Origin of the sequence: Marinobacter sp. UBA5687 (assembly GCF_002420325.1) — a bacterium.
In the GTDB taxonomy this organism is placed as follows: domain Bacteria; phylum Pseudomonadota; class Gammaproteobacteria; order Pseudomonadales; family Oleiphilaceae; genus Marinobacter; species Marinobacter nauticus.
In genome coordinates, this window is sequence record NZ_DIHV01000057.1 from 1 (window position 1) to 56,773 (window position 56,773).

Annotated in this window: 53 protein-coding genes, 1 tRNA gene and 1 pseudogene (1 of these 55 cut by a window edge); 20 read left to right on the forward strand and 35 right to left on the reverse strand. The window is 58.1% G+C overall.

Going from position 1 to position 56,773, the window contains the following annotated elements; genetic code table 11:
• From B3Y70_RS05930 to B3Y70_RS05945, 4 genes and pseudogenes are all read right to left on the reverse strand, one after another.
• A pseudogene (locus tag B3Y70_RS05930) lies at positions 1-545 on the reverse strand (lipopolysaccharide biosynthesis protein); the annotation flags it as partial.
• 39 nt (positions 546-584) lie between these two features.
• Positions 585-1,187, reverse strand: coding sequence for an XrtA/PEP-CTERM system exopolysaccharide export protein (locus B3Y70_RS05935; RefSeq protein WP_286896740.1), 603 nt, complete (start codon positions 1,185-1,187; stop codon positions 585-587).
• A gap of 105 nt (positions 1,188-1,292) precedes the next feature.
• Positions 1,293-2,705, reverse strand: a complete 1,413-nt coding sequence (locus B3Y70_RS05940) for a TIGR03013 family XrtA/PEP-CTERM system glycosyltransferase (protein ID WP_286896737.1) — start codon at positions 2,703-2,705, stop codon at positions 1,293-1,295.
• 183 nt (positions 2,706-2,888) lie between these two features.
• Positions 2,889-3,602: a PEP-CTERM sorting domain-containing protein gene (locus B3Y70_RS05945; protein ID WP_288589399.1), complete on the reverse strand. Its 714-nt coding sequence runs from the start codon at positions 3,600-3,602 to the stop codon at positions 2,889-2,891.
• Positions 3,603-4,039: 437 nt separating this feature from the next.
• Between B3Y70_RS05945 and B3Y70_RS05950 the strand changes: the two genes are divergently transcribed.
• Positions 4,040-4,630 (forward strand): DVUA0089 family protein, encoded by a 591-nt coding sequence (locus tag B3Y70_RS05950; protein ID WP_286893287.1) that lies wholly within the window; start codon positions 4,040-4,042, stop codon positions 4,628-4,630.
• 59 nt (positions 4,631-4,689) lie between these two features.
• On the opposite strand, the gene prpD is transcribed toward B3Y70_RS05950, so the two are convergent.
• The 10 genes from prpD to B3Y70_RS06000 form a co-directional block, all read right to left on the reverse strand.
• The gene (prpD, locus tag B3Y70_RS05955; RefSeq protein ID WP_288589400.1) at positions 4,690-6,171 is read right to left on the reverse strand and encodes a 2-methylcitrate dehydratase; all 1,482 of its coding nucleotides are present in this window, start codon (positions 6,169-6,171) and stop codon (positions 4,690-4,692) included.
• A gap of 33 nt (positions 6,172-6,204) precedes the next feature.
• Positions 6,205-7,383 (reverse strand): 2-methylaconitate cis-trans isomerase PrpF, encoded by a 1,179-nt coding sequence (gene prpF / locus B3Y70_RS05960; protein WP_286893283.1) that lies wholly within the window; start codon positions 7,381-7,383, stop codon positions 6,205-6,207.
• Between the two features lie 73 nt (positions 7,384-7,456).
• The gene (acnD, locus tag B3Y70_RS05965; RefSeq protein ID WP_023010043.1) at positions 7,457-10,081 is read right to left on the reverse strand and encodes a Fe/S-dependent 2-methylisocitrate dehydratase AcnD; all 2,625 of its coding nucleotides are present in this window, start codon (positions 10,079-10,081) and stop codon (positions 7,457-7,459) included.
• 8 nt (positions 10,082-10,089) lie between these two features.
• Positions 10,090-11,223, reverse strand: coding sequence for a bifunctional 2-methylcitrate synthase/citrate synthase (prpC, locus tag B3Y70_RS05970; protein WP_014421292.1), 1,134 nt, complete (start codon positions 11,221-11,223; stop codon positions 10,090-10,092).
• 47 nt (positions 11,224-11,270) lie between these two features.
• Entirely contained in the window at positions 11,271-12,158 is an 888-nt protein-coding gene (prpB, locus tag B3Y70_RS05975; protein WP_288589402.1) for a methylisocitrate lyase, read from the reverse strand.
• 17 nt (positions 12,159-12,175) lie between these two features.
• Positions 12,176-12,856 (reverse strand): GntR family transcriptional regulator, encoded by a 681-nt coding sequence (locus tag B3Y70_RS05980; RefSeq protein ID WP_022991114.1) that lies wholly within the window; start codon positions 12,854-12,856, stop codon positions 12,176-12,178.
• Between the two features lie 92 nt (positions 12,857-12,948).
• Complete coding sequence (gene mdoH, locus B3Y70_RS05985) at positions 12,949-15,054, reverse strand: glucans biosynthesis glucosyltransferase MdoH (protein ID WP_286893272.1); 2,106 nt, start codon at positions 15,052-15,054, stop codon at positions 12,949-12,951.
• A complete protein-coding gene (locus B3Y70_RS05990) occupies positions 15,047-15,304 on the reverse strand; it encodes a hypothetical protein (protein WP_022991112.1) in 258 nt (85 codons plus the stop codon). The genes mdoH and B3Y70_RS05990 overlap by 8 nt, the downstream gene beginning before the upstream one ends.
• Positions 15,305-15,318: 14 nt before the next feature.
• Complete coding sequence (locus tag B3Y70_RS05995; RefSeq protein ID WP_286893270.1) at positions 15,319-16,857, reverse strand: glucan biosynthesis protein G; 1,539 nt, start codon at positions 16,855-16,857, stop codon at positions 15,319-15,321.
• A 120-nt stretch (positions 16,858-16,977) separates the two neighbouring features.
• Positions 16,978-18,183, reverse strand: coding sequence for a ShlB/FhaC/HecB family hemolysin secretion/activation protein (locus tag B3Y70_RS06000; RefSeq protein ID WP_286893268.1), 1,206 nt, complete (start codon positions 18,181-18,183; stop codon positions 16,978-16,980).
• A 319-nt stretch (positions 18,184-18,502) separates the two neighbouring features.
• On the opposite strand from B3Y70_RS06000, the gene galU reads away from it, so the two are divergent.
• Positions 18,503-19,339: a UTP--glucose-1-phosphate uridylyltransferase GalU gene (galU, locus tag B3Y70_RS06005; RefSeq protein ID WP_011785155.1), complete on the forward strand. Its 837-nt coding sequence runs from the start codon at positions 18,503-18,505 to the stop codon at positions 19,337-19,339.
• 16 nt (positions 19,340-19,355) lie between these two features.
• On the opposite strand, the gene B3Y70_RS06010 is transcribed toward galU, so the two are convergent.
• On the reverse strand, positions 19,356-19,772 hold the full coding sequence (locus tag B3Y70_RS06010) for a helix-turn-helix domain-containing protein (RefSeq protein WP_023010035.1): 417 nt from the start codon (positions 19,770-19,772) through the stop codon (positions 19,356-19,358).
• Positions 19,773-19,890: 118 nt separating this feature from the next.
• On the opposite strand from B3Y70_RS06010, the gene B3Y70_RS06015 reads away from it, so the two are divergent.
• A complete protein-coding gene (locus B3Y70_RS06015) occupies positions 19,891-20,757 on the forward strand; it encodes a RibD family protein (protein ID WP_011785157.1) in 867 nt (288 codons plus the stop codon).
• On the opposite strand, the gene B3Y70_RS06020 is transcribed toward B3Y70_RS06015, so the two are convergent.
• Genes B3Y70_RS06020 through B3Y70_RS06035 form a run of 4 tightly spaced genes read right to left on the reverse strand, consistent with a single transcriptional unit; the run spans position 20,758 to position 25,009 of the window.
• Positions 20,758-21,729, reverse strand: coding sequence for a lysylphosphatidylglycerol synthase transmembrane domain-containing protein (locus B3Y70_RS06020; protein ID WP_286893261.1), 972 nt, complete (start codon positions 21,727-21,729; stop codon positions 20,758-20,760).
• Positions 21,711-23,630: a glycosyltransferase family 4 protein gene (locus B3Y70_RS06025; RefSeq protein WP_286893260.1), complete on the reverse strand. Its 1,920-nt coding sequence runs from the start codon at positions 23,628-23,630 to the stop codon at positions 21,711-21,713. The genes B3Y70_RS06020 and B3Y70_RS06025 overlap by 19 nt, the downstream gene beginning before the upstream one ends.
• Positions 23,617-24,015, reverse strand: a complete 399-nt coding sequence (locus B3Y70_RS06030) for a 6-pyruvoyl trahydropterin synthase family protein (protein ID WP_286893259.1) — start codon at positions 24,013-24,015, stop codon at positions 23,617-23,619. Before B3Y70_RS06030 ends, B3Y70_RS06025 begins: the two co-directional genes overlap by 14 nt.
• Before the next feature lie 13 nt (positions 24,016-24,028).
• Positions 24,029-25,009, reverse strand: a complete 981-nt coding sequence (locus B3Y70_RS06035) for a zinc-dependent alcohol dehydrogenase (RefSeq protein ID WP_206769659.1) — start codon at positions 25,007-25,009, stop codon at positions 24,029-24,031.
• A gap of 111 nt (positions 25,010-25,120) precedes the next feature.
• On the opposite strand from B3Y70_RS06035, the gene B3Y70_RS06040 reads away from it, so the two are divergent.
• From B3Y70_RS06040 to B3Y70_RS06065, 6 genes are all read left to right on the forward strand, one after another.
• A complete protein-coding gene (locus B3Y70_RS06040; RefSeq protein WP_153739982.1) occupies positions 25,121-25,876 on the forward strand; it encodes a CDP-alcohol phosphatidyltransferase family protein in 756 nt (251 codons plus the stop codon).
• Positions 25,857-26,459, forward strand: coding sequence for a YceI family protein (locus B3Y70_RS06045; protein ID WP_199453889.1), 603 nt, complete (start codon positions 25,857-25,859; stop codon positions 26,457-26,459). Before B3Y70_RS06040 ends, B3Y70_RS06045 begins: the two co-directional genes overlap by 20 nt.
• A 129-nt stretch (positions 26,460-26,588) precedes the next feature.
• Positions 26,589-27,653 (forward strand): hypothetical protein, encoded by a 1,065-nt coding sequence (locus B3Y70_RS06050; RefSeq protein ID WP_288589404.1) that lies wholly within the window; start codon positions 26,589-26,591, stop codon positions 27,651-27,653.
• A 40-nt stretch (positions 27,654-27,693) separates the two neighbouring features.
• Positions 27,694-28,782 carry a hypothetical protein gene (locus tag B3Y70_RS06055; RefSeq protein WP_288589406.1) on the forward strand — a complete coding sequence of 363 codons (1,089 nt, stop codon included), beginning with the start codon at positions 27,694-27,696 and terminating at the stop codon, positions 28,780-28,782.
• Positions 28,783-28,898: 116 nt separating this feature from the next.
• Positions 28,899-29,858: a DMT family transporter gene (locus tag B3Y70_RS06060; RefSeq protein WP_153739986.1), complete on the forward strand. Its 960-nt coding sequence runs from the start codon at positions 28,899-28,901 to the stop codon at positions 29,856-29,858.
• Between the two features lie 43 nt (positions 29,859-29,901).
• Positions 29,902-29,978 (forward strand) — tRNA-Val (locus B3Y70_RS06065).
• A gap of 65 nt (positions 29,979-30,043) precedes the next feature.
• Here the strand turns inward: B3Y70_RS06065 and B3Y70_RS06070 are convergent.
• The 9 genes from B3Y70_RS06070 to B3Y70_RS06110 form a co-directional block, all read right to left on the reverse strand.
• Positions 30,044-30,988, reverse strand: coding sequence for an isopenicillin N synthase family dioxygenase (locus tag B3Y70_RS06070; protein WP_288589407.1), 945 nt, complete (start codon positions 30,986-30,988; stop codon positions 30,044-30,046).
• On the reverse strand, positions 30,988-31,494 hold the full coding sequence (locus B3Y70_RS06075; RefSeq protein WP_288589408.1) for an ureidoglycolate lyase: 507 nt from the start codon (positions 31,492-31,494) through the stop codon (positions 30,988-30,990). Before B3Y70_RS06075 ends, B3Y70_RS06070 begins: the two co-directional genes overlap by 1 nt.
• Entirely contained in the window at positions 31,491-32,513 is a 1,023-nt protein-coding gene (gene alc / locus B3Y70_RS06080; protein WP_288589409.1) for an allantoicase, read from the reverse strand. The genes B3Y70_RS06075 and alc overlap by 4 nt, the downstream gene beginning before the upstream one ends.
• The gene (gene puuE, locus B3Y70_RS06085; RefSeq protein WP_286894612.1) at positions 32,506-33,462 is read right to left on the reverse strand and encodes an allantoinase PuuE; all 957 of its coding nucleotides are present in this window, start codon (positions 33,460-33,462) and stop codon (positions 32,506-32,508) included. The genes alc and puuE overlap by 8 nt, the downstream gene beginning before the upstream one ends.
• Entirely contained in the window at positions 33,459-34,130 is a 672-nt protein-coding gene (locus tag B3Y70_RS06090) for a TetR/AcrR family transcriptional regulator (RefSeq protein WP_022989073.1), read from the reverse strand. Before B3Y70_RS06090 ends, puuE begins: the two co-directional genes overlap by 4 nt.
• Positions 34,131-34,199: 69 nt before the next feature.
• On the reverse strand, positions 34,200-34,976 hold the full coding sequence (locus B3Y70_RS06095; RefSeq protein WP_153739991.1) for an outer membrane protein OmpK: 777 nt from the start codon (positions 34,974-34,976) through the stop codon (positions 34,200-34,202).
• Between the two features lie 59 nt (positions 34,977-35,035).
• Positions 35,036-35,956, reverse strand: a complete 921-nt coding sequence (locus B3Y70_RS06100; RefSeq protein WP_199453898.1) for an ABC transporter permease — start codon at positions 35,954-35,956, stop codon at positions 35,036-35,038.
• Position 35,957: 1 nt separating this feature from the next.
• Positions 35,958-37,067 (reverse strand): ABC transporter permease, encoded by a 1,110-nt coding sequence (locus B3Y70_RS06105; protein WP_227548814.1) that lies wholly within the window; start codon positions 37,065-37,067, stop codon positions 35,958-35,960.
• Positions 37,051-38,589 carry an ABC transporter ATP-binding protein gene (locus B3Y70_RS06110; RefSeq protein ID WP_153739994.1) on the reverse strand — a complete coding sequence of 513 codons (1,539 nt, stop codon included), beginning with the start codon at positions 38,587-38,589 and terminating at the stop codon, positions 37,051-37,053. The genes B3Y70_RS06105 and B3Y70_RS06110 overlap by 17 nt, the downstream gene beginning before the upstream one ends.
• A gap of 235 nt (positions 38,590-38,824) precedes the next feature.
• Between B3Y70_RS06110 and xdhA the strand changes: the two genes are divergently transcribed.
• The 10 genes from xdhA (at position 38,825) to B3Y70_RS06160 (ending at position 49,804) form a co-directional block, all read left to right on the forward strand.
• Entirely contained in the window at positions 38,825-40,300 is a 1,476-nt protein-coding gene (xdhA, locus tag B3Y70_RS06115; protein WP_153739995.1) for a xanthine dehydrogenase small subunit, read from the forward strand.
• Complete coding sequence (gene xdhB / locus B3Y70_RS06120; protein ID WP_153739996.1) at positions 40,293-42,647, forward strand: xanthine dehydrogenase molybdopterin binding subunit; 2,355 nt, start codon at positions 40,293-40,295, stop codon at positions 42,645-42,647. The genes xdhA and xdhB overlap by 8 nt, the downstream gene beginning before the upstream one ends.
• Positions 42,644-43,507 carry a xanthine dehydrogenase accessory protein XdhC gene (xdhC, locus tag B3Y70_RS06125; RefSeq protein ID WP_228223473.1) on the forward strand — a complete coding sequence of 288 codons (864 nt, stop codon included), beginning with the start codon at positions 42,644-42,646 and terminating at the stop codon, positions 43,505-43,507. Before xdhB ends, xdhC begins: the two co-directional genes overlap by 4 nt.
• Positions 43,504-44,004, forward strand: a complete 501-nt coding sequence (gene uraD, locus B3Y70_RS06130; protein WP_228223472.1) for a 2-oxo-4-hydroxy-4-carboxy-5-ureidoimidazoline decarboxylase — start codon at positions 43,504-43,506, stop codon at positions 44,002-44,004. Before xdhC ends, uraD begins: the two co-directional genes overlap by 4 nt.
• Positions 44,001-44,336 (forward strand): hydroxyisourate hydrolase, encoded by a 336-nt coding sequence (gene uraH, locus B3Y70_RS06135; protein WP_286894609.1) that lies wholly within the window; start codon positions 44,001-44,003, stop codon positions 44,334-44,336. Before uraD ends, uraH begins: the two co-directional genes overlap by 4 nt.
• Before the next feature lie 5 nt (positions 44,337-44,341).
• Positions 44,342-45,721, forward strand: a complete 1,380-nt coding sequence (gene guaD / locus B3Y70_RS06140; protein WP_286894608.1) for a guanine deaminase — start codon at positions 44,342-44,344, stop codon at positions 45,719-45,721.
• 4 nt (positions 45,722-45,725) lie between these two features.
• Complete coding sequence (locus B3Y70_RS06145) at positions 45,726-46,928, forward strand: urate hydroxylase PuuD (protein WP_286894607.1); 1,203 nt, start codon at positions 45,726-45,728, stop codon at positions 46,926-46,928.
• Positions 46,929-47,143: 215 nt separating this feature from the next.
• A complete protein-coding gene (locus tag B3Y70_RS06150; RefSeq protein ID WP_153740001.1) occupies positions 47,144-48,184 on the forward strand; it encodes an ABC transporter substrate-binding protein in 1,041 nt (346 codons plus the stop codon).
• 55 nt (positions 48,185-48,239) lie between these two features.
• Positions 48,240-49,022 carry an ABC transporter ATP-binding protein gene (locus B3Y70_RS06155; RefSeq protein ID WP_286894606.1) on the forward strand — a complete coding sequence of 261 codons (783 nt, stop codon included), beginning with the start codon at positions 48,240-48,242 and terminating at the stop codon, positions 49,020-49,022.
• A complete protein-coding gene (locus B3Y70_RS06160; protein ID WP_022989087.1) occupies positions 49,022-49,804 on the forward strand; it encodes an ABC transporter permease in 783 nt (260 codons plus the stop codon). The genes B3Y70_RS06155 and B3Y70_RS06160 overlap by 1 nt, the downstream gene beginning before the upstream one ends.
• Before the next feature lie 72 nt (positions 49,805-49,876).
• On the opposite strand, the gene B3Y70_RS06165 is transcribed toward B3Y70_RS06160, so the two are convergent.
• Both B3Y70_RS06165 and B3Y70_RS06170 read right to left on the reverse strand, forming a co-directional pair.
• Positions 49,877-50,944, reverse strand: a complete 1,068-nt coding sequence (locus B3Y70_RS06165; RefSeq protein ID WP_286894605.1) for a BMP family ABC transporter substrate-binding protein — start codon at positions 50,942-50,944, stop codon at positions 49,877-49,879.
• A 221-nt stretch (positions 50,945-51,165) separates the two neighbouring features.
• Positions 51,166-51,339, reverse strand: coding sequence for a DUF2897 family protein (locus B3Y70_RS06170; RefSeq protein WP_153740005.1), 174 nt, complete (start codon positions 51,337-51,339; stop codon positions 51,166-51,168).
• A gap of 123 nt (positions 51,340-51,462) precedes the next feature.
• Here B3Y70_RS06170 and B3Y70_RS06175 point away from each other — a divergent pair, with 123 nt between their 5' ends.
• The gene (locus B3Y70_RS06175; RefSeq protein WP_153740006.1) at positions 51,463-52,266 is read left to right on the forward strand and encodes an RluA family pseudouridine synthase; all 804 of its coding nucleotides are present in this window, start codon (positions 51,463-51,465) and stop codon (positions 52,264-52,266) included.
• 52 nt (positions 52,267-52,318) lie between these two features.
• Here B3Y70_RS06175 and B3Y70_RS06180 read toward each other — a convergent pair whose 3' ends face one another.
• The 5 genes in view from B3Y70_RS06180 to dapA are tightly spaced (at most 51 nt apart) and all read right to left on the reverse strand, a layout consistent with a single transcriptional unit that may run on beyond the window.
• On the reverse strand, positions 52,319-53,326 hold the full coding sequence (locus B3Y70_RS06180) for an NAD-dependent epimerase (protein ID WP_199453916.1): 1,008 nt from the start codon (positions 53,324-53,326) through the stop codon (positions 52,319-52,321).
• A 51-nt stretch (positions 53,327-53,377) separates the two neighbouring features.
• Positions 53,378-54,112, reverse strand: coding sequence for a TIGR04219 family outer membrane beta-barrel protein (locus B3Y70_RS06185; RefSeq protein WP_199453918.1), 735 nt, complete (start codon positions 54,110-54,112; stop codon positions 53,378-53,380).
• Positions 54,113-54,144: 32 nt separating this feature from the next.
• Complete coding sequence (gene purC, locus B3Y70_RS06190; RefSeq protein WP_031210967.1) at positions 54,145-54,858, reverse strand: phosphoribosylaminoimidazolesuccinocarboxamide synthase; 714 nt, start codon at positions 54,856-54,858, stop codon at positions 54,145-54,147.
• A 41-nt stretch (positions 54,859-54,899) separates the two neighbouring features.
• Positions 54,900-55,994 carry an outer membrane protein assembly factor BamC gene (gene bamC / locus B3Y70_RS06195; protein WP_286894603.1) on the reverse strand — a complete coding sequence of 365 codons (1,095 nt, stop codon included), beginning with the start codon at positions 55,992-55,994 and terminating at the stop codon, positions 54,900-54,902.
• A gap of 31 nt (positions 55,995-56,025) precedes the next feature.
• Positions 56,026-56,773: the 3' portion of a 4-hydroxy-tetrahydrodipicolinate synthase gene (dapA, locus tag B3Y70_RS06200; protein WP_022991091.1), read on the reverse strand. It continues 131 nt past the right edge of the window; only the last 748 of its 879 coding nucleotides appear in the window; the start codon falls outside the window, past its right edge — the gene reads right to left on this strand; its stop codon occupies positions 56,026-56,028.

Sequence of the window (56,773 nt, forward strand, 5' to 3'; positions counted from 1 at the left end):
TGCTGCTCGTAGCTTTTGACCTGTTTGTCGATGAAATCGTAGGCGTTGCGGCTTTCGGCCCGCTTACGGTCTTTGGTTTCTTCTATAAAGACCTGCCCCAGTTTCTGGGCAACGCGAAATGCTTCCATCTGGGAAGTGGACGAGAAGCCAATACTGAAATAACTGTCGCCCCGGGGCCTGACCGACAAACCCGAGCGAATGTTAGCAATCCGGTACTCAAGTGCCGCCGGGTCAGAGGGCGCATCCGAATAGATTTCAGAGTCCAGGGCCACTTTCTCGATCAAGCTCCGGCTCATCAGCAATTCCTTTGCGGCGGAGGTACGATCGTTAATCTCCGTGGCCACGGCGCGCCCTTCCATCAAAGGCGCAATGATGTTGCGGTCGTCTACGAAGATGATGGTCTCAGACTGATACTTATAGGGCCATACAAAGCCTGCTCCAAGCACAGCAAAACTGACAATCACAAACGCAAGAAACGCGAGGCCCTTCCGGCCCCGGACCTCGCGAATGATCTCCTGCGGTAACTGGGATAACGGTAATGCCATAACCTAACCCGCCTTCAGACCTTTTAGCTCTACAACCACTCAGAAACTGCGCTCTGGAATGGTAAGAATGTCACCCGGCCGCATGCCGTAGTTGGTTTCAACCCGGCCTTTGTTCAGGATGTCGTCCAGTTTTACGGGAATGGCAACCACCTCGCCCTCAAGCTTCCGATACAGCATGGCGTTGTTCAGCGCGGCAAACTCGTTCGCACCACCGGCATTCAGGAAGATATCCAGAACCGTCATGCCGCTCTGGTGAGGCACTGAAATGGGCTGACGAACCGCACCCGTTACCCGCACCCGGTCTGTGAATTCGTGGCTGCCCATAGACGTCACCACCACGCTCACTTGTGGTTCGCGAATGTACTCGGTCAGGGAGGCACGAATGGAGCTGGCCAACTCTTCGGGCGTGCGGCCACTGGCCTGCACGTCGCCTACCAGCGGTACGGAGATCTTGCCGTCAGGCCGAACCGGAACGGAGATGCTGAGATCCTCGTTGCGCCACACAGAAACCCGGACGACATCGGTTGCGCCCAGTATGTACTGGTCCACGCTGTCCCGGCTATCAACGGCCAAAGCGCGCTGGATCTGTTCTGAAGAGGAAGCGGAAGGGCCGGCACAACCCGTTGCCAAAGCTACCGCCATGAGGGACACAATAAGCCCTTGGATGAGATACTTCCGTGACATCTTTATTCCTCTCTTTGAGGTCCGTGCTGTATTCCATGTTCCGGGAACAGCTGACTCCCGAAACTACCTTGATCCTTTTTTGAACAATACCACTTCTACTGTCTGAATTATAATCAACAGATCAAGAAGTAAACTCTGATTCTTGATGTAGTAGAGGTCGTAGCGCAGCTTTTCCCGGGTGTCCTCTTCGTTGTCCGCGTAGGCGAAACACAATTGGGCCCAACCGGTCAGCCCGGGTTTTACCCGATGCCTTTCTGCATAAAACGGAATTTTTTCAGACAGCTGCTCCACAAACACCGGCCGTTCCGGCCTCGGGCCAACAAAGGCCATGGTGCCATTCAGTACATTAAAGATCTGTGGCAGCTCATCAATCCGAACCTTACGGATAAACTCGCCAACGCGTGTCACCCGGGTATCGTTCTTCTGGGCCCAAACCGCGCCGTTCTTCTCTGCGTCGGTAATCATGGAGCGAAACTTGTGCACCTTGAACACCTGGTTGTTCAGGCCTACCCGTTCCTGGCTGTAAATCACCGGAGCTTTCAGACCGTCTTCCAGTTTGATGGCGATGGCGGTGAGAATCATGATGGGGAAAGTGGCCAGCAAAAGTGTACCGGAGGACAGAATATCGAGCGCCCGCTTACCAACCCCATAAACCGAAGAAACAGTGAACCCGTCAGAGAACACCAGCCAACCACGAGTAATCATCTCCAGGGCAACTTTGCGGGATTCACGCTCGTAGAAATTGGCACCGTCGATGATGTGCACACCTTCCATTTTGCATTCCAGAAGGTCTTCCATTGGCAGGCCCCGACGGCGGTCATCCACCGCAACCACAATTTCCCTCACCGGGTGTCGAAGTACGTAGTCGTGCAGTGATGTTGGCAGGTTGATGAGGTACTGCTCATCCACCTCCACCGTGTCATCCGGCATGGGGATGAATCCATCCAAGTTGAACCCTTTACGATTAAACGGCGTGGTCAAATCCTCGAACATCTGCTTTGCGCGACGCCCAGCGCCGAGCACGAGAACACGGCGTTTGAAGCGATCTTTTCCAACCACCGCAAAGAAAAAAACCCGGGCAATACCAAGAGAAAAAATAGCTAATACGGTTGCCGACGTTAATAGTCCGAAATTACCCAGGTACCATAGCCAATCATTGGCAACAAAGTAGGCAACCCCGTGTAAAGGAATAGCAAACGTCATGGCCATGATAGTGCGCAGCATCATCCCTGACATTCCCTCTTCTACACGGGCCTGATGAACACCGAGCGCAATCATGACCGTTAGGTTGAGAATGCCGAACACAACGGCCGAAGGAATAACAAAGACAATATTGTCGAAATAGAAAGTTACTTCACCGAAATATCGAAAGAATGCGGCTAATGCGAAAGACAGAGCCACCACAGCCAGATCGATAAGGCCGAGAATGACAAAGGGCAGATGGATATAATGTCTGAACAACCTGACGTGGGCCACGTCAACTCCTTTTGATGTTCACAATAAAACAAGACGCATCCGGTGCGCTTACTGCCAACTTGTGAACACAGAGTTTACTGCAAAATTTTGTTACCGTAAAAACATCTACACACAAAAACTTACAAACTGCCTAAGAGTACTCAGCACGACTTAAAAAGTCGCACTGAGCATTAACCCTTTGCTTTACTTAGCGCGACGGCTACGCGCAAGCCCAAGGCCAACCAATCCAAGACCGAACAAAGCCAGAGTACCGGGTTCTGGTACAGTGCCAACTGTCACGTTGTCCAAGCCATAACCATCGTTTACATCGTTGGCGTAGATAGTTACATCACCCAACCCCTCAGAATCGTAGATCGTCAGATAGTAGATCTCGCCGCTACCCAGAGATGCTCCGAAAATATCTGCGAAATTGAATTCAACACCACCAATTGAGAATCGACCGCCGGCATCATTAGGGTCTGTCATATAAAACCCCATTGCCGTATAGCCAGCAGCAGGAGAAATCGTCATCTCCTGGGCATCCATGCTGTCTAACCAGTTGTCAGCAGATACGTCGAAACGACCAGAGAATGGACTGTTTGCGGTATCGAGCACAGCGAGGCCGGCTGCACAGGAATAGCTGCCACTATCACACTCACCACCAGAACCGGCAGCATTCATAGTGAATGACCCAACGCCCGCAACGGAGTTAATTGTCAAGGACTGGTCGCCCACCGTATAGCCTGCATCGAAGGTCTCGGTCAGGTAGCCCGCATGCAGGGTGCCAAGAAACGCAGTTTCTGCGGCCTGGGCTGACGCAAGGCCTTCTCCACTGATATTCAGAATAGGTGCTGCATTAATCGTTGCTGCGCCACTGACCAGCATTCCTGTTGCCAGTGTTAGTGCTAATTTGTTCATTTTGGTATCGCTCCATGCTTGGTGTTTGCAGGAACAGTAAAAGCACTTTCTATGCCATAAACTTTTCTGCTTTATATTCAAAGAGCTAGCGATAAAGCGAGATGGGGCATGTAAAACAATTCGACATCGTCAAGCGAGTAATCTGTTTCAACGGGAAACCGGCGTTAAATTAGCTGACAACTTCCTCAGGACTCGACGTCATCGATCTTCCATAAAAAAGTCCGAGGGGGGGGGCGTTAGTCTGGCCTCAATAAAATCAAGAACACCTGCTTGTCATATTTTTTTACACTCGAAAATCTGAGAATCACCACCCAAAACCCCAACCTTTTGTTATTTATGATTTATTTTTAAAACGGCATATGAATTGCTAATGGCCGTGCGCTCAAAACAGGGCAATAAAATACATACTTTCAAGGAGATGAAAGACAGTGAAAGCCATGAAATATCTCGCAGCCAGTTGCTTACTGGCCGCAAGTGCGACGAGCCAGGCAGCCCTTATCAACTTTACCGGTGAAATCGAATATCACAACGACGTTGTCTACACGTATTTCACGCTGAATCAGGACACAAACAACGTAAGAGTCTGGACAGATTCTTTTCAGAGCGGCGACAACTTTGATCCTATCACCGCCCTTTGGAGTGGCGATGGTAATCTGATTGCACAGAATGATGACGATGCTTCCATCAACCCTGATACCCAGACCTATTATGACTCAGGTTTCAACCTGTCGTTCCTCGAAGCCGGTAATTACATATTCACGGTAGCAACCTACAACAACTTTGCGGCCGGCAATTCACTGAGCGATGGTTTCAACTTTGACGGACAAAACCCGATCCCGCTCGCAGATTGGGACCAACCTGCCAACGACGTGAACATGGGGCCAAACTGGAGCGTCTGGCTGGACGGTGCGGATTCCGCTTCTAACCCTGGTGCAGACGACCCGGTTGCCGTACCTGAGCCAGGCACTCTGGCCCTGATTGCAACAGGTCTTCTTGGCCTAGGTTTGCGGCGCAGAAAGCAGGCGTAATAACGGGGTTATGTAACAACGATTAAAAGCCAGGCCTTGTGCCTGGCTTTTAATCCACCTCAGGTCAAATACGACACAAACTCGTGCACCGGCATCACCTCAAGCCGCCCCAGACTCCCACAACTGTCCATAATGGCGTCGCATTGCCGGGCAGGAAAGCGTGTTTGAAGATTGGCCCGGAATTTCTCCACCAGCAGCGGCATACCTTCCTTGCGCCGGCGTCGGTGCCCTATCGGGTATTCCACCGCAACCTTGTCGGTACTGGAGCCATCCTTGAAGAAAACCTGTATCGCATTGGCGATTGATCGTTTATCGGCCTCGAGGTATTCGCGGGTATATCGTTCATCCTCGATGACCTGCATTTTTTCTCTCAGGCGGTCGATTTCTGGATGGGCCTGGTGAAAGCTGTCTTCGTAATGCTCTGCCGTCAGGTTGCCAAAGATCAGTGGCACCGCCGTCATGTACTGCAGGCAGTGATCCCGGTCTGCGGGATTGGCGAGTTTGCCCTGTTTGGAAATGATGCGAATAGCCGACTCGTGGGTAGTGATCTCTACGCGATCAATGTCGTCCAGTCGGCCCTTCACTTGCGGGTGCAGTGATACCGCTGCCTCGGCGGCGGTCTGGGCATGAAACTCTGCCGGAAACGAGATCTTGAACAGGATGTTTTCCATCACGTAGGAGCCGAAAGGCTGTGGTAATGCGAAGCTACGTGATGATTCAGGTTTCAGGGCCTGATCTCGATTGGTCTTGCTGAACAGGACGTCGTAGAAGCCCCATTGTGGCGCCGTCAGCACGCCGGGAATGCCCATCTCCCCTCGCATGGCAATATCTGCCAGGCGAACACCCCGGGAGGTGGCATCGCCTGCCGCCCAGGATTTACGGGAACCGGCGTTGGGCGCGTGGCGATAGGTGCGCAGGGCCTGGCCATCGACCCAGGCATGAGACAGCGCCGAGAGCATCTGTTCCCGGTTGGCGCCCATCAGTTTGGCACTGACGGCGGTCGACGCCACCTTCACCAACACAACATGATCCAACCCTACCCGGTTAAACGAGTTCTCAAGGGCAAGTACACCCTGAATTTCATGGGCCAGAATCATGGCCTCAAGAACGGCCTTCATGGCCAGTGGCGCCTGGCCATCGGCAACGCGCTTCTGAGAGATGTGATCGGCAACTGCAAGAATAGCGCCGAGATTATCGGAGGGGTGGCCCCATTCGGCCGCCAGCCAGGTATCGTTGTAATCCAGCCAGCGGACGATACAGCCAATGTCCCAGGCGGCTTTCACCGGGTCCAGGCGGTATGGAGTGCCAGGCACCCGGGCGCCGTGGGGAACGATCGTGCCTTCCACCAGCGGGCCCAGGTGTTTGGTGCATTCCGGAAAACGCAACGCCAGCAAACCGCAGCCCAGGGTGTCCATCAGGCAATAACGGGCGGTTTCCCAGGCTTCTTCGCTTTCTATGCGGTAATCAAGGGCATAGTCGGCGATTTGTTGCAGTACGTCGTCGTAGTCCGGGCGTTCGTTGAGATCGTAAGTGGCAGACATATTACGGCCCTCCTGTCCCAACTATAGGAGCCATCAGAAGCTGTCGCCAGGTACCCTCACCCAACCTTCCATGATAATCCGCGCACTGCGGCTCATGATCGCCTTGGTGGCAGTCCACTGACCATTTACTTCCTTCGCTTCCGCCCCCACCCGAAGGGTTCCGGACGGATGCCCGAAAGTCACATGGGTACGGTCTCCGCCGCCAGCTGCCAGATTAACCAGCGTACCGGGAATAGCAGAGGCCGTTGCAATAGCCACCGCAGCCGTACCCATCATGGCGTGGTGCAGCTTGCCCATGGACAGCGCCCGAACCAGTACATCGATATCGGCCGCATTGATCTGTTTACCGCTGGATGACACGTAATCCGAAGGTTTGGCCACAAACGCCACTTTCGGGGTGTGCTGGCGACTGGCAGCTTCCGCGATATCCGAGATCAACCCCATTTTCACCGCGCCATGGGCGCGAATGGTTTCGAACATGGCCAGCGCCTTGGGGTCGCTGTTGATATCGTTCTGCAGCTCGGTGCCCTTGTAGCCAACGTCTTCGGCATTGATGAAAATGGTCGGGATACCGGCATTGATCATGGTCGCTTTCAGAGTGCCGACACCCGGCACTTCCAGTTCATCCACCAGATTACCCGTGGGGAACATGGCCCCTTCGCCATCGGCCGGGTCCATAAACTCGATCTGCACTTCCGCCGCCGGGAAGGTTACGCCATCCAGTTCAAAATCACCGGTCTCCTGCACTTCACCGTTGGTGATAGGCACGTGGGCCACGATGGTTTTGCGGATGTTGGCCTGCCATATACGAACGGTACAGATGCCGTTTTCGGGAATACGCTCTTTGGCGACAAAGCCGCCGTTAATGGCGAATGCGCCTACGGCGGCGGTGAGATTGCCGCAGTTACCACTCCAGTCGACAAAGGGTTTATCGATGGACACCTGGCCAAACAGATAATCGACGTCGTGGTCCGGTTGCGTGGGCGCTGCCAGGATTACCGATTTACTGGTGCTGGAGGTGGCATTACCCAGGCCGTCGATCTGCTTTTCGTAGGGATCGGGGCTACCAATTACACGCAGCAAAAGCTTGTCTCGCGCTTCACCGGGTACCTGGCAGGCTTCGGGCAGATCCTGCAGGCGGAAGAAGACGCCTTTACTGGTACCGCCACGCATGTAGGTGGCAGGAATACGAACTTGGGGAGCAAAACTCATTGAGCGAGCCTCACTTGAATGAATGTTTCAGGCGGGAGCCAGGAACAACTCCCGCCTGACCTTGCCATGGCGATCAGGCTGCGCTTTCAGACGCCAGGAAATCCTGGGCAAAGCGCTGCAGTACGCCACCGGCAGAGTACACGGTGACTTCTTCCGCGGTATCCAGACGACAGATCACCGGCACCCGGTCCACTTCACCACTCTTGCGGTGAATGACCAGTTCCAGCTTGGCGCCGGGGGCGGGCTTGCCTTCCACGTCGTAGGTCTCGGTACCATCCAGCTGAAGCGTGTGGCGCGTGGTGCCTTCTTCGAACTGCAGCGGCATCACACCCATACCGATCAGGTTGGTGCGGTGAATCCGCTCGAAGCCTTCGGCGACGATGGTCTCTACACCTGCAAGGGCAACACCCTTGGCCGCCCAGTCACGGGAAGAACCCTGCCCGTAGTCTGCACCGGCAATGATGATCAGCGGCTGCTTGCGTTCCATGTAGGTTTCAATGGCTTCCCACATGCGCATGGTCTTGCCTTCCGGCTCCACACGGGCCAGGGAACCCTGTACCACTTCCCCGTTTTCGTCCCGGACCATTTCGTTGAACAGTTTCGGGTTGGCCAGGGTCGCTCGCTGGGCAGTCAGGTGGTCACCACGGTGGGTGGCGTAGGAGTTGAAGTCTTCCTCCGGCAGGCCCATCTTGTGCAGGTACTCACCGGCAGCCGAGTCCATCATGATGGCGTTGGATGGCGACAGGTGGTCTGTGGTGATGTTGTCCGGCAGGATCGCCAGCGGGCGCATACCCTTGAGCGCGCGCTCGGCGGCCATGGTGCCTTCCCAGTATGGCGGCCGACGGATGTAGGTGGACTGCGGGCGCCACTCGTACAACGGGCTCTTGGCCTGCTCGGCTTCATCCAGGTTGAACATCGGGATGTACACCTGCTTGAACTGCTCCGGCTTCACGTATTCGCCGACAATGCGGTCGATTTCTTCATCAGACGGCCACAGGTCTTTCAGCGTGACCGGGTTGCCATCCTTGTCGTAGCCCAGGGCGTCCTGTTCAATATCGAACCGAACGGTACCGGCGATGGCGTAGGCGACAACCAGCGGAGGTGACGCCAGGAAGGCCTGTTTCGCGTACGGATGAATCCGGCCATCGAAGTTCCGGTTACCGGAGAGAACCGCGGTGGAATACAGATCCCGATCAATGATCTCCTGCTGAATTTTCGGGTCCAGGGCGCCAGACATGCCGTTACAGGTGGTGCAGGCATAGGCCACGATACCGAAACCCAGTTTCTCCAGTTCTGGTAACAAACCGGCTTCTTCCAGGTACAGGCGGGCCACTTTGGATCCCGGTGCAAAGGAAGATTTTACCCAGGGTTTGCGAACCAGCCCCAGCTCGTTGGCTTTCTTGGCCAGCAGGCCAGCCGCCACCACGTTGCGGGGGTTGGAGGTGTTGGTGCAGGAGGTAATGGCAGCGATGATGACCGCGCCATCCGGCATCAGGCCCTTCTTCTCTTCTTCCAGTGCCTTATCCAGATTCACGGCAATGCCGCGATCGTGCAGATCGGACGTGGCGACACGGCGGTGCGGGTTGGACGGGCCGGCCACGTTACGGACCACGGTAGACAGATCAAACTCCAGCACGCGCTCGTACTGAGCCCCGGTCATCTCGCTGGCCCACAGGCCGGTTTCTTTGGCGTACTTCTCAACCAGGTCTACCTGCTCTGGCTCACGGCCGGTCAGCTTCAGGTAGTCGACGGTCTGCTCGTCGATGTAGAACATCGCGGCCGTAGCGCCGTATTCCGGCGTCATGTTGGAAATGGTGGCGCGGTCGCCAATAGTCAGACTGGACGCACCTTCGCCGAAGAATTCCAGGTAGGCGCCGACGACACGCTCCTTACGCAGGAACTCGGTAATCGCCAGAACAATATCGGTGGCGGTAATGCCGGGCTGGCGCTTGCCAGTCAGCTTCACACCCACGATATCGGGCAGACGCATCATGGACGGGCGGCCCAGCATCACAGTTTCCGCTTCCAGACCACCAACGCCAACGGCGATAACACCCAACGCATCAATGTGCGGCGTATGGCTGTCGGTGCCCACACAGGTATCCGGGAAGGCAATCGGGTGACCGTCTTCGTCCGGGCGATTCTGAATCACCGGCGACATCTTCTCCAGATTGATCTGGTGCATGATGCCGTTACCGGCCGGAATCACGTCCACATTCTTGAATGCGGTGCGGGTCCAGTTGATGAAGTGAAAACGATCTTCGTTACGGCGGTCTTCGATGGCGCGGTTCTTCTCGAAGGCATCCGGGTCAAAACCCGGGGCTTCAACGGCCAGGGAATGGTCAACAATCAGCTGGGTCTGAACCACCGGGTTGACCTTGGAGGGATCACCGCCCTTCTCGGCGATGGCATCACGCAGGCCGGCCAGGTCCACCAGGGCGGTCTGGCCCAGGATGTCATGGCAAACCACCCGCGCCGGGTACCAGGGGAAATCCAGGTCGCGGCGACGCTCAATCAGCTGCTTGAGGGAATCCGTCAGGGACTCCGCATCGCAACGGCGCACCAGCTGCTCCGCCAGAATCTTGGAGGTATAAGGCAGCTTGGCATAGGCGCCCGGCTGGATGTCTTCTACCGCCTGGCGGGTATCGTAGTATTTCAGTTCCGTGCCCGGCAGGGCTTTACGGTATTGGGTATTCATAGTCTCTCTCAGCTCCGCTTGTCGATGGGCAACCAGTCCTGATGTTCAGGGCCTGTGTACTCAGCGCTCGGGCGGATAATTCGGTTGTTGGCGCGTTGCTCTTTCACGTGGGCGGTCCAGCCGGATACCCGGGACATCACGAAGATGGGCGTGAACAACTCGGTCGGAATGCCCATGAAGTGATAGGCCGAGGCGTGGAAGAAGTCGGCGTTACAGAACAGCTTCTTCTCGCGCCACATGACTTCTTCACAGCGAACGGAAACCGGGTACAGCACGGTATCGCCCACTTCCTTGGCCAGCTTTTCAGACCACTTTTTGATAATGGCATTGCGCGGGTCGGATTCGCTGTAGATGGCGTGTCCGAAGCCCATGATTTTTTCTTTGCGTTCCAGCATGCCCATCAGGCCGGCTTCGGCCTCTTCCGGGGTCTTGAACTTCTGAATCAGTTCCATCGCCGCTTCGTTGGCGCCGCCGTGCAGCGGGCCGCGCAGGGAGCCGATAGCACCGGTCACGCAGCTGTGGATGTCAGACAACGTGGAGGCGCATACACGTGCCGTGAAGGTGGAGGCGTTGAACTCGTGCTCCGCGTACAGAATCAGGGAGACGTTCATCACCCGCTCATGCAGCTCGCTGGGCTTCTTGCCATGCAGGAGCTCCAGGAACACGCCACCAATGGAATCGCATTCGGTATTGGCGGTATCGATGCGAATGCCTTCGTGGGCAAAGCGGTACCAGTAGGTGATGATGGCCGGGAACACCGCCAGCATGCGGTCGATCTTGTCGTCCTGCTCGCTGAAATCCTGTTCGGTTTCCAGGTTACCGAGCATGGAGCAACCGGTACGCATCACATCCATCGGATGCGCGTCCTTGGGGATCTGCTCCAGCACCAGCTTCAGCGCTTCCGGCAGGTTACGCAGGCTCTTGAGCTTGGTTTTGTAGGCATCCAGCTCGGCCTGGTTCGGCAGTTTGCCTCGCAGCAGAAGGTAAGCCACTTCTTCGAACTGGGCGTTATCCGCCAGATCGGTAATATCGTATCCGCGGTAGGTCAGGCCGGTACCGGTTTTGCCAACGGTGCACAGGGCGGTTTCACCAGCTACCTGGCCACGCAGGCCAGCGCCACCGAGTTTCTTTGCTTCAGCCATGTTGGTCTCCCAGATTTTCTGTTTATATTTTGTTCAGTTTAACGCAATCAGTCTTTTTTCTGAGCGAACAGCTGGTCCAGCTTCTGCTCGAAATCGTGGTAGTTGAGGAAATCGTACAGCTCCATACGGGTCTGCATCAGGTCAACAACGTCTTTCTGGTCACCTTTTTCCAGAATATTCTGGTATACCGTCAACGCTGCCTTGTTCATGGCGCGGAAGGCGCTCAGCGGGTACAGCACCATCGCCGCGCCGGCATCCGCCAGTTCTTTCCGGTTGTACAGCGGCGTGGCGCCAAATTCGGTGATGTTGGCCAGAATCGGTGCGTCGATCGCCTCGGCAAAGGCTTTGTAATCACTCAGTTCGTGCACGGCTTCCGCAAAAATGCCATTGGCACCGGCTTCGATACAGGCCTTGGCACGATCGATGGCCGCGTCCAGACCTTCTTTCTGGAACGCATCGGTACGGGCCATGATGAAGAAGTCTTTGTCTTCACGAGCGTCAGCTGCGGCTTTAATGCGGTCTACCATTTCCTCTTTGGAAACGATTTCCTTGTTCGGGCGGTGGCCGCAGCGCTTCTGGGCGACCTGGTCTTCAATGTGCACGGCAGCGGCGCCGGCACGCTCCATCTCCCGAATGGTACGGGCAATGTTAAACGCCCCACCCCAGCCAGTATCGATATCGACCAGCAGCGGAACATCAACCGCGGCGGTAATCCGGCGCACGTCTTCCACCACGTCATTCATGGTGGTCATGCCCAGGTCCGGCAAACCATAGGAGGCGTTCGCTACACCACCACCAGACAGATAAATGGCCTGGTGCCCTACCCGCTCGGCCATCATGGCCGCGTAGGCGTTGATGGTACCAACAATCTGCAGTGGCTGGTTTTCTTTCAGGGCTTTACGAAAACGGGCGCCCGGGGAGAGTTTGTTAGCCATGGGTTTTTCCTCTCTTATCAGATGGTGAGAACGCCTTCTTCGATTTTCTTCTCGATGTTCTGGCGTGCTGCATTAATGTGTCGTTTCATCAGGAATTCGGCGAGTTCGCCATCGCGCTGGGCAATGGCCTCGACGATACGGCGGTGTTCACCCAGCGCCAGATGGGGGCGCCCGGCCGAGGTGCTTAACCGGTAACGGTACATCCGCACCATGTAGTAAAGATCACCCAGAAGCATCTGGGCCAGTTTGGTATTGCGACTGCCGGTGGCAATCCGGTGGTGGAAGTCGTAGTCACCCTCGGCCTGGTAGTAGGCCTGGCCCTGAGCTTCCTCAATCATTTTTTCGTGACTATCGAGCGTGGCCAGGAGATCACGGATTTCTTCATCGGGCATGCGTTCGGCCGCCTGACGGGCTGCCAGCCCCTCCATGACTTCGCGAATTCGGTACAACTCAAGAAGCTCTGCGGCACTAACGGACACCACCTTCACACCGGCGTGAGGGCGCCTGACCAGTAATCCACGGGATTCAAGGCGACCCAACGCTTCGCGCAGCGGGCCTCGGGTAAGGTTAAAGCGGGAACAGAGCTCGACTTCGCCGATTTTTTCGCCCGGCGCCAGATCGCCCTTCACAATCGCCGTTTGCAGACAATCAAAGGCCTCATCGGCGCGGGTTTGGGTTTGCAACTGTGCCTGAATCATGTTTTGTTAACAATCCAGAAGTTATTTAGCGTGAAACTACGCCTGCATTCTCTGATTGTCAACAATTGTGAGTTAGGCTTAAGTATGATTGTTTACAGATCCTGCAAACCTTGCGCGTGCAGTACGAGATTGCGAACACGTCGCCCCCAGAATGTGTTCGGGGGCGCACTCCAGGCTCGCCGATGCAGGGCTGTCAGTGCCTGCGGGTCTTCCAGCAAAAGCGAAAGCCGGCCCTTGTCGATTCCCCGGTAGCCTCGGCTGACACAGACGTCCAGCTCACCCTCAATGACTTCTTTCTTCAGGCCCTTGGCGCCACGCCCGGCAAGGTGGCGGTGCAGCCGATTGACCGCAGGGATCAGTACCGCCTGCTCAACCGGCGTGAGAGCAACCTCACTCTCTGCTTCCTCTCGAAAGCCCCTTGCATCATCAAGCAACGGCATACGGGTTCGCTCCTCAGGTGTTAACAATAAGCCCCTGCAACTCAGGGACTCACCGCTGCTTGACCGGCTCAGCCAAACCGTTGTTGGCGCTGCCAGTGCCAGAGGGACAGACACGGGTAATGACCATAAAAAGAACATCGGGTCCAGGGTCCAGGCAAAGGCCGACCAGGCACTACCGATGATAAGTCCGGGCAGATGTCGCACAGCAGCCTCCCGCCAACCGGTCTCCTCGGTACGATTCTGGCCAGCCCAACTCAGCCGAACGTTTAACAGGGCCGAAACGACGGAATGACTGTGGGCAAGCATTCGGATGGGGGCAAGCAACACTGAGACGACGATTTCGAGCAACACGCTGGACAACAACCTGAAAAAGCCGCCAAATCCACTCAGAGCCCGATGGACGACGACGTCAACAATGGCCAGAAACTTCGGCAAAAACAACAGCGCCATGGTGCTGACGACCAGGGTGATGGCCCATGTCGGCCGCCATTCTGGCCATAAAGGAAAGGGGCTCTCACGCCCGTCCGGAAAATAATCGATAGGCGCGATGGTCAGTTGCACAGCAGCAATCGTTGTCAGTACCAGGAACAACAACCATAACGGTGACGATGCGTACGCCATGATGCCATTCAAAAAGGCAAAACGATGTGCCAGGCGCAATCGAGGCGAGAATAGCATCAGCGCTGCGTGCTGCAGGTTTCCTTTCGACCAGCGCTGATCTCGGGCAAGTTCGTCATCAAGCGTGGGCGGAGATTCTTCATAACTGGCCCCCAAAGCCGGTTCCAGCCAGACTTCATACCCTGCTCTACCCAGAAACGCCGCTTCTACGAAATCATGGCTCATGATTGGCCCTTGCCAGATACCAGCGCCTTTGAGCTTTGGCAATCCACAATGCGCCATAAATGGAGCAACGCGTATCACAGCGTTGTGGCCCCAGAATGCAGCATCCCCCATCTGGATGGCAGCCAGGCCCGTGGCGAAAAGCGGCGAGTAAAGCCGATTGGCAAACTGTTGGATACGAGCAAACGCGGAGCGAGCGTTAATAATGGTAGGAGCAGTCTGAAGGATCCCAACCTGGGGCTCCCGGTTCATCACCTGCACCATGGTCCGAATAGTGTCACCTGCGAGGAGGCTATCGGCGTCCAGAACGACCATATACTGATACTGACTTCCCCAACGCCTCAAGAAATCAGCCACGTTGCCGCTTTTGTAGTTGAGATTAACCCGACGCCGGCGATAGAAGAGCCGACCGTGAGCGCCGAGCTCTTCCACCAGTTTCAACCAGACCTGCTGTTCTTGCAGCCAGACATCAGGATCCTGACTGTCTGAGAGAATATAAAAATCAAAATCATCCAGGCGGCCTGATCGCGCCAGATCGAGGTAAATGGCTTTCAGCCCCTTCAGCGTCCAGCTTACCGGCTCGTGATACAAAGGCATGACAATCGCGGTTTTTGACAGCGGCGTTGCCGCCAGCTCATTCGGCGTATGGCGCTTCAGTAACGATGCCCGATCTCCGCCCAGCAAGCGCAGCAAGAAGCCGTATACCGCGATCCAGAAGCCAAAGGCAATCCAAAGGTAAAGTACCGCGAAAACAGCAACAATCAGCCACTCCACCACGTTGCCGCCGTGATAAGGCAGCACCTGGAGCAGAAACCAGGATGCCAGCCCCGTCTGGCCAGCCACAAACGCAGTCAGCACCAGGCGTCGGATCGTCGCCTGCAGGTGCCAGGGGCGGGACACAGTCGCTGACTCAGTCATCGGTGAAATACCCGATACTGCTGCGGCGAATCGGCGGTGCTACCGGCGGAAGACTTGGCTCATCCAACTCAAAGTAGTCAGGAATGCGGGCCAAAAGGTCCTCAAACCGAACGCTGTGTTCGTTTCCGGCAACGCCGTCCGCGAGTAAGGCCAGTGCGCCATTGAACGTTTTACGGTCGTTACTGGCGCCACTCAATTCAAGGTACACCAACAGCTTTCCCAGCAACTGGTAAGAGGTTTGCGCGTCCATACGATCCTCCAGGATCAGGGTTCTGCCCGCAGGCCTGTCCCCGGCGGCAAAGAGTAGCTCCACGTCTCCGTGGCGACCTCATCATCCACCATCAGAAAACCCCGCAGCTGAAGTATTTGATCCTGCGCGGGCTTGGCCAGGATCGACAATCGCCAATGATTCTCTGGCGCTACCCACTCCACAAAGTGTTCAAGCACCTCAACACCCTCGCCCCCGGTCACTTTGCTGACTACGGGAGACTCCGCGTTGAGATCCGACAAGGGACCGCCGGCAAAATCCACCAGAATCCGATAGGCACCGGCCTGATCACCGCCGCCTATACGATCCCCTGCGCCGACGAAGGTGTTTACCACCTTGCCGCCGGGATGTGGCGCCACGCCGGGACCGCCGAACTGAATCGAGTAGTTCAGATCCCGTGACGTGCCTGCGGACACTTCACCTCCCGGACTCCAGAAAGCGACTATGTTGTCATTGGTTTCGTCGTCGGTAGGAATCTCCACCAGAACCACATTTCCTTTCCCCCAGTCCCCCTCGGCGCTCACCCAGGCGCTGGGCCTGCGCTCATATCGGGCCTCCAGATCTTCGTAGTGACGAAACTCCCGATCACGCTGAATCAGACCAAAGCCGCCAACACGACGGACACTATGGAAACTTGCGGCAAGTCGATCCGGGTTCATCAGGGGGCGCCATAGCCATTCGCCGGTAGCATCATCATGGATTAACAATCCGTCTGAATCGTGCACCTGGGGGCGCCACTCACCAAGCGGCCTGGGAGTATGTTCCCCGTAATAGAACATCGAAGTGAGTGGTGCGAGCCCCAGCAACTCGATGTCTTCCCGCATAAACAGGCGGGCTTTCACATCTACCCGGGTCTGCTCCCCGGGGTAGACCGTGAACTCATAGGCCCCGGTCAGGCTTGGGCCATCCAACAATGCGTAGACACGAACATGATCGCTGTCAGGAGCGGGGCGCTCCAACCAGAACTCCGTGAAATCAGGAAACTCCTCACCGGTCGGCAAACCCGTGTCTACAGCGATACCCCGCGCAGACAGCCCGAAAGAGGTTTCCTTACTGACGCCGCGAAAATAGCTTGCGCCCGCGAACACCAGGAACTGATTGGCTACGTCGGGACCATCAAAAGGGAACGTCAACTTGAGCCCGGCGTACCCGAGATCGGCCGGCACCCGTTTTCTGAGCGCCTCGTCGTCGACATTGAACAGACTCTTATCGAACGACAGTGGATGGACGCCCTCGCTGTCCACTACGTGGATGCTTACTGGACGGGTGTAAAATTTACCAGCGGGAATGAGCATTACCTGGAAACGGGAATTCCCTTCTCGCCAGAGGCTTTTTGAAGGATCAAAGCGGATAGACTGGTATTCGTCGTAGCTCAGGCCTGCCATGAAGTCGGGAATTCCAGGGACCGGCTCGTACGCCGCACTCGCCTTCGATTTCGCTTTTTCCACAACATCCTGAAACTGGAACGCCTGGGCATAAAGGGGAACAAACAAGAACAATCCCAGAACCACCAGACCTACTTTCCCTGCGTGCATCGTTTCCTTCCTCGGTTCACGGTTTGTCCATTCAATGTAGCACCGCGCCCGAGGGCTGCTACAAGTGACAAGTTCGTAAGCGAATCGAAATCAAATGAAACGACGTGAGACAGAGCAGCTTCAGATCTGCAAGCTCATGGTAAAGCGGACATCCGGTTGATCAGGTACGGTTATGGCATCTGTGGTTGTGTTCAGCACCCGCCCCAGGCTGACATCGGCGCTGAATTGCCGCGCAGATAGCCCCCATGAAACCTCTCCCGAAGTAACATGTCCTGCCTGATGCTGCTGGAATGATTCATCAGGAATCCAGCCGCGCAGGACAGAAAGACGAACACTCGACGAAAACCGGGGAAAGAACGGAACGTCGAATTCCGGGCTACGGCTACCCAGGCGCAGCCACCCACCTTCGGCTACGCTAAGTGACTGGCCGTTGAAACCCGCCACCAGCCCTGACCCGGCGACCCTCAGGTGCTGAGAACCCGGAATATCGGCAGACGCCAACTGGTATTCCCCGTCCAGCCCCCATTGCCAGGCCAGTAACTCTCGGTCAAGCGATGCACTGAGAACCATGCGCCCAAACTGCTCTTCACGCCGTCCCTGTTCCGAATCGGTTGCACGCTCTATCTCGGCCTCAATACCCGTGACCGCACGAATTCCGCTGCTCAGGTCGAAACCACCGTACAGATTGTGATGTCCGTTAGCCTCGAACCCCAGGGTCGATAACTGGTAACTGGAACGATGCACTTCATCCGTTCTTCGGGTCCAGTACTGGTTTACGGAAGAGTATCCGGCACGGCCGAGGAACTGATAGCCGAACGTAGAGAACAGGGCCCGCCTGCCGGTGATAATCAGATCCCGGGTGCGCCCTTCTTTCTGAAAACGGGAACCGTCTGCCCTGGACACCTCTTCATATGCGGTATTCCGGAGTTCAATATCCAGATGGTTACGCCCTACCGGAAGGCCATAACTGAAGCCGAGTACTCGGCGCTCGTTGCCCACCCGATAGGTCTTGGCGTCACTGTAGCGGACGCCGGCACGATGATTCGCCCAGAAAAGACCATTCAGGCCCACGTTCAGCGCCCCATCCCGATGATCGGTGTCCCGGTTGGTGCGCCCGGAAAACTTCATCTTGGAGCGCAGCCAGTGTTCACGGGTCAGCTTCAGACTGTTCTCGGGAAGCAACGCCTGCCGGCTGGTTTCCGGGGTATCACCATCGAGCGCCGTCTCTGAACCGTAGGCTGGCAGACACCAGCTCGCTGTCGCGCACAAAAACAGTGCAGACAATGAGAAGTGACGAACAGGCAGTTTGAAGATCAATGGCGGCACTCTGGAAAACCCGAAGCAATGTCAATTTCATGTAAACCCATTAATTCGGTGCAACTTTAAAAGATAGGCCGCTCTCAGGCCACCATTATCATCATAAATTTACAAATTTAATGTTACGTAAAATCATGTAGTTAAAAGCGGGAGTGAAACAATTTTCTAGGCATTTCAGTCACCCCGGACAGATCGGAACCAGTCGACAGAATTACCAGAAATCAACACTCGGAAATGAAACCCTCCAACTCAGCATACAACTTGGTTACACTTGGCACGCTTTGTGGGTAAACAAAGCGGTAAACCACCTGATTAAGGACGAACAATCATGATCAAAAAGTGCCTCTTCCCGGTTGCCGGATACGGCACCCGTTTCCTTCCGGCCACCAAGGCCATGCCCAAGGAAATTCTGCCGATCGTTAACAAGCCACTGGTGCAGTACGGGGTGGAGGAAGCCGCAGATGCCGGCATTCATGAATTCGGCTTTGTCACCGGCCGCGGCAAACGCGCCATCGAAGATCATTTTGATATCAGTTACGAGCTCGAGCACCAGATTGCCGGTACCGGCAAGGAAGGCCTGCTTACCTCTATCCGGGATCTGATCAACAACAATTCTTTTGCCTTCACCCGTCAGAATGAAATGAAGGGACTGGGCCACGCCATCCTGACTGGCCGCAACCTGGTGGGCGACAACCCGTTCGCGGTTGTGCTCGCGGATGACTTCTGCGTGGGCCCGGAAGATGGTGACGGCGTTCTGACCCAGATGGTCAAACTGTATAACCAGTTCCGCTGTTCCATTGTGGCCATCGAAGAAGTACCGGAAGACGAAACCCACAAGTACGGTGTGATTGCGGGTGAATCCATGAAGGATGGCCTTTACCGTATTACCGACATGGTGGAGAAACCAGCACCGGAAGACGCGCCCAGCAACCTGGCGATTATCGGCCGCTACATTCTGACCCCGGACATTTTCGACATTATCGAGCGTACGCCGCCGGGTAAGAATGGTGAGGTTCAGATTACCGATGCCCTGCTGGAGCAGGCGAAGAATGGTTGCGTGCTGGCCTACCAGTTTAAAGGTCAGCGTTTTGACTGCGGCAGCATTGACGGTTTCGTGGAGGCCACCAACTTCGTTTACGAGAACATCTACAAGAAGGGAAAATAGAGGCGACCTGGGCCCTTTAGCGCCCCAATAGCTGCAACACCATGCGCCGGTTATCTGCACTTGCCTTGCGGAACCGGCGCAGCAGCTCGATTTCGTCATCACTGAGCTGGATTCGATTGATCTCCTGCTCAAGCTCTTTCAGCGCCACTGACAGATCATCACTGTTGCTGAACGCCAGCCCCGGCAGTTCCAGTTGCCCATCCTCACCGTCATCGTCCATATCCAGCAGACGTTCCAGCGGTGTTTCGGTTTTCAGGCAAAAATCCAACAATTCACTAACCCCGGGGTACCCTCTCTGGCGTGCGTCCGTCGCCTCCCAGCTGCGGACACGGGCCTCGTCCACGCCACACATTTCGGCCACATCCCCCAGGGACAACTGGCCCTGCTCCCGAATACGACGCAGACGACGGTTAAAAGATTGCAGGTACCGCATGGCTCCGTGCCCCTGAAAAGTTGGCCGAAAAAGTGAATCAAACCGGAAATGTATCGTACATATAGCTTTGGACACAATCTGCCTATACTGAAACGAACAACGAACGAGCAGGTACCACATGGCAAATGACGCACTGGACACCGATAACGCCTGGGATCTGGTACTCAGCGCGATCAACCGGAGCAATATCACCCTGCCCGTGCCCGGTTCTGATCAACCCGCGGTGAAGATCAACGGCAAAAGCTGGGAACTCGTTCAGCCGGCATCCGAACAGGCGAGAAACCTGTTGTCGTTGTTCCTGCCCCTGTGCCAGCCCGTCACCACTAACAGCCGGGTGATCGGCCAACTTGGCCAGAGCCTGGATGGACGGATCGCCACGGTCACCGGCTGCTCCCGGTTTATCAATGGTGACGACGGCATTACCCACCTGCACCGAATCCGCGCCCTGTGTGACGCCGTGGTGGTCGGCGCTGGAACGGCCAGCACCGACAATCCGCGCCTGACCGTGCGCCGAACCTCTGGCCGCAACCCGGTGCGCGTCGTGATCGACCGCCGGCAGCGGGTGCCTGCCAGCCACCACCTGTTCACCGACGGCGATGCGCCTACGCTGCATCTGATTGCCGGCGATTATCAGCCAGGCCCGAAAACGCTGGATCCGACCGGGGTTACAACAGTGCCTTGCCTGGGCTCCGCAGAAAACGAAGCCCCTGCTTCTCCCGAACGTATCCTGCAGGTGTTACAGGATTTTGGACTTCGCAAGATTTTTATCGAGGGCGGAGGCGTTACCGTCTCGTCCTTCCTGAAGGCGGGATTACTGGACCGCTTACACGTGATGGTTGCCCCCATGATCATCGGCAGCGGCCGGCCAGCGTTCTCCCTGCCGGAGATTGACCAGCTGGATGAGGCGCTTCGCCCAAAAGCCCAGTTGGTGAATCTTGGCAGCGATATGCTTTTTGATCTGGCATTCGACACCGCCAAACCCTGATTACCGGCGGACAAGCAACGCCAGGGCGCCCGGCAAACTCACCAGAAACACCGCCGCACCATAACCAACACTCAGCGCCACGCCCTGCTCTGCCGGCAGCCCCGCCAACGGCCACAGAATAGCCGCTACGCCCTCTCTGACGCCCCAACCAGACACCGTTAACGGGACCACCATGGCCAGTAACAGTAGCGGGCACAGGGCCACGACCAACAGCCAAGGTGTGCCGTCGACAAACAAGCCCATGCCAGTGGCCATCAACATGAACACCGCCATATAGGTCAGGAAAACCAGAACCGAGGTACCAACCTGCACCAGGGCATTCCTCCAACCCAGAAAAGCCCGACGCACATCCCCGCGTAATCGTCGGACATAACGCCTGAACCGGGCCCCGAACCCCGTCATAGAGACCAGCAAAACCCCGAGTACGGCCAACGCGGGCAGAATCAGCCAATAGCCCAGGTTCAGGGATACGCCTGCGTCACCGAACTGGCTATTTAACTGCCCGGTCCACCAAAGCCCGGACACCGCAATCAGTACAACCGGTACCAGCACCAACTGGCCTGACAGGCGCTCCAGCACAACCGCATGGACAATCGCCAGTTGCTGCAAACCCTTCGCCGAACGGCTGTGGCGCCAGGCTCGATTTACGTCCCCCATCACGCCCCCGGGAAGCACCTGATTCAGGAACCCGGCCAGGTAATACTCCCGAAAGGCAAAGCCAAAACCCATGGCTACACCGAGCCGGTTCGCGGTATACCGCCAGCGCCAGGCCGACAGTGCGACCTGAATCAGCGAGACCACCAATACCGCAAGGATGATGGTCGGCGGAACCATCACCAGCCTCTGGGCGAGCTTATCGATATCAACAAAAACCAGGACCGTTCCCAGGAGCAGCAGGGTGACACACCAGCGAAAGACTCCTCGGCCAAAGCCGGGAACCGGCCTCTCCGGGTTCAAACCTGCTTCGGCCATGCCAGCAGGTCCGTATGGCTCACGGTGATGGCGAGGGCGTCGGCATCCAGTTGTTGCCGACGGGTTTCAAGCCAGGTTTGGATGGCGTTCGCCTGTTCCGGCTGCTGTTCCGTGGCCGCCTCAGCCCAGCCCTCAAGCAACATGGCGGCGAGGTTTGCCTGTTCACCCGTCAATACCCAAGGGCTATCTGCCGTCTGGATTTCGTAGCCCTTGCCGGACATTAAACGACTCAAACAGGGCGTGGCGTCCGGGCCGAGCGCGGCACCGCTGCCCTTCTCCCGGTGTTGATGAGCATTGACCAGAGCGCGCAGTTCGTCATCGAAGGGATGAGCAGGTTCCAGAGCAAATAATCCGCTGTAAGTGATGACGACCAACAATGCCGCCTGACGTTTGGCCACCGCTGCAGACAAGGCGCTCAACCAGGGTTCGGAAACCAGGTCGATCAAGGCCGAAGACGTCACCAGGTCCGCGTTTTCGGGCAACGCCGTACTGAGGTTATCTTTCGTCAAGACCATTGTTTCCAGCACAGCCGGTGCATCCAGTTTTTCAACCCGCTGAAGGGCGATCCCGGCCAGGGTTTGGTCCGGCTCAACCAGCGTCCAACGCTGGGGTACCGGTAGTCTCGGGCAAAGGTAGACGGGATTGGAGCCTCGCCCGGTGCCCAGATCCACAAAGTGAAGAGGCGCGCCCGGTTCACTACCTGACGCCCGGCAGTCATATCGTTCGGTAAGCCATTCGGCGAGCCGGGCCGTCAGCCCCGCATCACGGGCCTGGTGATCGGCGGGCTCCCTTGCTTCCAGCCAATCCGCGGCAAATTGAACCGGGTTACGCGGCCTGCCCTTTTCCAGGCCGGAAAGGAAATCTTGCGCGGTTTCAGACCAGCGACGGATCTCGCACCGGGCCTGCATGGCGCCCGCGACCAGTGTCTCAAGGGCGTCCGGTTCGGCAAGCAGCCGGGTCAATTTGGTGGCCAGAGCCGCTACATTGCCCGCTTCATACAACGCAACGCCTGGTTTGGCGCCAGTCGAAACCAGCGCGCCGCCGTTGGAACTCAACACGGGCAGCCCGGCTGCGAGAGCTTCATCGATGACCATGCCATAGCCTTCGTAAAGCGAGGGAAACACAAACAGATCGGCTTGCTGATAAGCCGTCAGCACATCTGCTTCTTCCAACTCGCCAGCAAACTCAACACGGCTTTCCAGACCGGATTCTCGGACCAGGGCACGAACACCCGAGGCATAATCCGTGGCTCGCTCCGCACTGCCAACCAGTGTCAGGCGCCAGTTCAGTTGCGTGAGTTGAGCAAGCGCCTGAATCAGCTGATGCTGCGCTTTTCGGGGTGACAGATGACCCACACACAACAGATGAATCGCCCTGGTGGCATCACGCCGGTTAATCAGGGGCGCTTGCTGAAAAAAAGCGTCGTCGACGGCGGGCAAGGCGGTGGTCACTCGCGCCGGCGTCACTCCGAATGCCAGCAGCCGTTCCGCGGTGTAATAGCTGGTGGTGAATACGGCGCCAACACAGGCCAATGCCGTCGTTTCCGAGTGCTTGAACCAGGCCTGCTCCTGCTCGCTCAGGCCGTTCTCATCCGCCAGCGGGTGATGCACCAGCGCCATCAGGTTCAGGCGCCTCTGGTGTCGCTGTAAAACCTCAGGCAGGCCGCCCATGGCCAGGCCATCCAGCACGACCCGGGTTCCGTCTGGCAAGCCCGCAAGGAACCGATCCAGCGACTGCCGGGCAATGTCATCCGGTTGGGGAAACGTCCCTTCCAGGCCGGTTAACTGTACCGGAATGCCCGCCTTGGCCAACGCCGAAACCAGGCGCCGAACATAACGGTAACCGCCGGTGTTCTGGCCAGGGTCTCCCGGCACCACGAACCAGAGTTCAGATGCCGGCATGGTAGCTGGCCCACGCGGTATGCGACTCGCTGAGGGTCACTTTCAGGCTGACCACGCCCTTGCCATCCTCGCCCAGGCGCCCGACGTGAATGGCCGCCGCCATGCGGTCGAACACCACCTTGGCCATGAACTCCGTGGTGGTGTTTCGTCCCGCAAACTGGGGAATATCATCCAGGTTCTTCATGTTGAATTCCGACAACACGTCCTTGAGCAACACCGAAGCCTGCCCGATGTCGACAATCAGGTCGTTGTTGTCGAGTACGTGGCGCTCGAAAGTAACATCTACCACATAGGTTGCCCCGTGAACGCCCTGGGCAGGCCCGAAAATCTCACCGTTAAAGCTGTGGGCGATCATCATGTGATCACGAACGGTCAGGCTGAACATGGTCTCTCCCTGGTTAGTAAACGATTCGGTGGCAAAGCGCATCGGCGCCCGGCATCAGGATATCTCTGGCGACTTGCGGAAGCTGGTCAAAGCTCGACTCTCCACTGATCAGCGCATCCAGAACCGGCTCTGACAGCAGGGAAAGCGCCAGCTTCAGGCGGCGGCGATGGTTCCAGCGCGGCCTCCGCTCCGGCGATAGCTGCCCCACCTGGCTTGATTTCAGAGTCAGCCGGTTCGGGTGAAACGCGTGGCCCAGCGGCACGGACACAGGCGTGTCGCCATACCAGCTCAATTCAACCACACGGGCATCCGACCCCGCCAGCGCCAAGGCTTTGGCCAATCCCGAGGGGTGCCCTGAGGCATGAAAAACCAGGTCACAGTCCTGGATGTCCGGCTCGGTTGTGAACGGTACGCCAAGTGCTTGAGCCACCGATCTTCGCCCTTCATTGGTATCAACCGCAATCAATTCCACGCCGGGAATGCGATTGACCAGCCAGGCCACCAACAAGCCCACTACGCCCAGGCCGATCACCGCGACTCTGTCACCAATGGCAGGCTGCCCGTCCCAGACGCCGTTGATGGCGGTCTCCATATTGGCTGCCAGCACTGCTCTCTCAGCTGGAACCTGGGCTGGCAAAGGCAGAACTGCGGATGCGGGCACCGCGTATCGCTGCTGGTGAGGGTGGAGGCAAAATACGTTCTGCCCCAGCAGGGCTTCCGGCCCGTCCACAACCTCTCCTACACTGGCATAGCCGTATTTCACCGGGAACGGAAAGTCACCTTCCTGAAACGGTGCCCGCATTCGCTGATATTCGTTTTCAGGAACCTGGTTGTTGTAGACGAGGGATTCCGTCCCCCGGCTGATGCCGGAATAGCGGGAACGAACGATCACATACGGTGTTTCAGAAGCGGGAAATGTCGGCTCGGGCACTGGCCCTAACCTGGCCTCCTGATACCCGGTAATCCAAAAGGCAGTGTTGTTCTCAACGTCCATGAATAGTCCATTTTATGAATGGCCGCGTACGCAAAAGCAGTCTCTCCAAACTATAGTCATAGAATGGGAGCTTGCGAACGCCACTCACAGGCTATACGGACGCAATGGCGTATGGATTCCACCAGCACCTCAATGAAAGGAAGTTTCAGCCCCATCAGTGATCTGATCCTGGGAATGCTGGGCCTGGCTGGCGTTTCGTTTTTTCTGGCCAAAGCCTTTGGTCTGCCAACCGGCTTCTGGCTAATCACCTTTGCGTTCTATCTCGGGCAAAGTGTCCTTATCCTCCGGCACTGGCGGTGGAGGGCCGACTTCGGCTGGGCCAACCGCGCCACGCTGCTGCGCTCGGTTCTGGTGCTGGCGCTGGTTGGCTGGGCTCCGTTCCTCGGCGACCACTCATCTTCAGCAACTTCACCCGCGCTCTGGAGTTATGCGGTTATCAGCCTGATCGCCCTGTTGTTGGACGGTGTCGACGGAAAAATCGCCCGGGCAACAGGAAGCCATAGCGCCTTCGGTGCCCGTTTCGATATGGAGCTGGACGCGCTCTTTATCCTCGGGCTGTGCGTTGCCACACTGGCTCTGGAGAAAGCCGGTAGCTGGGTACTTGCCCTGGGTCTGATGCGCTATCTGTTCATATTGGCCGGTTGGCCGTTGCCCTGGCTGAATAACCCGCTGCCAGACAGCTTCCGACGGAAGACCATCTGTGTCTGGCAGGTGGTCACTCTGATGGTAGCTGTTGTTCCCATTACCCCTGCACTGTTTGCCAGCGTAACACTCGGGCTCGCTCTGGTATTACTTGCCTGGTCCTTTTTTCTGGACGTGCGCTGGCTCTTCCAAAGGAGACAAAATCATGAAACTGTCATTTCCTGAAGCACTGGCAACCTCGATTCTGCTGACGATGGCTACGAGTGTCTATGCAGAGCCGGCGAAGTTCGAAGTGGACGAAGAGCACTTCTCCATGAGCTTTGAAATCATGCACATCGGCTACGCCCCGGTGATGGGCATGTTCCGGGATATTGAAGGTCAGTTTGAATACAACGAAGAAACCGGAGAACTGAATTCCGGGAAGCTGGTTTTCAAAGCCAGCAGTGTCTTTACCAACCACGATAAACGGGACGACCACCTCCGCAAGCCCGATTTTCTGGACGCCAGCAAACACCCGGACATTACCTTCGTAGTGAGTGACTTTGAAAAAACCGGGGACAATACCGGCATAGTGACCGGTGACCTGACCTTGCTGGGGCAGACCCGGCCGGTCGACGTGAACGTTACCCTCAACAAAGCGGCGGAGTATCCCATCGGTCATGAGGACTACACCCTGGGCATCAGCGCAGAGGCTGTCATCAACCGCAGCGATTGGGGCATGACCTACGGCCTGGAAAACGGACTGGTGGGAGATGAGGTGCGGCTGCGCTTCGGCTTTGAGGCCATCAAAGACAGTGGCTGGTTCTGAGTTTGAGAACCGTCTCGCAAAACGACACAAAACCTCTGCTATTCCGGCCTAATTTTTTGCCGTTTAAGACAATCCGATCCTATGGTTAAAAGTTAACCAAGCCTTCAATAACAATAACGGGGTCTGACAATGCCGTACCGGGCATTAAGCCTAACCCTGGCCATCACCGCCGGTGTGGCCGGCACCGTGTGGCTGCTCTCTGCCGAGAACGAGGGCAGCTTCCGGGGCCTTCAGCAAGACACCACCACTTCCGTTCCGGAAACGGTTTCCAGTCAGGAGTCGGCCGCCGAGGCCAAACCTGCCGCGCCTGTTTCCAAACCACCCTCCGATAACGCATTGGGGTTCATGCTGGCAAGTGTCGCAGACGAATACCAACAGACCATTCGGTACCCGGACTATTCGGTGCCGCTGACCAAAGCTCAGGCAGAGGCTTACCAGGGTAACCGCTACCACCCGGTCGTGCTTCCGCTGGAGGGCGATGGCAGATTTGTAGTGACGCTGGACAAATTCCGCTTCAGCCAGGGTGAGCCGATTCTGGTGGTAGCGTCCCTGAAAGGTCGCCAGGTGTTCGGCCAGTCTCTGTCCGCCACCCTGGAGACCGCCGTAGAGCGGGACCGGGTAGCCTCTGCCGAGCTGGAGAATGCAGACCCCGGTTATTACCAGGGCACCGTCAGTTCTGATCATACTCCCGGCGAGTACCGGTTGATTGTGGAAGCCCGGGTAGACGGCAAGCCCGTTCGACATGTGTCTTCACTGACCATCGAACCCGATCTGGGCAGCTTCGAGGGTCTGGAGACTGCCTATGTATCTGGGAACGACCTGGTCATCCCCGTGCGCTTCGACCCGGAGCAATCTGGCTATTACGCCCTCTCTGCACAGCTCTACAGCGGCGAAATCCCGCTGGCCCAATTGCAACAGGAAACGTCTCTGGGCAGCAGCTCGGCCCTCATTCGCCTGAAAGCCCATGGCAGCGTGTTAGCCAATCGCGACATTCAGGGCCCCCTGCAACTCAGGCATTTGCAGATACGCCGGTTACCCGCCACACCGGGCGACCGCACCGATTACGCCTTCGGCCCCGAGGAAGGCTATGAATTTTCACCGCCGGATCTGGACGGCCTCCGAGACCAGCCGGCGATGAATCCCGAATCAGAGCAACGGGCCGCCCTGCTCCGGCAGCTGGCGGACAAGTTCTGATAACACCACAACAATAAATCGGAAAGAAACGGAGCAACCAATGACAATGAAAAGAAGAGGATGCCTGAAGAAAACCGCCCTCGCGACAGCGCTGGCTGGCGGCCTGTTTGCCACTGGCGCAAGTGCGCAGTTGGCCGGCCACAATGTGATCCTGGTTCACGGCTTCATGATGGATGATCTGTCCAATCCACCGGCCAACTTCCAGGAAGTCCAGCAGGCCGGCGAAGATAACTGGCGGGAATACTGGCTGAACCGGGCCGAAGCCCGTATCGACTGGGCCAGCAATGGCCGGGTAGAAGGCCAGATCGCCCAGCAGGCTTTTCAGCAACTGCGGCAGATCAGTCAGCAAGGGCTGTGTAATGACTACTTCGTTGTTGTTACCCACTCCACCGGCGATCTGGTAACCCGCCATCTGCTGGAAAACCAGGCGCGCTGGCTGCAATCGGAAGGCCTGCAACCGCTGAAAATCCTGGCAGTACTGGACATGGCCGGTGCCGGTGGTGGCACGGAACTGGCCGACCTGGCCGTGAGCATTGCCTACAACGACAGCTGGTACAACTGGCCGGTGAAACAGGCGGTCAAAGCCTTTACCGGCATTGACCCGGAGCCGGATAATCTGGGTGTGGTCAACGACTTGCAGACCAACGTTGCCCGCAACCTGGCCGTCAGCCCCAACAGCATTCCGCGCCTGCGGTTCGTTGGCGGTGGCTCATCCTACGGAGGTATCACCAAACCCTTTATTGATGGCACCGACGATGGCGTTGTTCCCACCCATTCAGCCTGCGGAGCAACCAATGCCAGCGGTATTGATTCCTGCTCCAACAGCATCAGCCTGGCCGGTAAAGTCAGCGGACAGAACGGCCCGTCCGGGTTGTATTACAACCACTACCCGGTGCTAATGAGCGAGGGCGCAAACCATGGCGACGTGATCAATACCCAGACCGGCAACACCGCTGTCCCCGTGGTGAACAACACCACCCTGAACGGCCTGCGTGTGGACTTTGCCAGCCGCACCTACAATCAGCGTGCGTGGTGGCAGTTCTGGGGCTCTGGCGACCAGTACATTGAAGTGCCGAACTCCAGCCAGACCAGCCTGTCCAATCTTGTATACACCACACTCAACAACTGATCGATCGTTGTTGCAAAGGCTCAGGGATGAGCCACTCCCTCGGTTTTCGCTGCTATCTTTTTTAATTCGCAAACTATAGATTGAGCCCTCTGATTTTTATTGATGCCGGTTCAATCATGTCTGACGCCCACAAATCTGATCTTTACCTGGTACTCGTTACCCTGCTGGCGGCGATTGGCTGGATGCTGTCTAAAGAGGCAGTTTTAATGATGCCGCCCCTGATGTTCATGGCGGCTCGCTTTCTGATTGCCGGCTCCTTTCTCGCCCTGCTGGCCTTACCCTCGCTGTTAAGGCTTACCCGGGACCAGATACTCCGAAGCCTGGGTGTGGGCTTTGTGTTCGGCATTGCCATGACCTGCTGGATCATGGGGCTGTATCACACCGACAGCATGGGCGAAGGCGCGTTTCTGACCAGCCTGGGCGTGGTGATTGTCCCGATCATTGCCCGTACAGTATTTGGCGAACAGCAGCCTTTGAGCACCTGGCTGGCGATACCGATTGCGGTGGCCGGTCTGGCGCTTTTGTCCCTCGAAAACGGCTTCAGGCCAGACCCGGGGCAGCTCTATTTCGTTCTGGCGGCAACCATCTTTGCCCTGTACTTCACGCTCAATACCCGCGCCGCCAACCAACGCATCGTGGTCGACAAGCAAGGCAAATCGGTGGAGAAAAAGAAAGTACCGGCACTGCCGCTGACGGCCATTGCCCTGCTTACCGTTGGGACCGTGACCCTGGCGGAGTCCGCCATCAGCGAGCGTTGGACTCACACACTGACCAACCCCGAACCCATGCTCTATGTCTGGGTACTGGCCAGTGCCTTGATTGCCACAGCTGGACGTTTTCTGTTGCAGACCTATGCCCAGAGCCTGTCGGTGAACAGCCACGGTGTAGTGATACTGGTACTGGAACCGGTGTGGGTTGCTGTCTTCGCGGTTGCCTGGTTCGGCGAGACCATGACCCTGCTGCAAATAGCCGGCTGCGCGCTGATTTTTGCCGCGCTTCTGGTCAATCGCTGGAACGCCCTGAGCCGCGCCATCAAGGCCCTGATGAAAGCGAAAAATCCCCCGCAAAGAGGTTGACCAGGGCACCCGAAATCCGTATATTTCCACCCCGTTGCAGGACAGGACCATAGCTCAGTTGGTTAGAGCGCTACCTTGACATGGTAGAGGTCCGCGGTTCGAATCCGCGTGGTCCTACCAATCCTGCAGAAGAAGTCGCTTACAGCTTTGCTGGGCGGCTTTTTTTGTGCCTGCAACATTCAGTCTCATTCCTTCCGATGTTCATACGTTGCGTTCAACCGCCCGGCAAGGTAGTCCGAACATCGTATCGGCTCATACTTGGGCGCTTCGTTCGGTTTTACATCCCGGGGGTCCACCACCGCATCCGGCTCCACTTCCAGGAAAAACGCCACGGAGTAACGTTCGCGCTCTGGCGCTTTCACCCTGTGCGGAGTTGAAAGATAGGTGTCGTTAGTCCAGCGCATCAGGCAGTCACCAATATTGCACACAAACGCGCCCGGGACGTGGGGAGCATCCAGCCACTGTCCTGTCCGGCTGCGCACCTGCAATCCGGCGACACCATCAGTGGCGAGAATAGTGATGTTGCCATAATCCGTATGAGTGCCAGCTCCTGCATCTTCCCGGACATGGGCATCCGACCCAGGCGGATAACGGAGCATTCTCAAAGTCGCGATTGGCTGCTCCAAATGGCGTTCAAAAAAGGTTTCCGGCAGACCAAGGTCCAGGCTAAAGCCACGATGGATCAGGCGACCAAGTTCCAGGCATTCATCAAAATAACCCAGCGCCCCGGCCTTCCAGCCCTCAATCGGCGGCCAGAAATTAACACCCCGGAACGGCTTTCCTGCCAGCACATCTGGGTGGTCTGCCGGGAAATCGGTGCCAATGTTGAAGGCCTCTTTCCGGTCTGCGCCGGCTTGCGGATTCAGTCTTTCATCCGCCAGCGCCACATAACCGCGATTGTGCGGAGACAACCTGATCGACATCTGCTGCTTCTGCTCGGCTGGCAACTGGAATACCTGCCTGGCCAGATCAAATACGTTATGACAAACACCCTCCGGGATGCCGTGATCGCTAACATAGAAAAAGCCGATATCACGACAGGCCCGTCCTAATTCCGCCGCCGTTGCCTGGCGCTCAGCCAGATCAGGGCCGCGTAAACCTTTCAGCGAAATCACAGGTAACTCATTCATCAGTCATCCTCAGGCATAACCGGTTGTATTGGGGTCTTCAGCATTACTTCGTCGCAGTTGGCCCCCGGACCAGCGCGATCCACCACCAGATAGTCGGAGTCAGCTTCCAGAGGCAGCAGCGGCGCGTGCCAGGTACCCGGCCGGTAGTTCACACCCTGCCCGCTTCTGGCTAGGAAAACCCTCACCGCCGTTTCATCAAAGTTGCCGGGAGGTGCCACCACCGCCAGGAAGTCGCCACCGCCCATTGGCACAAACGCCTGACTCCCGAGGGGGTGTCGTTCCATCATGTGGATCTCCAGCGGTGAAAGCGGCTGGCCCCGGAAAATGGAGAGGATTGCCCGGGCGCCATCGCCCAGACACTCGATACTCGCCAGGTTGTGGAATCGCTCAGTCCGGCCCTGGTTGATCAACAAAGGTGCCGGGCCGTGAGTGTCAATTACGTCACCGAAGGGCTCGAAAGCTTCGCGGGTGAGCCGCTCAACCGCTATTAGTCGTAACACGCTCACAGAACCGGCTTCCCGAATAACCGAAGCCGACTTACACCACCGTCCGGAATCATGTTGAAGCGGATGTGAGTTATGGCTCCAAGCTCCTTGAGGTCCGTGAACTTCATTATGGCATCCGCCTCAAGGGACTGGCGCTCCATTAAGGTCGGCCAGAACATGCTCTGGGTGACCAACGAAGCGGCCGTGCCCTCATCGGCTTCCACACACGCTGCCTGAATCGAGCATGCAGCCGGAAAGTTGCCTTTGAAGTGCGCCGTGTCTACCTCAATGCTTTCCGGAATACCTTTATGGCCGAGGGCCAGAATGCACCAGTCATTGCCTGGTTCTCGCCGACGCCGTGTTTCCCAGCCATCGCCCATATTGATGCCCCGCCCGGGGCGTAACAGTTTTCTGGGCTCACCATAGTGGGCGTCGCTCCAGGCCACCTGGTCGGCACCGCATTCCAGGGCCAGCAGGTTAATAGATTGGCCGGGGGCTACCTGGCTCCAGTCTACCCAGGGCCTGCCATAAACCCGCAGGCGCGCAAGCCCGCCGTCCGGGTAGATGTGCAAACGCACATGGGTCCAGGGCTGGTCAGAGGTAATGGCACAAAACCGGTGGTCGTTGCCGGCCAGTTCGGTAGCCGGTACCAGCGGAACCCACTCGCTGTTGCCATCAGGCGCGGCGGCAGGGCTGTAACAGGCTTCCAGTGATGCCGCCGGTGGGAAGTTACCGGTAAAGAAACTGGTGTCAAAGTCCACACCGGTCAGCACGCCCGGCATGGCCAGCCGGACAATGCACCAGTCGTGGCCTGTGGTCCGCCGCCGGCGGGTTTCCCAGCCGTCCATCCACTTGCCGTGGTCGTCGTAACGATCGGGGTAGAAAGCGGCCGGTTCAGGTGACAGCATTCGTTCGCGGGGAGCAAAGAACTCGTCGGTGACTTCCAGAACCTCGGCCCCCAGAGAACTGTCGGCCAGGTTAAGCCCCTGCCGGGCGAACTCAGGGCCTTCGGGTAAAGGGGCAATCATTACATCAGTCATGGCAGATACTCGAGGTGGGTTGTGACTCAAAGGGATGGTGCGCTCGCCAGTGCCGGGCAATATCAACCCGGCGGCACACCCATACCCGGTCTTGCTGTTCGAGGTAGTCAAGAAAACGCTGCAAGGCGCGGAATTTTCCGGGCCGGCCGATCAGGCGGCAATGCAGCCCAACCGACAGCATCTTCGGCACCTCTAGCCCTTCGGCATACAACACGTCGAAACTGTCTTTCAGGTACTGGAAGAACTGTTCGCCGGTATTGAAGCCCTGGGGTGAGGCAAACCGCATGTCGTTCGCTTCGAGTGTATAGGGAACCACCAGATGGGGATGTTTATGGCCATCGGAGCTGGAAACTTCCGTCCAGAATGGCAGGTCATCGCCATAGTAATCGCTGTCGTACAGGAAGCCCCCGGTCTCAACCACCAGTCTGCGAGTATTAGGGCTGTCACGGCCGGTGTACCAGCCAAGCGGGCGCTCGCCAGTAAGTGCCTGGTGCTGCTCTATGGCAAGCTGCATGTAGCACCGCTCTTCGGACTCACTCATCCCCTGATAATGAATCCAACGCATGCCATGGCAGGCGATTTCATGGCCGTCTTCAATAAACGCTTTGACCACCTCCGGGTTGCGGGCCATGGCCATGGTCACACCGAATACGGTCAGCGGCAGCCCACGGCGCCGAAATTCCCGCAACACCCGCCAGACCCCGGCGCGGGAGCCGTACTCGTACAGCGACTCCATACTCATGTGCCGGTCACGGTAAGGCGCGGCACCGATGATATCCGATAGAAAGGTTTCCGAGTGTTCGTCGCCGTGCAGCACGCAGTTCTCGCCGCCTTCTTCGTAATTCAGTACAAACTGCACCGCGATACGTGCATTACCGGGCCACTGCGCGTGGGGCGGATGTTCACCGTAACCGCACATGTCCCTTGGGTAGGCTTTACCTTCATTCATCCAGGTCGCTCCAGGCCGCAGCCTCTTAGAATAACGTCAACAAGAAAATCTGCGGCATGCTCGAAGTCCCTTGGCTCGTACTCTGCCTTGTTTTCCACCATCAGGATTTGCACCTGAAAATCGGCATAATGCTGGGTCGACGACCAGATCAGGAAAATCAGCTGTACCGGATCCACCGGCGCCATCCTGCCCTCATCAATCCAGTGCTGGATTACCGACGCCCTGCCCCGCACCCACTCGCGCATGTTGGTGCGCAGGTGGTCGAGCAAGAAGGGCGCGCCCTGAATGATTTCCATGGCAAACAATCGTGACGCTAGCGGGTATTGCTGCGACATGTTCACCTTGGTGCGAATAAAGGTTTCCAGTGCAGTAGCCGGATCGTCGTCCGGTTTTATTTCCGAGAATACTTTGTTCCAGCGCAGCAGAATGTCGTCGAACATGGCGCTGTACATGCGTTTTTTGTTGCTGAAGTAATAAAGCACGTTGGACTTCGGCAAGCCGGCCCGTTCAGCAATATTCTGGATGGTGGTGCCCTTGTAGCCGTGCAGGGCAAACTCCTGCTCGGCCGCCTGCAGAATGGCTTCCCGGTTCCGCTCCCGGATCCGGCCAGGCCGGTAGCTCCGGCCCGCTTCAGATGTGTTCTGCTGCACTGACAGTGATCTGGTCATGGTTCACTCACTTGTTGTCCGGTGATTCAGGAGTCCACCCTTTCCATTCCGATGGACTCCTGAAATGGATCAAAAGTGGAATTTCACCAGTGCGCTGACTGAACTCTGGGTGTCTACCAGCGTCTCGTTCAGGCCAAACTTGTTGTTCCAGTACTGGTACTCAATACCGGCGTAGAGCACGCCCGGGTTGCCCATGAAGTTACCCACGTCCAGCTTGATCTGGGGCGTGAACTGGAACTCGGACTCGTGATCACTGGCCGAGGTGGACCAGTCGATGTAACCATCCACCAGGAATTTCGCCGCACCCACATCAAACGGCAGGCCCCAGGTGACCGTCATCTGCCAGTCATCACTGATCTCGCTGTTATCAACGTAGTAGAAAGATGTAGTGAAGTAACGGAACGCAGGCACGTCCCACGCCAGGCCGAAACCGTACATGTAGTTGTTTGCCTCGGTACCGCCGCCAAATTCGTACTGCCCGGCCAGGGTGATGTCTTTCACCGGCCCGAACGACAAATCCTGGCCTGTCAGCCAGCTGCCGCTGATATTGGGCGCGAATTCACCGTATACGTTGTCGGTACCTTCAAGGTCTCCCTGAGGCTGCTCCCGGTCGATAAAGAAGAAGGTGCCACCCCAGTTGTGGGCGGTCACGTTCTCGAACGTAAAGTAGGTCGCCTCGTATTCCACTCCCCCGTTACCACCGGCGTCGAACTGAACGCCCTGGTAATCGGCACTGTGCAGGATGGAGATACTGGAGCCACCGAAGAACTTCTCGGCATGGGCAGCAGGCGCAAAACAGGCTGCAGCAACGCAGCTTGCGATCAGGGTTTTACGAAGTGCTTTCATGGCATAGCCTCTCTGGTTACTTTTTTGGGTCATCGGTTGTTAGCAGTACATCGTTTTAGTTAATGTCCCGGCCGGTAGGGCTGGCCAAGAGACAGCGGGGTGTTCAACCGGGTGCGTACCGGGTCGAACGACAAAAGAATCAGCATCAGGATGGTGACCACGTAGGGCAGCATCGCCAGCAACTCGGTGGGGCTGCGCCAGCCCAGCCCCTGGAGCACCAGGTGAAGAATGGAGGCCGCCCCGAACAGGTAAGCACCCAACAGCAAGCGCCCGGGGCGCCAGCTGGCAAACACCACCAGCGCCAGCGCTATCCAGCCCCGGCCTGAGGTCATGTTCTCGGTCCACATTGGGGTGTAGGCCAGCGACAGATAGGCACCGGCAAGGCCGGCCATGGCCCCGCCAAAGGCCACCGCAAGGTAACGCACGGTGAGTACCCGCAAGCCATTGGCGTTGGCCGCACCTGGCGACTCCCCAACGGCCCTCAGAACCAGGCCGCCGCGGCTGAAGCGCAGGAACAGAGCAACACCTGCAAACACCAGCCAGGAAAAATACACCAGCAAATCCTGGGTGAAGAGCGCCCGACCCAGCACTGGAAGATCACTCAACAGGGGGATCGCAATTTTTTCAAAACCCTCGATGGACTGGCCGACAAAGCCGGCACCCACGAAGGCGCTCAGGCCCGTGCCGAAGATGGTTAACGCCAGCCCGGCGGCGTACTGGTTGGCGGAGAGGGTCACTGCCATAACGGCGAACAACATCGACATCGCCAGCCCGGTCAGCATGGCGACAACAACCCCGGCGGCCAGGCTGCCGGTAGACAAGGTCGCGATGAACCCGGCCACCGCGCCCATCAGCATCATGCCCTCCTGCCCCAGGTTGAGAACGCCGGAGCGCTCACAGATCAGTTCGCCCAGGGCCACCAGCAGCAGCGGGGTGCCGGCCACCATCGTGGCGGCAAGAATGTTGGTCAACAGGTCCATATCAGAGCTCCTGGCCGGCCGGGGCGGCGGGTTGGGACAGGCCTGCCGGTAAAGGCCGGCGAAAACGAATCCGGTAGTGAATAAAGGCATCGCAGGTGAGCAGGTAGAATAGCAGCATTCCCTGGAACATGGCGGTCACCGCCTTGGGCATGTTCATGGCAATCTGCAACATCTCGCCGCCAATAAAGGTCAGAGCCAGCAAGGCACTGGCGGCAATAATGCCCAGGGCATGCATCCGGCCCAGAAACACCACAATGATCGCGGTGTAGCCATAGCCCGGCGACACCTGGGGCACCAGCTGTCCGATCGGCCCGGTCACTTCCGCGGCGCCAGCCAGCCCCGCAGTTGCGCCACCAACCAGCAGCGCAAACCAGGTCAGCCGTCTGGCACTGAACCCGGCAAACGCCGCCGCCCGATGATCCTCACCCACCACGTTCAACTGGTAGCCGATGAAGCTGCGGGCAAACAGCACCCATACTGCGACAGCCGCCAGCAACCCGAAGGCCAGGCCGATGTGCAGCCGCGTGCCGTTAATCAGCGCTGGCAACAAAGCCGCATCGGCAAACATCACCGACTGGGGAAAGCCAAACCCGTAGGGATCTTTCAGGGGCCCGTGCACCGCATAGAGCAGCAGGTTCAGGGCGATGTAATTGAGCATGATGGTGGTGAGGATTTCGTTGCAGTTCAGGTGAGTCTTGAGAAACGCCGCAATCGCCGCCCATGCCATACCACCGGCAATGCCCGCCAGCAGAACCGCCGGCAAAACCAGGAATCCACCGGCCTCCCCCACCGAAACCGCAACAGCACTGGCCGCCACCGCGCCAATCAGGAAATGGCCCTCGGCACCGATATTCCAGATTCTGGCCCGGAAGCAGACCGTCAGCCCGGCGGCACACAGCAACAAAGGCGCGGTTTTCAGGCCCAGCTCGGCAAGTCCGGTGAGGTCACTGATCGGCGTGATAAAGAAGAAGGTCAGGGCCTGGATCGGGTCTTTACCCATGCCGAGGAATAACAGGAAGCCGGTTGCGACCGTCAGGGCCAGGGCCAGCAGAGGCGATAACCAGCGCAGGGTGGTAGAGGCTTCAGGGCGGCGCTCAAGCTGCAGCATCAGCAAACTCCTCCGCCTTGAAGTTTCCCGCCATCCACTGCCCGAGTTGATTTATGCTCAACTCAGAAGCCGGGGCCAATGGTGACAGCCGGCCATTACAGATGGCGCCCATCCGGTGACAGAGCTGGTAGAGCTCATCCAGGTCTTCGGATATCAGCAGGATGGCGGCGCCCTCATCGCGCAGTTTTACCAGCGCCTGATGAATAGCCACCGCCGAGCCCACATCCACACCCCAGGTTGGGTGGGAGGCCACCAGAAGCCTTGGTGACTGACAGGCTTCGCGGCCGAGAATGTATTTCTGCAGGTTGCCGCCGGATAAGCTCGAGGCGCTGCTTTGCTCGCCAGAGCAGCGCACGCCAAAGCGTGAAATGACGTCTCTGGCAAACTCCCGAACCCGTTGCCGCCGAATCACACCACGCCGCACCAGGCTCTGCCCTGCAGCGGTCAGCAACGCATTGTCGGCCAGCGACATCACCGGCACGGCGCCCCGGCCCAGCCGCTCCTCGGGCACCACAGCCAGCCCCCGGGCTCGCCGTGCCCCGGGAGGCAGGCGGTCAATCGCCTCGCCGGTGAAACGAATGGCCTCGCCCTTGAGGGTGATCTCTCCGGACAAAACCTTGAGCAGTTCCTCCTGTCCGTTTCCGGCCACCCCGGCAATGCCGACGATCTCGCCTGCGCGCAAGGAAAAACCGATGTTCTTCAGGCTGGTGCCGAAAGGGTCATCCGTTTGCCAGCTCAGCTCCTGCACCTGCAGCAGGGTGTCACCCGGTTGGGCAGCGCTGACCTGGGTTGAAATCGGGGTATCGTCGCCCACCATCAGGCGGGCGATGTCTGAGGCAGATAAGTCTTTCGGCTGGCAATGTCCGCTCACCCGGCCCTGGCGCAACACCGTGGCCTGATCGCACAGGCTTCTGACTTCCTCCAGCTTGTGGCTTATAAACAGAATGCTGCAGCCGTCCCTGGCCAGTTTGCGCAACGTTTTGAACAGTGTGGCCACTTCCTGGGGTGTCAGTACCGAAGTGGGTTCGTCCAGGATCAGCAGGGTACTTTCCTGAACCAGGCAGCGGACAATCTCCACCCGTTGCCGCTCCCCCATAGACAAGGTGCTGACAAAGCGCCGGGGGTCCAGTGCCATCCCATAGTGTTCGGACACCTCCCGGATACGCTGCTCCAGTGCGCCCCGGTCGCGAACCTCATCTGCCGGCAGGCCCAGCGCAATGTTTTCCGCCACGGTCAGGGTTTCAAACAAAGAGAAGTGCTGAAAGACCATGCCTATGCCCAACTGCCGGGCCCGGGCAGGGTTCTCCACTGTCACCGGGTGGCCATTCCAGACAATACGACCGGCATCCGGCTGAACCACGCCATAGATGATTTTCATCAGCGTGCTTTTGCCCGCGCCATTCTCCCCCAGCAGGGCGTGGATCTCGCCGGCGCCCACAGTAAGGTCTACGCCGTCGTTAGCCCGGCATCCCGGGTAATCTTTCACGATCCCCTGCAGCTTTAACCTCTGAGCAGAAACTGCCATTCCCGGTCTCCTCGTAGTCTGGGTCAGGTCCGGCCATAAAGAATCTGACCAACCAATCAACATTTGGTAGCTGAGCAATAACCTTGCCAAAAATGAATTGGTGCTTGATTTGAACAGAGCTAACCAGTTGGTCAGCTTTTTGCAGAAGCTCTGGAAAAGAAACTGATCCTGGCGCCTGCCTTATAGGTGCAAGGCCCCGGAATCCCCTTTCCAGACAGCAGAAGCGGAGACCAAGGTGATCGAATTTGTTCTCAACGGCCGTGCCGAAAAAATTGACCAGGCCGACCCAAACCAGAGCATTCTGGAGTGGCTACGCACCAAAAAGCGGCTTACCGGTACCAAAGAAGGCTGCGGCTCCGGAGATTGCGGCGCCTGCACCGTGATTACCGGGGCGCCAGACAAGAACGGTCAAATTCGCTATGAAGCCATTAACAGTTGCATCACCCTGATTGGCAGCCTGCAGGGCAAGCACCTGCTGACCATTGAAGCCTTTCGGGAACAGCCGGCACACCCGGTTCAGCAGAGCCTGATGGACTGCCACGGGGCACAGTGCGGTTTTTGCACCCCGGGCATTGTCATGTCATTGATTGCCCTGCACAGCGAATCTGCACCGGGCGACGCCGACGACCACAAACTGATGGAGGCCCTGGCCGGAAACCTGTGTCGCTGTACCGGCTACCGGCCGATCATGGAAGCCGGCCGGCAGGCGCTGGTGCAAAGCTGGCAACCTGGCTCCGATAACCACCCTGCCCGGTATCTGGCCAGGGCCGATAAAGCGGATGGGCTCGCAACGGTTGACGACACCTCGATGACCAGTCTGGAAGCCCGGAACGGCAATCAATACTACGCCCCGGCAGCCCTGCCTCAGCTCAAACGCCTGTTGCGCGCTCACCCGGATGCCCGGCTGATTGCCGGAGGTACGGACCTTGTGCTGGAGATCACCCAACAGCTGAAAACCCTGCCCAAGCTGATTAGCCTGGAGCGAGTGCGGGAACTGAATGGCTGCCAGCTGGAAGAAAACCACCTGGTGATCGGGGCCGCCACCCCCTACCGGCAGTTCCACAGCCAGCTGTCCGGGCTCTGGCCGGCCTTCGACCACCTGCTGGAACGGCTAGGCTCATTGCAGGTGCGCAACCGGGGTACCCTCGGCGGCAACATCGCCAACGCCTCCCCCATTGGCGATATGCCGCCGGCATTGATAGCGCTCGATGCCACCCTGGTACTGGAAGGCCCGGAGGGGGCCAGGGAACTCCCGGCAGAACAGTTCTTCAAGGGCTACCGGCAAACCGACCTGCAGCCCGGCGAGTTTGTCCATTCCATCCACATCCCCGTTCCCGAGCCCAACCAGCGCCTGTTCATCTATAAGGTTTCAAAACGGCTCGATGACGATATCTCCGCGGTGCTCGGAGCTTTCCGGCTGACCCTTCGGAACGGTGTGGTTCAGGATTGCCGACTCGCCTACGGCGGTATGGCCGCAACCCCTGCCCGCGCACGCCTTACAGAAGCCGCGCTGCTGGGCAAACCCTGGAATCAACGTTCTGTTGAGCAGGCTATAAAAGCGCTGAGCGACGACTTCTCCCCGTTGACCGACGTGCGGGCTTCTTCCGCTTACCGGTTACAGGTCGCGGGCAATCTGCTTTACAGGGCACTACTCGAAAACTCCGACCTGCATCACCGGGATACCCCGCTCATGGTGACCGACTATGCGTAAACTTCCGCTCAATACCCCCACCCCGGCCCACAGCGCTCTGGGCGTAGTGGGCACCGGCGTCGAACACGACAGTGCCTGGCTGCATACCAGTGGCCAGGCCCGGTATATCGATGACCTGCCTGCCCCCGAAGGCCTGCTGCACGCGGCCGTGGGCCATAGCGAACAGGCCCATGCCCGGATTCTGGAGATGGACCTGTCCCGGGTTCTTGCCAGCCCCGGCGTTGTCGCGGTCATTACCGCTGCCGATGTACCCGGCCACCTGGATATCGGCCCGGTGTTCCCCGGTGATCCGGTGCTGGCCCAGGACACGGTTGAACACATCGGCCAGCCGCTGTTCGCCGTTGCCGCGACCAGTCACGAGGCGGCCCGCAAAGCGGCCCGCAAAGCCATCGTGAACTATCAGCCACTGGAAGCCGTCATCACCGTTCAGGATGCCCTGGAACACCAGCTGTTTGTGCGGCCGGGCCGGCGCCAGCAACGGGGTGACCCGGACCAGGCCATCGCCGGCGCCCGCCACCAGCTTAAAGGCCAGCAACACATCGGCGGTCAGGAGCACTTTTATCTGGAGGGCCAGGCCTGCCTGGTGGAGCCCACCGAAGATGGCGGCATGTTCGTCCATACCTCCAGCCAGCACCCCAGTGAGGTGCAGAAGCTGGTGGCCGAAGTGCTGGGCTTGCCCATCCATTGCGTGCAGGCTGAAGTACGCCGCATGGGGGGCGGCTTTGGTGGCAAGGAAACCCAGGCAGCACCGCTGGCCTGCGTGGCGGCACTGCTGGCCCGGGTGACCGGCTGCCCGGTCAAATACCGCTTGTCGCGCTCAGACGACATGGTGCAAACCGGCAAACGCCATGATTTCTTCAACACCTACCACATCGGTTTTGACGACTCGGGGCTGATCAAAGGCGCGGACCTTATGGTGGCCGGGCGCTGCGGTTATTCTCCGGACCTTTCAGATGCCATTGTCGACCGGGCCATGTTCCATGCCTGCAACGCCTACTACCTGGACCAGGCCCGGGTGGTTGGCCACCGGTGCAAGACCCACACGGTATCAAACACCGCGTTCCGGGGCTTTGGTGGGCCCCAGGGCATGATGATCATCGAACAGGCCATGGACGACATTGCCCGCCATCTGGGCAAAGACCCCCTGGATATCCGCAAACTCAACCTATTCGGCCCCGGCCGCGATGTCAGCCACTATGGCCAGACCATCGAACAACAGGTGCTGCCGGAACTGATCGCACAACTGGAACGCAGCTCCGCTTACCGCCAGCGGCGCCAGGAAATCATTGCCCTGAATGCCCGCAACCCGGTGCTGAAACGCGGGCTGGCGCTGACCCCGGTGCAGTTCGGCATCTCCTTTACCGCAAAACACCTGAACCAGGCCGGTGCACTGGTGCACATCTACACCGATGGCAGCATTCAGGTAAATCACGGCGGTACCGAGATGGGCCAGGGCCTGTACATCAAGGTAGCGCAGGTGGTCGCAACCGCCTTTCAGGTGGACGTGGCGCGGGTCAAGGTTTCCGCTACCCGCACCGATAAGGTACCGAACACCTCCCCCACGGCGGCCTCTTCCGGTTCCGACCTCAATGGCATGGCTGCGCTTGATGCCTGCGAAAAGATACTGGGTGGCCTGACCGCCTTTGCTTCATCCCACTGGAATGTGCCGGAAGAACACGTGCGGTTCCATGCTAACCAGGTTCATATCGGAGACCACTGCCTGAGTTGGGAAGACTTTATCCAGACCGCCTACATGCACCGGATATCCCTGTCCTCCAGCGGCTTCTATGCCACACCGAAGATCCACTATGACCACGACGCCGGTCAGGGCCGGCCGTTTCTGTACTACACCAACAGTGCCGCCTGCTCCGAGGTCGTAGTCGACACCTTGACTGGTGAATACCGGGTGCTGCGTACCGACATTCTGCACGATGCCGGGCGCTCCCTGAACCCGGCCATCGACATGGGTCAGATTGAAGGCGGCTTCATTCAGGGCATGGGCTGGCTCACCACGGAAGAGCTGGTGTACAGCGCCGAAGGCCGGTTACTGACCACCGGCCCAGCCACCTACAAAATTCCCGCCGTTTCCGATTGCCCGCCAGACCTGCGGGTAGCGCTGCTGAAAGACAGCCCCAACCACGAAGCCACGGTATTCCACTCCAAAGCCGTGGGCGAACCCCCGTTCATGCTTGGCATTTCAGTGTGGAGCGCGCTTCGCGACGCGGTATCCAGCCTCAGCGACTACCGCTTCAGCCCGCCACTGGACACGCCGGCGACACCGGAACGTGTACTGAATGCCGTTACCGAAACCCGGCGCTGGGTAAACCAACAGGAGAACGGACAATGATGGCAACGCCCCTTAACTGGCACCAGGCGGTCGCCCTCTGTGAGCAGCGTGGTGAGCCCTATGCCCTGATCACCGTGCTGGGTGTGACCGGCTCGGTACCGCGGGAGCCCGCCACCAAAATGGTGATCACCGGAGAACACTGTTACGACACCATTGGTGGCGGCCATCTGGAGCACCGCATCTGCCAGCAGGCCCGGGAGCGTCTGGCCAAGGGCCTTTACCGGAGTGAACTGGCGCATTTTCCCCTGGGCGCAAGCCTTGGCCAGTGCTGCGGCGGCAGTGTGTCGGTGCTTCTGGAAACCCATCCGGGTAGCCAACAACAACTGGTGATCTTTGGCGCCGGCCACGTGGCCAGGGCCCTGGTGACCATCCTGGCGGAACTGCCCTGGCGCGTTACCTGGGTTGACCCGCGACCAGAGCAGTTTCCAGCCGGGCCACCGGCCAATGTCCGGATTCACCACACCGATGACCCCGCCGGCGATGCACCTGAACTTTGCAACCAGCAGCAGGTGTTGATTGTCACCCACAATCACCACCTGGATTTCGAGCTTTGCCGGGCTCTGCTCACAGCCGGCACCGCCGCCGGTATCGGGCTGATCGGCTCTGCCACCAAGGCCGAACGTTTTCGTCAGCGCCTGGCCCATCGCGGTTTTTCGGATACCGACATTGCCCGCATCCGCTGTCCTGTGGGGCGGTCCGACGTGCCGGGCAAACGCCCTATGGAAGTCGCGGTTTCCATCATGGCCGAGCTGCTCACCCTGACGGCAGAGCCTGGCAACCCTGCGCCCAAACGGGGCATATCCTGGCAGCAACTCAAAGGCCTGCTACCCGACAAAGAAACCGGAGACCTCCCTTTATGAACCTTGGCGATTTCAATCAACTGCCAGCAGCCGAGGCGGAACCACTGCTGCGGAACTGCTGCGCAGCAGATACCTGGGTGCAAGGCATGCTCAACGCCCGACCTTTCACTGATCGCGGCAGCCTCTACGCCGCGTGCCGGCAACTCTGGCCGCAGTTGACGGAAGCCGACTGGCTGCAAGCGTTCGAGGCCCATCCCAGAATCGGCAACCTTGCCAGCCTTCGGAAAAAGTACGCCAGCACCCGCACCCTGGCCGGCGACGAGCAGGCCGGCACCCGGCAGGCGGATGAAGACACCCTGCAAAGACTGAGCACCGGCAACCAGGCTTACCTGGACAAGTTCGGATTCATTTTCATTGTCTGTGCCACCGGCAAAAGCGCCCCGGAGATGCTGGAACTGCTGGAACAGCGCCTGTGCAACACCCGGGCCGAGGAGCTGCAGAACGCGGCACAGGAGCAGGCAAAAATAACCGAATTACGACTGGAGAAACTGCTATGAGCCCGATCACCACCCACGTTCTCGATATCGGCAGCGGCAAACCGGCCGCAGGTGTTCGGGTTGTGCTGGAACGGATCATCGAAGGCGGCCCCCAACTCATGGCCGAAGGCGCTACCGACCAGGATGGCCGGATCACCTCATGGTTATCCGGCCCGGTCGATTCCGGTCATTACCGGCTGCGCTTTGCCACCGGCGACTGGTACCAAAAGCGCAAGCTGGACTGCTTCTACCCGGAAGTGACCATCGACTTCACCGTTGCCGACACCGATAGCCACTACCACGTGCCCCTGCTGTTGAACCAGTGGGGCTATTCCACTTACCGGGGGAGCTGATAGACGTGGACCCATTACTTGCGTTTCCGGCGGGATGCCAGGCTTACCGGGGCAACATCCTCCATTTTCTCAACGACCCGGGCAACGCCCCCGAGCCCGAACCTGACAGTTACGAGTACTACCCGGACGGCCTGCTGGTCGTTCACCAGGGCCGGGTACTGGCCACGGGGCCGGCCCCCGAACTCATATCACGCCTGCCCGGCGGAACCGATATCCGGCACTGGCCCGAGGGCCTGATTATGCCGGGCTTTATCGACACCCACGTGCATATGCCGCAACTGGCGGTGATGGCCAGTTACGGCACCCAGCTTCTGGACTGGCTGGAGACCTATACCTTCCCTCATGAAGCAAGGTTCTGTGAGGCCGGCTGGGCCAGGGGCGAAGCCGACCGGTTTCTGGATTTGCTGTTGCGCCATGGCACCACCTCTGCCCTGGTGTTCTGCACCTCGCACCCGGCCTCGGTTGATGCGGTGTTTGAGGGCGCACAAAGCCGGGGCATGGCCCTGACCGCCGGCAAGGTCATGATGGACAGGAACGCGCCGGCGAACCTGACCGACACAGCCCGGGAAAGTTATCGGGACAGCTGCGAACTGGCCAAACGCTGGCACAACCGCGGTCGCCTTCGCTACGCCATCACCCCCAGATTTGCCATTACCTCAAGCCCGGAACAACTGCAGCTGGCTGGTGAGCTGGCACAGGCATTCCCGGACGCCCTGATCCAGACCCACTGGGCTGAGAATACCGGTGAAATCGAACTCACCCGGCAACTGTTCCCGGAGCGACACAGCTACCTGGATGTGTACGACCACTATGGTTTGCTGGGCCGGAATACGGTGCTTGCCCATGGCATCCACATTGCCGACGAAGACCGCCAGCGGCTGGCACAAACAGGCACGTCCATCGCGTTTTGCCCCACCTCCAACACCTTCCTGGGCAGCGGCCTGTTCGATCTGGGCTCCGCCCGCGCTGCTGGTGTTCAGGTCGGGTTGGCGTCAGACGTCGGCGGCGGCACCAGCCTGTCCATGCTGGCCACCATGGCAGAGGCCTACAAGGTGTGCCGGCTCAGGGGCCAGACACTGACACCCTGGCTGGCTTTCTACCTGGCCACATTGGGTAATGCCAGGGTTCTGCAGCAGGAAGACCAGACGGGTAATTTCCGCCCCGGTAACCAGGCCGATTTTGTGGTTCTGGACCCGCTTGGCGCACCCATCACGGCGATGAAACACCGTGCCGGCCAAAGTCTGCAGGAATTGCTCTTTGACCTGATGATTCTGGGCGATGACCGGGCCATTGCCGCAACTGCCGTCGCCGGCCAGCTTCTCTGGCAGCGCCCTGACGCAGACGAACAACCTGCCCCCCTTTCTTTGACGGCAACAGGAGCCTGACCCTATGGAGGCGTATCTCACTGAATGGCTTGGGCTGATTATTCGCTGGTTTCATGTGATTGCCGGCGTCGCCTGGATTGGCGCATCTTTCTATTTTATCTGGCTGGACAACCACCTTCGGGAGCCGCCGGAATGGAAGCAAGCCAGGGGCATCAAGGGTGACCTTTGGGCCATACACGGTGGTGGCTTTTATGAAGTGGCCAAATACCATCTGGGCCCGGAGCAGATGCCCAGGGAACTGCACTGGTTCAAATGGGAAGCCTACAGCACCTGGCTCAGCGGCATGGCCCTGCTGCTGTTGGTTTACTATCTGGGCAGCCCCGGCTACCTGCTGGACCCGGCCAAAGCCGGTCTCGGCGCCGGCACCGGCGCCGCCCTCGGGCTGGCCAGTATCGCCGCGATGCTTGGCATTTATGAGCTGATGATCCGCAGCCCGCTGGCCGGCAATGGCAAGCTGTTCGGCGCCCTGCTCTACGCACTCCTGGTGTTTGCTGCCTGGGGCCTGTTCCAGATCTTCAGTGGCCGGGGCGCGTTCATTCATATCGGAGCGATGATCGGCACCCTGATGGTAGCCAACGTGTTTCTGGGCATCATGCCCTCACAGCGCGCCCTGGTGAGCGCGGTTCGCGAGGGCAAAACACCGGGGCCGGAGGTTGCCCGGCTGGCAGACCTCGCCAAGCTGCGTTCCACTCACAACAATTACCTGACCCTGCCGGTGCTGTTCATCATGATCAGCAACCACTACCCCATGTTGTATGGCCACCCCGAAGGCTGGGCCATTCTGGCGGCCATCGGTTTTATCACCGCCTTTGCCCGTCACTATTTCAACCTGAAACACCGGGGCATCCATAAGCCCGGAATACTGGTGCTTTCTGCCTTGCTGACCCTGGCTCTGGTATGGGCCCTCGCCCCTGACAACCGCAATTCTGACGCCGCTGTTGAACGCGTTGTGGCTACCGATACCGAGGTTTCCGGTCTGCTCCGCCAGCACTGTACCGCCTGCCATGCCCGGGAGCCGGCGCATCCGGGCTTTCAGGCACCGCCTGCCGGCATCGTACTGGAACAGCTGACTGACCTGCTGGCCCATTCCGCCCGGGTGCAGCAAGCAGCCGTCCGCACCCATTACATGCCCCTGGGCAATGCCAGCGGCATGACCGAGCAGGAACGCACCGCACTGGGGGGCTGGCTGGATAACGCTGGCCAATAACGCCCTGGCGGCACCGGTTTGGTCCACAGGGCCAGGCCGGAGCGCCATTTCAGGGCACTCTCTTAACACCCGGTGGAGCCCGGAAGCCAACAAAATAGACCATGTGGTCAGGTTTTGCGGCACTCGGGCCGGTGTTCCGGGACTCTGGTACGGCAATTGCACTTTCCCTGTGAGTACGCAAAACCTCTATTCCAAACACAGCGAGGAACACCTCCATGAAAGCAAAACAGCAAAAGCCCGGCCTGCTCAGGGGGCTGTCAAAAGCCGTCACTCTGGCAGGCGCCTTGGCCGCGAGCACCTTCGCCCAGGCTGATACCGACATTCGGTTTACCCTGGACTGGCGTTTCGAAGGGCCCTCTGCGCCTTTCCTGATGGCACTCGAAAAAGGCTACTTCAAGAGTGAGGGGCTCAACGTCACCATTGATGCCGGTAACGGCTCGGCAGGCGCGGTTACCCGCGTAGCCACCAATGCCTACGACATGGGCTTTGCCGACTTCAGCGCGCTGACAGAAACCACTTCAAAGAACCCGGAAACCGGCGTAACCGCTGTTTATATGGTCTACAACACCATGCCTGCGGCGGTGTTTGCCCTGAAAGACTCCGGCATTGAAAAGCCCGAAGACCTGGCAGGCAAAACTCTGGGCGCCCCCGTTTTCGATGGTGGCCGCAAAGCCTGGCCGTCGTTTGCGCGGCATAACAACCTGGCGGTGGACTCGGTTGAGTGGCAATCGGCCGATCCTGCCATCCGGGAAACCCTGCTCGCCCGGGGTGAGGTAGACGCCATTACCGGTTTCTACTTCACCAGTCTGCTGAACCTCGAAGCCCGCGGCGTGTCCCCGGACAACATCGTGGCGCTGAAATACCCGGATTACGGGGTGGAGTTCTACGGCAATACCATCATTGCCCAGGATGCCTTGCTCGAACAGAACCCGGAGGCGGTCAAAGGTTTTCTGAGAGCCTTCAACAAAGCGCTGAAAGAAACCATCGCAGATCCTGAAACCGCGATTACCTATGTAAAAAAACGGGATGGCCTGATCAAACAGGACCTGGAGCTGCGCCGCCTTAAACTGGCCATGGACAACCACGTGATCACCGAAGAAACCCGCGCGGAAGGTCTGGGCGCCATCACCGAAGCGCGCATGGAGCGGGCCGTGGCGGACATGGTGGCCTCCTATAACCTGGAACCGTCAGACCAACTCACGCAGTTGTTCGACAGCAGCTACCTGCCATCACAGGCAGAGCGCTCGATCGATTGACGCACCTGTGCCCGGGTACCGCGCACCCGGGCTCCCTGGCCTACCGGAGTACCAGATGAACCTTGTCGAGTTTGAGAATGTAAGCATGCGTTACGGAGAGGATGGCCCGCTGGCGATCGAAAACATCTCCCTGAGCGTGAAAGAAAATGAGTTTGTGGCGGTGGTGGGCCCTTCGGGCTGTGGCAAGTCCACCCTGATGAAGCTGGTCACCGGGCTTGCGCCACCGAGCGATGGCTATGTCTATCTGGGGGGCAAGCAAGTGGCGGGCCCGCAGAAGGGTGTTGGCATGGCGTTCCAGGCCTCCAACCTGCTGCCGTGGCGCACGACCCTTGAAAACGTGCTGCTGCCACTTGAGATAGTGGCGGAGTACCGCCACAAGTTCCGCCGGGAAAAAACACAGTTCGAAGAACTGGGGCGCGCCCTGCTCAAGCGGGTTGGCCTTGCCGGCTGCGAACACAAATATCCCTGGGAGCTGTCCGGCGGCATGCAGCAGCGGGCGTCAATCTGCCGCGCACTGATCCACCGCCCCTCCCTGCTGATGCTGGACGAACCGTTTGGCGCACTGGATGCCTTCACCCGTGAGGAACTCTGGTGCATGGTCCGGGATTTATGGCAGGAAGAGCCCTTTACCGTGGTTCTGGTAACCCACGACCTTCGCGAAGCGGTTTTTCTGGCCGATACCGTATACGTCATGAGCAAGGGCCCGGGCCGGATACTGGTTCGCAAGCCGGTAAACCTGCCCCGGCCCAGAGAGCTTTCCGTCACCTACACCGATCCCTTTGCCGACCTGGTGTTCGAATTACGTGACCACATTGGCCGAATCCGGGAGGGATCCTGATGACCCTGGCTCAGCGCAAACGCCTGTTGATGAAAGCCTCGCCCTGGCTATTGCTCCTGTTTCTGGGGCTGTTCTGGGAGCTGCTTTGCTTTGCTTTCCAGATTCCTGACTACCTGTTTCCCGCCCCCACCGATATCTGGCGCTCCTGGCTGGAATACCGGCCACAAATCATTGAGCATGCCACCCAGACCCTGTTCACCACCGTTGTCGGATTCGCCCTTGCCGTGGTATTCGGGCTGGTTCTGGGCATGCTGGTGGGTTCCTCACCGGTAATCTACAAGGCCGTCTATCCGTTGATGGTGGGCTTCAACAGCATCCCGAAAGTGGCTTTCGTGCCAGTGCTGGTAGTCTGGTTTGGCATTGGCACAGTGCCCGCCATACTCACCGCATTTCTGATCTCGTTCTTCCCGGTGGTGGTGAATATGGCCACCGGCCTGGCGACGCTGGAGCCAGAGCTGCAGGACGTTATGCGTTCGCTCGGCGCCAGCCGCATCGATATCCTGAAGAAAGTCGCCCTGCCCCGCTCCATGCCATACTTCTTCGCTTCACTCAAGGTTGCTATCACTCTGGCCTTTGTCGGTTCGGTCATCTCTGAAACGGTAGCGTCCAACGTTGGCATCGGGTACCTGATGCTGTCGGCAAGCTCGACGATGGATATGGGGCTGGTGTTTGCAGGCCTGGTGGTGATCGGCGTCATGGGCGTGGTGATGTACGAACTCTTCGCACTGGTCGAGCGCCGGATGACCGGTTGGGCCACGCGCGGTTCCGACCCTGCGTTCTGAAACACACCCGCCAGTCAGCCAATAAAGAGCCCCATTGATCGGGGCTCTTTTGTCAGTGTCTGATCAGAATCGTTACTGCGGCAGTGCTGCCCCGACGCCTTCCACGAACCAGTTCATACCCGCCAGTTCCTGCTCGGTCATGGTCACCCCGTCTGCCACTTTCAGCTCGCCGGCCTGATCTTTCAAAGGACCGGTAAACGGATGCAGCTCTCCGGCGCTAATGGCGTCAATCACCTGGTTCACAGCAGCCGACTGGTCCTCGCTCAGGCGGTCGCTCAGGCCGATAATCTGGATCATATCTTCGTCAATACCGCCCCAATGGTCCTCCGGCACCCAGGTGTCGTCCATGACTTTCTGCACCTGGTCCACGTAATAAGGACCCCAGTTGTTGGCGACCGATAACAGATGCGCCTCTTTACCAAATTCCCGCATATCAGATGCCTGCCCGACACCCCAGTTACCCCGGCGCAAGGCGGACATCAACGGCGCCGGGCTGTCGGTGTGCTGAATAACCACATCCGCGCCTTGATCCATCATGGCGTTAGCGGCATCCGCCTCTTTGGCCGGATCAAACCAGGTGTTGGCCCAGACTACCTTGATCTCGATGTCCGGGTTCACCGACTTGGCCCCCAGATAAACCGCGTTGATATCGCGAATGACTTCCGGAATCGGGAACGAGGCAATGTAACCCAGCACATTCGACTCGGTTACCAATCCGGCTGCCACTCCCGTTACATAACGCCCCTCGTAGGTCTTGGACAGATAGGTACCAACGTTGTCCGCCTGCTTGTAGCCGGTGGCATGCATGAAGGTGATATCCGGGAACTGTTCGGCAACCCGAATAGTCGGGTTCATAAAACCGAATGATGTGGTAAAGATAACGTCGTTGCCGGCTTGGGCAAGCATGCGAATAGTGCGCTCGGCGTCGGCACCTTCAGCTACGTTTTCCACATAGGTCGTCTCAACCTGGTCACCAAAGTGTGCCTCAACGGCTTTGCGGCCCAGATCATGCTGGTAACTCCAGCCGTGATCGCCAATGGGGCCAACATAGACAAATCCGATCTTCATCGGATCTTCTGCCATGACGGAAGATGACAGGGTCAGTGCAATGGCGGCTGCCAGACTGCGTTTCATGCTCATGCATCGTTCTCCTGAACCATTCTGAAGTTGTGTTGCACCGCCCTAAGCGGGTAACAACTTCAGATGGAGCAAAAAGCTGGCCAATTGTTCAGGTTTTTCAATGCATTGTTTTTAATGAACTTTCTATTTCTGCTTTACCAGAACTCAAAAAAGGCGGCACTATAGTGGTGCGCAATACTCGTACGCAATGCCACACCGACAGGCAAACGCCGGGGCAACCATCACCAGCGATCCTGCTCCTCCTTGTCTGCCTTCTCCTGCTCCGCCTTGCGCTCCCGAATCTTCTCCAGCTTTTCTTTGGGAATCTTCATATTGGCGCTATCACGCAAAAACAGCAGGCTGCCCAACACCAATGCGAATGCACCGAAAAGAAATAGCCAGCCAATTAACGGCATAACCAGTCTCCTTCAATTTCTGCCTTGCCAAACAGTACCACAGCCGGTAAAGGCGTGCTCCCGTCCCCGTTTCCGCTATAATGCCGGGCCCGCTTACCTGAAACCCGGAGTGCTCCATCCATCATGCGCCAGACCATCGACCTGACTGTTGAAAGCTCCGGGCTTGCGGTAGATGCGCTTGCAGGCGCCTCGGGCCTGCCCAAGCAGCGCATCAAGGATGCCATGGCCAAGGGCGCGTGCTGGTGGACACAGAAGGGAAAGCAGGTGCGTTTACGCAAGGCCAAGCGGGAACTGAAACCCGGCACCCGTATTCAGCTGTTCTACGATGATCAGGTGTTGGCGCGTAAGCCGGAAACACCGACGCTGCTGGAGAACAAAGGTCGTTACAGTGTCTGGTTCAAGCCCCACGGGCTGTTATCACAAGGGTCTCAATGGGGCGACCACTGTAGCCTTCTGCGCCTGGCGGAAATTGAACTGAATGCACCCTGCTTTCTGGTACACCGCCTGGATGCTGACGCTGCAGGCCTGATGCTGATTGCCCATGATGGCAAGGCCGCGGCGGCACTTTCAGAATTGTTTGCCGGGCGCGCCATGACCAAGATCTACCGGGCGCGGGTCGCCGGCAACCTGATGGCAGATGATCTTCGCCTCGACACGCCACTGGATGGCAAGGACTCAATCAGCCGCGTGACGACACTGAGCCGGGATGAGGAATCAGACACAACGGAGGTGCAGGTACGAATCGAAACCGGACGTAAACATCAGATCCGACGCCATCTGGCCGGCATTGGCCACCCGATTGTGGGAGACCGGCTGTATGGCGCGGCATCTGCGGGTGGCCTGCAACTCACCGCCGTTGAATTGGCTTTCCAATGTCCTGTTACCCGGAAAGCACAGGTATTCAGGCTTCCGGAACAGCGACCATAAACAAATAAGGCCAGCGTCTCGGCTGGCCTTATTCATAAGCGATGATGGACGCTCAGGCGTTGTAAAAATCCCGATACCAGTCCACGAAGTTAGCAATGCCCTCTTCCACCGCAGTAGACGGCTTGTACCCCACATCGTTGATCAAGTCGTCGACATTGGCATAGGTGGCCGGCACGTCACCCGGTTGCAAGGGCAGCAGGTTCTTCTCGGCTTTCTTGCCCACCCGCTCCTCAATGATCTCGATAAAACGGGACAGCTCCACCGGGTTATTACTGCCGATGTTGTAGATGCGGTAAGGCCCCTTACTGGTGCCCGGATCCGGCTGGGCCCCGCTCCAGTCCTGGTTCGGCTGGGCTACGTTGTCCAGGGTACGGATAACGCCTTCGACGATATCGTCGATGTAGGTGAAGTCCCGCTTGTGGTGGCCGTGGTTGAACACATCGATGGGCTCACCGGCCAGTATCTTTTTGGTAAAGATAAACAGCGCCATATCCGGCCGGCCCCAGGGGCCGTAAACGGTAAAGAAGCGCAGCCCAGTGGTGGGCAGGTTGTACAGATGGCTGTAAGTATGGGCCATCAGCTCGTTGGCTTTCTTGGACGCCGCGTACAGGCTCAGCGGGTGATCCACGTTATCGTGCACGGAGAATGGCATAGTCTCATTGGCCCCATACACGGAGCTGCTGGAGGCATACACCAGGTGCTTGACCTCGTTATGGCGACAACCCTCAAGGATGTTCATAAAGCCGACCAGATTGGCATCCACATAGGCATGGGGGTTCTCCAGTGAATACCGGACTCCGGCCTGGGCTGCCAGGTGCACTACCCGCTCGGGCTTGTGTTCACGAAAAACCGCTTCCATGGCCTCGCGGTCGGCCACGTCCTGGCGTACTTCGGTGAAACCGGGCTTGTTCTGCAGCCGGGCCAGGCGTGCTTCCTTGAGATTGACGTCGTAATAGTCGTTGACGTTGTCCACGCCAATCACTTCATCGCCACGATCGAGCAAACGGTGAGCAAGATGCGAGCCGATAAAGCCGGCGGTTCCCGTAACGAGGATTTTCAAGATCTGTTCTCCATGAAAAATGGCGCCCGAAGGCGCCTTTTACTGTCCTGGTCAGAACGCCACGCCGACACTGGCGAAGGGTCCGGACATTTCCACATCCAGTTTGTCATCATCGTCTTCATAGTCGATAGACATCTGGCGGTAACCGGCCCTCAGCTGCAGCATGGCGAATTCGTACTGGCCATAAGCGTTGAAGTCGTGCAGGGAGTCGCCACTGTAGCTGATGACGTTGCCTTCAGCACCTACGGACACGCCGGTGAACGGCAGGTCGAAACGGGCAGCGAGGTAGCCCATGGGGACGACGGCGTCGACGGAGGTTTTGCTGATGTTGGCTATGTTGGCTTGGTCCCTAACAACGAGCTCCCCGTCAAAATTACGGGCAGTCAGGCCCAGGTCGAGATTCACCCAGTTATCAAGCACTTCGTAGTACAGGGTGACATCGAACTGATCAATATCGAGATCAGATTTAACATCCGTGTTAACAATACCGTCGAATTCTTCCGGCCCAATCTCACCACGCCCACTCTGGGAAATACTGGTGTAATTCAACCGCACGTTTGGCAGCACCGGGATCGGATGTTCGAAAAACGCTGTGAAGTTCGCGTTGCTGTCGCTGTCGAGGTTGAGATCCTTTTCAATATCAACGGCCGAGTCCTTGTTGACCACTTCGCCGGAGAAGTCGGAATCCCAGTAGCTAACGTTGGCGCCAACGCCCAATACATCAGCATTGGCCAGTGGCGCGGCCAGGGCCAGTGAGCCACCTACAACAATCATCAGTTTACGCATAACGCACCCGTTTTTGTGGTTGTATTGCCCGGTCAGTCAAACTTTATGCCGAGACGACGACCGACCTCTTCATAGGTTTCGATCACTTCGCCAAGGCCCTGGCGGAAGCGATCCTTGTCCATCTTCTTGCGGGTTTCCTTGTCCCAGATGCGGCAGCCATCGGGGCTGAATTCGTCACCCAGAACGATCTGGCCACCACTGCGGCCGAATTCCAGCTTATAGTCCACCAGCAGCATGCCGGCGTCGTCAAACAGTTTTTTCAGTACGTCGTTGACCTTATAGGTCAGCTCTTTCATCCGAGCCAGCTCATCGGCCTTGGCCCAGCCGAAGCTGACGGCCAGGGATTCGTTCACCATCGGATCGTGCAGCGCGTCGTTTTTCAGAAAGAGCTCAAAGGTGGGCGGGTTCAGCTCCTGGCCCTCTTCCACGCCAAGGCGACGGCACAGACTGCCCGCAGACACGTTGCGCACCACACACTCAACCGGGATCATCTCGAGCTTCTTGACCAGGGACTCGGTATCCGACAGCAGCCCTTCGAAGTGGGTAGGTACGCCGGCCGCTTCCAGCTTTTCCATGATGAAGGCATTGAACTTGTTGTTCACCATGCCCTTGCGGTTCAGCTGTTCTTTTTTCTCTCCGTCAAAAGCAGAGGTATCGTCGCGGAACACCAGAACAAACCGTTCGGGGTCGTCCGTGCGGTAAACCGATTTTGCCTTGCCGGCATAAAGCTCTTCGCGCTTTTCCATTACTTTCTCCAAACGGCCGGTGGCCTCGGCCACCCCGTTAATCAATACAGATGTTCAAAGAGTTGGGTGAGCAGATCTGCTGAACTGCGTTCACCCTCGTAGCTGTCGTGCTGCTCGGCGGTAACGCTCATGGCGTCGGCACCCTGCTGAATCCGGATTGTGTGGGTGTGGACCGGCTTTTCAGCATCGCTGAACCACGAGAACCAGCCCGGACTGCGCTCGTCTTCCGTGCGGAAATCCACCTGCAACCAGCCTTCACTGCGATTCAGATCCAGTACCGGCAGCCCCATTTCCTCCAGGGACCGATTGACCTCTGCCCAGGTGCGGCCGAAGTCCAGCTCTACCCGAATGGCGACCGCTTCATCCTGTTCCGACTGCAAGCGCACGAGCGGCTCGGATACCATGCCTGAGGCCGCCCGCGAGAAGGATTTATTGTCCTCACGCTGTTTGAGGAAATCCCCCAACTCGGCCAACAGCACCCGTTGTTGTTGCTCGAAGGTTGCATCGGACACCGTGCTACTGTCCCAGGGCAGAAGCTCTTCCGGAGCCTGCTCCAGCTCCAGAATACGCACGCGGATTTCGGTGGTTTTACGCCGAATGCCAGGGGCCAGGCGGGCCTGCATCACCACCTTGGGTTCTGTGGCGGTCGGATTATCGGCGAGCCCCAGCAGTGTACGGCTGCGCTTGCTGAAGTTCGCCAGTTCACTCTGAATAATCCCAAGTTGGGGACTGTCATGGGCAATGCCCAGGCCGCTCTCATTCATCCAGGCACTGACCACGGGCCAGAGTCGTCCTGGCACCTCATTGACCAGCAGCCAGATACGGCCGTCCAACTCTTCAATCACGTAGTTTTCGTCCAGAATCTCGGATGTCATATCCGGCGGACGGGGAATCGACGACGGGTAAAGATTGCGGGAATCGGCGGTGTTGATAGCCCGTATCGGCATGGTCTCGCTCAGCCGGGAGCTGTCGAGGCCTTCAGGCACCTGAATCGGCTCGCCTTCCGGTGCGTTGACGTAGCCTTCGGAACGATCATCGATAAGGCTGCAACCGGCCAGGGCACTGGCAAGCACCAATGCCGAAACAGGTCGAGCGAACAAAACGGTTTTCTTACGGGCTCTTGCAGGAACCTGCATCGGGTTACTCCGGTTAACGGTAACGGTGGCCTCAGAGAACACCTGAGGCCTTGAGCGCGTCTTCCACCTCGCCGTGGAACTTTTCACTGAGCGGCGTCAGTGGCAGACGGATGCCCTCACCGATCATGCCCATGCGGTACAGCGCCCATTTTACCGGAATCGGGTTGGCTTCCAGGAACAGCTTGCGATTAAGCGGCATCAAAAGCTCATTCAAGCGGCGGGTTTCGTCTTCGTTGCCCGCAATGGCCGCTTCACAGAGCTCAGCCATGGCTTTCGGAGCAACGTTGGCCGTTACCGAAACATTACCTTTCGCGCCCGCCAGCATTAGATCCGCCGCTGTGGCGTCGTCACCGGAATACACCGCAAGGCGGCCACCCAGGGCTTCGATCAGCTCGGCGCCACGGGGAATGTTCCCGGTCGCATCCTTGATACCAACGATATTGGGGATATCGGCCAGGCGAACCACCGTCTCGTTCAACATATCGCAGGCAGTGCGGCCCGGTACGTTGTAGAGAATCTGGTTCATGCCCGGTACCGCTTCCGCGATGGCCTTGAAGTGCTGATACAGGCCTTCCTGGGTCGGCTTGTTGTAGTAAGGCACTACGAGCAGACAGGCATCGGCACCGAGCTTGTGGGCTTCGGTGGTCAATTCGATGGCTTCGCGCGTACTGTTACCACCGGTACCGGCAATAACGGGAATCCGGCCGTTTACACGTTTTATGATGTGCCCGATCGTCCGGATGTGCTCCTCCGGATCCAGGGTTGCGGATTCGCCAGTG

What these genes read in the sequence shown, in the direction of transcription:
- B3Y70_RS06040 (WP_153739982.1), top strand. Translation starts at nt 25,121, where the DNA reads ATGGATTCCACCAGCACCTCAATGAAAGGAAGTTTCAGCCCCATCAGT.
- xdhB (WP_153739996.1), top strand. Translation starts at nt 40,293, where the DNA reads ATGCGTAAACTTCCGCTCAATACCCCCACCCCGGCCCACAGCGCTCTG.
- B3Y70_RS06030 (WP_286893259.1), bottom strand. Translation starts at nt 24,015, where the DNA reads ATGTTCAGCCTGACCGTTCGTGATCACATGATGATCGCCCACAGCTTT.
- prpB (WP_288589402.1), bottom strand. Translation starts at nt 12,158, where the DNA reads ATGGCTAACAAACTCTCCCCGGGCGCCCGTTTTCGTAAAGCCCTGAAA.
- prpF (WP_286893283.1), bottom strand. Translation starts at nt 7,383, where the DNA reads ATGAGTTTTGCTCCCCAAGTTCGTATTCCTGCCACCTACATGCGTGGC.
- B3Y70_RS05990 (WP_022991112.1), bottom strand. Translation starts at nt 15,304, where the DNA reads ATGGACGCGCAAACCTCTTACCAGTTGCTGGGAAAGCTGTTGGTGTAC.
- B3Y70_RS06175 (WP_153740006.1), top strand. Translation starts at nt 51,463, where the DNA reads ATGCGCCAGACCATCGACCTGACTGTTGAAAGCTCCGGGCTTGCGGTA.
- B3Y70_RS05935 (WP_286896740.1), bottom strand. Translation starts at nt 1,187, where the DNA reads ATGGCGGTAGCTTTGGCAACGGGTTGTGCCGGCCCTTCCGCTTCCTCT.
- B3Y70_RS05980 (WP_022991114.1), bottom strand. Translation starts at nt 12,856, where the DNA reads ATGATTCAGGCACAGTTGCAAACCCAAACCCGCGCCGATGAGGCCTTT.
- prpD (WP_288589400.1), bottom strand. Translation starts at nt 6,171, where the DNA reads ATGTCTGCCACTTACGATCTCAACGAACGCCCGGACTACGACGACGTA.
- galU (WP_011785155.1), top strand. Translation starts at nt 18,503, where the DNA reads ATGATCAAAAAGTGCCTCTTCCCGGTTGCCGGATACGGCACCCGTTTC.
- B3Y70_RS06100 (WP_199453898.1), bottom strand. Translation starts at nt 35,956, where the DNA reads ATGGACCTGTTGACCAACATTCTTGCCGCCACGATGGTGGCCGGCACC.
- B3Y70_RS06070 (WP_288589407.1), bottom strand. Translation starts at nt 30,988, where the DNA reads ATGAATGAGTTACCTGTGATTTCGCTGAAAGGTTTACGCGGCCCTGAT.
- B3Y70_RS06010 (WP_023010035.1), bottom strand. Translation starts at nt 19,772, where the DNA reads ATGCGGTACCTGCAATCTTTTAACCGTCGTCTGCGTCGTATTCGGGAG.
- B3Y70_RS06090 (WP_022989073.1), bottom strand. Translation starts at nt 34,130, where the DNA reads ATGACCAGATCACTGTCAGTGCAGCAGAACACATCTGAAGCGGGCCGG.
- uraH (WP_286894609.1), top strand. Translation starts at nt 44,001, where the DNA reads ATGAGCCCGATCACCACCCACGTTCTCGATATCGGCAGCGGCAAACCG.
- B3Y70_RS06020 (WP_286893261.1), bottom strand. Translation starts at nt 21,729, where the DNA reads ATGGCCGAAGCAGGTTTGAACCCGGAGAGGCCGGTTCCCGGCTTTGGC.
- bamC (WP_286894603.1), bottom strand. Translation starts at nt 55,994, where the DNA reads ATGCAGGTTCCTGCAAGAGCCCGTAAGAAAACCGTTTTGTTCGCTCGA.
- B3Y70_RS06150 (WP_153740001.1), top strand. Translation starts at nt 47,144, where the DNA reads ATGAAAGCAAAACAGCAAAAGCCCGGCCTGCTCAGGGGGCTGTCAAAA.
- B3Y70_RS06095 (WP_153739991.1), bottom strand. Translation starts at nt 34,976, where the DNA reads ATGAAAGCACTTCGTAAAACCCTGATCGCAAGCTGCGTTGCTGCAGCC.
- B3Y70_RS06145 (WP_286894607.1), top strand. Translation starts at nt 45,726, where the DNA reads ATGGAGGCGTATCTCACTGAATGGCTTGGGCTGATTATTCGCTGGTTT.
- B3Y70_RS06160 (WP_022989087.1), top strand. Translation starts at nt 49,022, where the DNA reads ATGACCCTGGCTCAGCGCAAACGCCTGTTGATGAAAGCCTCGCCCTGG.
- B3Y70_RS06050 (WP_288589404.1), top strand. Translation starts at nt 26,589, where the DNA reads ATGCCGTACCGGGCATTAAGCCTAACCCTGGCCATCACCGCCGGTGTG.
- xdhC (WP_228223473.1), top strand. Translation starts at nt 42,644, where the DNA reads ATGATGGCAACGCCCCTTAACTGGCACCAGGCGGTCGCCCTCTGTGAG.
- alc (WP_288589409.1), bottom strand. Translation starts at nt 32,513, where the DNA reads ATGACTGATGTAATGATTGCCCCTTTACCCGAAGGCCCTGAGTTCGCC.
- purC (WP_031210967.1), bottom strand. Translation starts at nt 54,858, where the DNA reads ATGGAAAAGCGCGAAGAGCTTTATGCCGGCAAGGCAAAATCGGTTTAC.
- mdoH (WP_286893272.1), bottom strand. Translation starts at nt 15,054, where the DNA reads ATGACTGAGTCAGCGACTGTGTCCCGCCCCTGGCACCTGCAGGCGACG.
- B3Y70_RS06015 (WP_011785157.1), top strand. Translation starts at nt 19,891, where the DNA reads ATGGCAAATGACGCACTGGACACCGATAACGCCTGGGATCTGGTACTC.
- B3Y70_RS05945 (WP_288589399.1), bottom strand. Translation starts at nt 3,602, where the DNA reads ATGAACAAATTAGCACTAACACTGGCAACAGGAATGCTGGTCAGTGGC.
- prpC (WP_014421292.1), bottom strand. Translation starts at nt 11,223, where the DNA reads ATGGCTGAAGCAAAGAAACTCGGTGGCGCTGGCCTGCGTGGCCAGGTA.
- B3Y70_RS06060 (WP_153739986.1), top strand. Translation starts at nt 28,899, where the DNA reads ATGTCTGACGCCCACAAATCTGATCTTTACCTGGTACTCGTTACCCTG.
- B3Y70_RS06025 (WP_286893260.1), bottom strand. Translation starts at nt 23,630, where the DNA reads ATGCCGGCATCTGAACTCTGGTTCGTGGTGCCGGGAGACCCTGGCCAG.
- B3Y70_RS05995 (WP_286893270.1), bottom strand. Translation starts at nt 16,857, where the DNA reads ATGCACGCAGGGAAAGTAGGTCTGGTGGTTCTGGGATTGTTCTTGTTT.
- puuE (WP_286894612.1), bottom strand. Translation starts at nt 33,462, where the DNA reads ATGAATGAAGGTAAAGCCTACCCAAGGGACATGTGCGGTTACGGTGAA.
- acnD (WP_023010043.1), bottom strand. Translation starts at nt 10,081, where the DNA reads ATGAATACCCAATACCGTAAAGCCCTGCCGGGCACGGAACTGAAATAC.
- B3Y70_RS06055 (WP_288589406.1), top strand. Translation starts at nt 27,694, where the DNA reads ATGACAATGAAAAGAAGAGGATGCCTGAAGAAAACCGCCCTCGCGACA.
- B3Y70_RS06185 (WP_199453918.1), bottom strand. Translation starts at nt 54,112, where the DNA reads ATGCGTAAACTGATGATTGTTGTAGGTGGCTCACTGGCCCTGGCCGCG.
- B3Y70_RS06170 (WP_153740005.1), bottom strand. Translation starts at nt 51,339, where the DNA reads ATGCCGTTAATTGGCTGGCTATTTCTTTTCGGTGCATTCGCATTGGTG.
- B3Y70_RS06165 (WP_286894605.1), bottom strand. Translation starts at nt 50,944, where the DNA reads ATGAGCATGAAACGCAGTCTGGCAGCCGCCATTGCACTGACCCTGTCA.
- B3Y70_RS06045 (WP_199453889.1), top strand. Translation starts at nt 25,857, where the DNA reads ATGAAACTGTCATTTCCTGAAGCACTGGCAACCTCGATTCTGCTGACG.
- uraD (WP_228223472.1), top strand. Translation starts at nt 43,504, where the DNA reads ATGAACCTTGGCGATTTCAATCAACTGCCAGCAGCCGAGGCGGAACCA.
- B3Y70_RS06110 (WP_153739994.1), bottom strand. Translation starts at nt 38,589, where the DNA reads ATGGCAGTTTCTGCTCAGAGGTTAAAGCTGCAGGGGATCGTGAAAGAT.
- B3Y70_RS05950 (WP_286893287.1), top strand. Translation starts at nt 4,040, where the DNA reads ATGAAATATCTCGCAGCCAGTTGCTTACTGGCCGCAAGTGCGACGAGC.
- B3Y70_RS06035 (WP_206769659.1), bottom strand. Translation starts at nt 25,009, where the DNA reads ATGGACGTTGAGAACAACACTGCCTTTTGGATTACCGGGTATCAGGAG.
- B3Y70_RS06155 (WP_286894606.1), top strand. Translation starts at nt 48,240, where the DNA reads ATGAACCTTGTCGAGTTTGAGAATGTAAGCATGCGTTACGGAGAGGAT.